Consider the following 57,671-nt stretch of genomic DNA (forward strand, 5'->3'; position numbering starts at 1 on the left):
CTGACTGCAAGGTTGGTGATCGCCAGATCTTTACTTTCTTTAACACCATTTTGATTGCCATCAACAAACACCGTGCCCTCTACACGGGCTTCACCAGCATTTGGTAGTTCAGTAAAGATCACCTTGCTTGGTTTACCTACCGTGGCTACCTTCACCGCGTTTTTACCCGCATGGGTATTCTTGATGCCATCAAGGTAGTCTTGGCCATCTTCGTAGCTGGGTGTGTCTGCGCGCGTCACCACATACCCGTCTACATCCGGTTGGCGAAGAGCAGTAAAACTAAATGCACCATTACTGTCAGTGTTAGTAGTCAATGACACTGTGTTGCCGAACTTATCTTTACCGGTAAGCGTGACAGCAAGGTTGGTGATCGCCAGATCTTTACTTTCCTTCACGCCATTTTGATTGCCATCAACAAACACAGCGCCTTCAACACGGGCTTCGCCAGCATTAGGCAGCTCGGTAAAGATCACCTTGCTTGGTTTACCTACCGTGGCTACCTTGACTACGTTTTTACCCGCATAGGTATTCTTGATGCCATCAAGGTAATCTTGGCCGTCTTCATAGCTGGGTGTATCTGCGCGCGTCACCACATACCCATCTGCATCCGGTTGGCGCAGTGCGTCAAATTTGAACGCACCATTACTGTCGGTGTTGGTGGTCAATGACACTGCGTTGCCAAATTCATCTTTACCCGTCAGTGTTACTGCAAGGCTTGGGATCGCAAGATCTTTAGGCTCTTTAACACCATTTTGATTGCCATCAACAAACACAGCGCCTTCAACACGGGCTTCACCCACATCTGCTAATTCAGTAAAGATCACCTTGCTTGGTTTACCTACCGTAGTGATCTTCACCACATTTTTACCCGCATGGGTATTCTTGATGCCATCAAGATAATCTTGCCCGTCTTCGTAGCTGGGTGTGTCTGAGCGCGTCACCACATACCCATCTGCATCCGGTTGGCGCAGTGCGTCAAATTTGAATACACCATTACTGTCGGTGTTGGTGCTCAATGACACAGCGTTGCCGAACTTATCTTTACCGGTAAGCGTGACAGCAAGGTTGGTGATCGCCAGATCTTTACTTTCCTGCACGCCATTTTGATTGCCATCGACAAACACTACGCCTTCAACACTTGCGTCACCTGCAAGTGACGTTTCAGCAAATAAATTTCCAGACGATGATTGATTTGCAGTAAGCGTAATATTATTGATCACATCACTGTTGTTGCTTCCAGATATAATGCTGTTATTGCGACTATCAAACCCATCTTGATAACCCGATAATTGATTTTGCTTAGACTGTTTTAATTGATAAGTGCCTGCTGATAAATCTTCAAAAACAAATTCGCCGCTAGTGCCGGTATTTTTTAACAGCGGGCCAATGTTTTTACCTGAGCTCTCGGTACCACTTAATTCAATAGTGATGCCTGAAATCCCCGAGTCTGTTGCCGCTTGTAATACGCCATCATTATTTGCGTCGAAGAATACCTGCCCAGAAATATTTCCTTTACTCAATGGAAGTGTTAGGTCATCTCGATTATTGCTAGAGTTAACATCAAACCCTTTGGTTTCAATCCATGCATCGTTGTATAGAGTGTTACCGGCAGGCAATGATATTAGTTTAACGGGGATGGTCGCTGTTAAAGATTGCCCTTTTGCGATTGTATCGACAGTACACCTCACCCGGGTTTTCGCGCTCGATTCGCCTGATTTAATCGCTTGGTCGGTCACACAACGTCCACCAGCAATTGAAGGAATGCCAGCCAATTCAAGGTCATGGCTTAAATAATCATAAATGATATTATCTGCGGCATCACCAGGACCCGCATTTCCTACATCGAGAAAGTAATTAAAAACGCTGCCCACAGCGACTTTGCTCAGTGAGGCCCGTTTTATTAAAGATAAATCAACTGCAACTCGAATAGAAGTTTGCTCAGCCTCACTATTATTTGCAGTGATTGGGTCATTTTCATTAGAGAAAATACGCGCTGTGGTCGCACTCACTTCACCGGTTGTTTTTGGCCTCGATAACACTTTAAAATACAGATATCGCGTATAAATATTATCCTCAGAGCCATATCTATTTTCGCGTAATTCAAACTCAGCCAAATCATTCCCTGAGTTTTCAGGTCCTTTACAGGTAATGGTGTGTGCAGAGGAAATCACTGTATTGATACTATTACATCGCGCTTGTGCCGCAGTACACCCCGTTTTTGCGCTCCCATCACATAAAAACTGAAGCTGTTTATCCGCACCTGATGGTGTCATGGTAAAATCGTAACCTACACCACTGGCAACCGATAAATCGCCGGTATTATCAAACAAATATTCAAGATCAACTTTGTACACGAGTACATTATCTAATGAACTCGGAAACGCACGAGGAACCGGATACCATGCCACAGGATCCGTAACATCATTATTTTCAATTTTTAAGTTTGCGTTTCGCACATTAACTTGTAATGAACTTAACTGGGTGTTGTTATCCTTATTTATATCATTACCAATATTGGCAGCCGTAATGTTAGCAGTGCTGGCTAATATCCAACTTTTTCTGTCATGGTAACTTTTTGGTCGCAGCTTAATCGTGATTGTTTGAACTTCATTCCCACTCAAAGTGCCTATCGGACAACTCAGTACATTACTGGCATTAAAGCTACATATATTCGCTTGTCCTGCCCGCGAGAATACACTACTTATAAATTGAAACGTTCTCCCTGATGGCGGCGTAAAGGTATGCTTTAGCACCACGTCAGTTGCTGTCGAGGCACTCATATTCGACACTTCGAGGGTTAACAAAGCCTCATCGCCACTTAAAATAGGAGCTGTAGCATACGAGGCGAGTGTAATACCTACATCAAACTTCGGCACAACCGACACAGATGCATTGCTTTTATTATTACTGGTATCTGTATCGACATGGGTTGAAGAACTGACCTCAACAAGGTTGTTTAAATTGCCATTGACGGTAACGACGGGTCGACTCACATGCATGGTTAAAATTAACTTGTCGCCGACTTTAAATTGTTGGCTATTACCTAGCCGACAAGTTATGGTGCTTACGGTATCTTGGTACTGACCAGCATCACTTCTTGCACAGCTAAATGTTGCGCCAAGCTGGCTACTTGCGCTCGTTGCAAAGCGAATACCTGTTTCAACATTGCCTTTTTTTGCTTTAAATGTACCCGCAAAAGTATCTTTAATTAATAACGCACTGAGCCCATCACCTGTGATGGTGTCACCACTGACATTCTCAACCACAACTTGATAACTTAGCTCATTTTGCACCGCTGATAATTGACTCAGATTGGCAGTTTTAGTGACTTTTAAATCTGCAGACACCGCAGAGCGAATTCTTGCTGACTGCTGAGCACTACCCGGTAACCCATTGTGATCCGTCACGGTTGCGGTATTCTTTAAATCCCCTAACTGTTTCGCATTAGTGGTAATGGTTAGCACGGATGGTGGACTTACCCTATTGACTGGGATCCCCTGCCAACTGCCGGAAACAAATTTTTGATATAGGCAAGTTACTGGTGTTTTGGCCGTTTTATTTGGAAGGCTACAATGCCAATTTGCTCCATAATCCCCAGTTTCAACGAAGTGTTCACCACTATCTAGCTCATCCACAACTTTTAAAGTTCCTTGCGTTGGATGATCTGTCATATTGAAGATTTTGATTTCACTACTAATATTCTCACCTCGACTAACCAAAGCGGTGCTTTTTGTCGTTGATGCAAATTTATGCTTAGTGACAGAGAGCTGCATAGGGTTAACAGATCCATAGCCCCAACCTTCGTAAGTAGCGGTTAAATCCGTTGCCAATGAGCCATGCTTTACCACTGCAACATTTCGAGGTCGTTTATTCTCATAAGGGCTACGAGCAGTGATCACCACTTCAGCATTTGCACTACCACTGATATCACCCGTACATTTCACCTCATCAGGGCCTTGCTTTGGACACGTCCAACTATCGCTATTATTACTTTTTATAACGGTAACTGATTCTGCTTTATAACCATTAAGTAATGTATCAGAAACTTCAACACCAACCGCCTTCGCACCGCCTGAATTCGTTACTTTGATCTTAAATTCAAAGCGTTTCCCCATGTAATTTTTATTGTTCCATTGCAAATTACTCGACTTGGTGACGCTCAGTGCCGGTTGTGCAGCAACCGTTTTAAACACAGCAGAGGCTGCCACCGACTCATTACTACTGTCGTTTGAATCAAAGACAATATTAGCGCGATTAGTAACATTGGCATTAGAGACCGAGGCCTTTACCTTGGCCACAATTGTGGCGCTTATACTATTATTAGCCGCTAACTGCGCTGTGTTTGGCGTACACACAACCTGACTGCCTGCAACTTGATAATTACACTTAAAAGCTGTTGAAGAGTAACTGACAAAATCGACACTATCAGGCAAGGCGTCAGTCAATGTTTTTACCGTCAAAGTTTGTGCTGAAGCATTGCGTGCAGTTAATAAAAAAGTGAGGGTGTCATGAGCATAATATGCTGATTTTGCTGCGCTAATAGACTTAGTCAAGGTCATCTTCGCGGCAGTGCTTTTGACAATTTTGATTTGTGCACTGGCGGTATTATTCGCTTGATTGCGATCTGTGAGATTCGCCGATACCAACACATTGTTTGTGTATGTTGCCTCGGTATTTGGTGCTTTGGCGGTAACTTTAAGCGTATCGCTCACCCCTGAGGCAACCGCCGTTTTATCACATGTGATTTTAGGTTGCGCTCCAGCCATATTAACCGAGCAACTCCAACCACTGGCTTGTGCCACTGCCACATCACTGATTCCTGCGGCGAGTGTTAAAATAAATCGCGCAGAAGAAACCGTGTTTGGTCCATTATTCTTCGCCACAATTTGATATTGGTGCGCTTCATTTGGCGTTAACGAAAGAGGCCCCCAGTAAGAAGGTGTGCCATTGCTTTTTAACGCTTTAAGCTCTACTGCCACATCTGCATGTTCTTTAACTTGATTGCTTACACTGGCTTGATTATCCGCGCTATTAATTTCTGCTGTTGCACTGCTTACACTGGATGTCGCTGTTACCGTACCGCTGCCCAACTGAGATAACTTTGCTTTGATCACCAACGATTTTGATGCACCCACTGCAAGCTTATTTAAGCTACAGGTTAAAGTTTGTGAGCCGCTACATGACCAACCATTACTATTGCTCACAGACGCTTCAACCCAAGTTGCATAACTGGGAAGCACATGCTTTACGGCAACATTCGTTGCCTCATCTGGGCCATTGTTAGTAATGTTTAGAGTATAGGTATAGGTTTCATTAATATAGACTTGTTGAGGCTCTGAGCGTAACGATACAATCTGTAGGTCGGTACCCGCCACAATAGAGGTATTCTGAGTTTCTGCGTTATTTTGTAGTTTACTAGCATCCTCGTTCGATGCCGAAACTGACACCTCGGACGCAATGGTTTGTGCGGTATCTTTACTGGTTTTTATCGTAAATTGAACGCGTTTTCGCTTATCAAGCACATCAGTGCCGTCAATACTGACCCAATTACACTCAAGACGACTTTGAGCTGCATTAAACTTACAGACAGCGTTGTCACTCGAAACAAAAGAAGTGGTGACTGGAATAGGAAAAATCAGTTGGACATTGTTAGCGACATCTTGCTCGACATTTTCAAAGTCAACTTGATAACGTATTTGTGCGCCGCGTGGTACCTTAGTATCTAGGTCAATAAAAGTAGATATTTGCAAATCCACAGCAAACACCTGAACACTGACAAGTATCAACCACACTGCACAAAACAATCTCTTCAAGTTAACTACCCCTAGATACTACATATTTTGAACACATTTGTGTGTTTCAATTTAAAGTACGAAAAACGGCGTAGATTTTATTGATTATAGGTACTGTAATCCAGTGTAATTTTGCGTTTTTATGGATATTAGTAAGAAAAGAATAAGGCTTTAGAATAAAAGCCCTACTTAAGACGTGTTTGTATTTTTTAGGCTACAACTTTAGCGTGTACTGCCTGAAGCGCAACAATGCTTTCTTTAGCGAAACTATGCAACGCTTGCCAGTCAATTTTTTCTCCTCGTTGCAGTAACTCACTGGCCAACTTTAACTCTTGACTAAGTGCTATCATGCCAAGCTCTTTGCTCTCTTGCCCTACGTGTATTAATTTATCATTCAATATATCGTTCGCTTTGATATCCGCCAAGCCTTGTAATTGAGCAAACTCATAATCAAAGGTGTCTGGTAAGTACTGTAATTTGGTACTTAAAAACTTGACCTCCAACGATGTGCTTAATTGACGTAATACATCTTCATCAACTAGTGCACTATCCAGCACTTCAGTACTTTGAGCTGCACAAACTTGTTCTAACACAGCAGATAAAGTACTTTGCGATACGGGCTTACTAATACAATACGTAATGCCATGTTCAAGATAAGCTTGCTGAGCCTGTTCATCAGCATCTCCAGTGAGTGCAATCACAGTGGGCGACACTGATAAATTCATCAAGCTAAACTCATCAACAAACCAGGATAAACCATGACCATCTGGTAAGTGCATATCTAGAAGAATAATATCGAACGGCTGCTGAACAACTTTTTTACTTGCCTGTGCTAAATTATGAGCAAATACAAAGTGTGCGCCTAATTCCGTTAAATAATGTTTAAGCACTTCTCTATTTAATAAATTGTCTTCAACAACCAAGATATTACAAGCCAGCAGACCATTTTGATGGTTAGTATAACGCTCTGTTACGCCAATATTAATGGTGGGGTCAATTCGCTCCAGTAACAATTCAAAAAAGAACTCGGTACCACACCCTACTTGACTACGAACCCGCAGCTCTCCATTCATATTTTCAACTAATTGCTTACATAGGGACAAACCTAGCCCAGCCCCTTGTGCAACCGTTTGCTCTGTCGACACCGTCACAAAAGGCTCAAAAATATTAACTAAATCATCATCGTTTAAACCAACCCCCGTATCTGACACAAAGAATTGCACACTGTGATGGTTACTTCCTACTTGTTCAGACTTAACGGTGACAGTAACGCCCCCCTCAACCGTATACTTAATTGCATTTGAGAGTAAATTTTTCAAAATAAGCGTTAATGATTCCTTATCTGCTAAATAACTCTTTATAGACAATGCGCTTGTATCTAACGCGACGGATAAGTGCTTTTCTTTCGCTAAAGGTGATAATAAATCAATAATTTCTTGTGATACTTGTTGAATATCAACAATCGCGAGCTCATGAGGTTTGGTCTCACCTTTTGCTTGTAACAGCACTTGATTAGCCAAATCTGATAATGACATTGCAGCTCCAGTGATAATATCGCATAACTGGGCGTGCTTAAGGGGTTCTCTAGGTACGCTTTTAAGCATTTCAGCATGACCCACAATGGCATTGAGTGGTGTTCTTAATTCATGGCTAAGTAAGGTCAAATAGCGACCTTTTAGCATAGATGCTTTTTCAGCCGCTTGTTTTGTCTGTTCTACCTGCTCGGCACGTCGACTACTACATAATAAACTCAGAGAAAAGCAGAGTAATAAAGGGATTGCAATCACTGTTATGGTAAAGAGCTGATTACCAAAATTATTGGTCTGTAAGCTATCTGATGGCTGATATCCATCCAGCATCAATAAACGTAACGTAAAAATAACTAGCATGCCGATACATGCTAGTAAAAATGTCCACCGTGCAATAGTTGCTTCCGTGAGCTCGCTGACTTTACTTTGAAAAAGAGCATGAATACATAGCCCGAGCGACAATGCCCAAACCAAATAATTTAAACATACTCTCACTATGAAGTTTGGATCAATAAAAGTGAACCAGGTATATCCAGCGAGGTGAATTAACGACAATAATACCCACGGCCAATATTTTGACTTTATTTGAAAAAACCGTTCAGTTCCAAGAGTCAAAAAAACCAACCCTAGCAATATCAGGTGATTAGCAACAAAAACACGCCAAAAGTCTGATAATTGTGGTTGAGAAATCAATATGCAAGCTATCGCAACGCTGGTTACAAATAGCATCCACTGTTTGGTGCCTGCAATCGTGCGATGAATTAACCAATTCAATAACATAAACACCCCACAAACCGAAGTTGTGAGTGCTAATACTGGTAAAAGTAATTTTGGTTCTAACATCTAGCACTTAATAGTTAAGAATTAAGGATGAGTATACTATCAAAAAACATACCAATAAAAAGGTATTTTAATAAAAAAGTCCCTTTTAAATTAACATTACCAAAACCAAACCGTACAAATTAGCAACAACTCTCCCTATAACCAACCTTTTTGCTGCGCTATTCGAGCAGCATCAATGCGATTCGTTGCATTGAGCTTAGCGATCGCGTCTGATAAATAGTTTCTGACTGTGCCTTCACTCAAAAACAACGTATTGGCTATTTCTGCTGTTTTATACCCTTCGCTTGCCAAACGTAATGCTTTTCTTTCTTTACTTGATAACGGATCTTTTTCATCCAAAGCGGTGAGTGCCAATTCAGGATCTATGACCCTCTGGCCGCATATGACTTTTTTTAGAGTGCTAATTAAATACTCACTTGGCGCTTCTTTTAACACAAATCCTCTTGCACCACTGTCCATAGACCTTCGAATATAGCCAGAACGAGAAAAGGTCGTCATAATGACCGTATGACACTGCCCTTCCTTTTTTTGAATATACTCTAGTAATTCTAACCCTGTCATATTTGGCATTTCAATATCGGTTAATACAATATCAGGGGTCACAACGGATAAATGCTTGATAGCTTCGAGCCCATCAGCCGCTTCTGCAACTACTTCAATATCACGATCTAAGCTCAGCAATGCACTGATCGCTCCGCGTACAAGGGCTTGATCTTCAACTACCATCACTCTAATCATGCCGCAGCTCCTGAAAACTCTACCTTCACAGTGAACCCTTGTTCAATATTAATGTCCACAATAGCACCAGCTTGTTGTGCTCGTTCAATTAACCCAGAAAGCCCATTCCCGTGGGTGAAAGATTCAACTTTGCCATCATCACTTATGCATAGTTGCACTGTGTTTTGCTGAGTTAATTTTAAATTTACTTCTCTTGCATTACTATGGCGTAGTATGTTTGTCACCAATTCTTTGGCGATAAAGCATAAAGCACTCTCCTGCTCTGCCCCCATAGTTACCGACTCCACTTGCTGAACCACGTTAAATTGTGCCTCTTTTAAGCGCTGCTCTAGCAAGTTCAACTGCGCGTATAAACCAACTTGCTTTAATCCAGATACCGCTTCTCGTACATCACTGAGTAGCGCACGCGCCAAAGTCGCTACTTGTTGAGATTCATCGCTGGCTTTTTCTTGCAACCCCGCATGGCACAACTTACTTGCTAATTCAGCTTTAAGTGCAATGCTAGATAAAGAATGGCCTAACGTGTCATGTAAATCGCGCGCGATCCTTTCCCGTTCTGCAATCGCTGCCAATTGCTCTAACTTTTGCTGATTTTTTTGGTGTAATAATCGATGGACGCGCTCCCGATGCTCCATTAATCCAAAACTAAATAAACCAACAGCAATGAGAGCCGAAGGTGCCCAAAAATAAAATGGCTCAGTGGTTATTAAAAACTCACTACTGAAAAAAATAAAGAGAAATAACACCCCCAACATCAAGAAATTATACGGACGCCGGTAATTAAAACCACACAAAGGCGCTATATAACCAAACAAAGTGCTCGTTCCTGATGTAACAAGCGTGCCACAACTCGTCAGTAGCAACATCAGTATAATAATGGGCGTAACCTTAGTTCCTGGTGTATGTAGACCTGCACAATATAGAGCAACAAAACCTATATATATAAGCAATTGTGCAAGTAAATTTTGCCAACCTATCTCACTCCACTGACCTATTATTGGTAAAAAGTAAAACAATGAAAATATCAACGGGCCAAGATTACGAAAAAACTTACTCGGATCTGCAAGTGTCATTTTATCTACAGGGAGGACAGGTTCCATAACCCAACTTTTTATTAAGATTCAAAGAGTCAGTAACATATCAAAAATAACATAAAACGTTTAGTGACAATGGTCACCTAGTTCGTAATAATCTAAACAAAAATAGACAGACTGGTTATGCGCCCAGAACAAACATCCCTACTTTATTTGCACACAGCAGTACTTTTATTTGGTGGTACGGCATTATTTTCAAAATTAATTAACCTATCCGCACTCGATATCACTGTATACCGAACCGCTGTTGCTTTTATAGCCCTCACAGCCTTATTAATCGTACAACGTAAACATATTAAGCTTAAAAACAACCAGGATTATCTCGTCGCCATCTTGTTGGGTGTAGTTGTTGGCCTGCATTGGCTCACCTATTTTGCAGGTATGCAAATGGCGGGGATAACCATTGGCATTATTGCCTTTTTTACCTACCCTGTAATCACCGTCTTTTTAGAACCCCTGTTTACCAAGAAACGAATTCTGAAAAAAGATATTGTGTGTGCCATTGTCGTATTAAGTGGTATTTACCTGCTAGTACCAGAAGCCAGTTTAGGGAACCAGATTACATTAGGTATCGTAACAGGCGTCAGTTCAGGCGCACTATTTTCACTGCGGAACTTACTACAAAAACGCTATTTTTCTCATTATGGTGGCCCACAAACTATGCTATATCAAACGCTGGTCGCCAGCGTCATGTTATGCGCTTTTGTGAGTGTGCCCCCAGTCAAGCTCGAACAGATCGACTTATATTTAATTTTATTAGCGGGCGTAGTCTTTACGGCACTACCGCACGCTCTTTTTTCTAGTAGTTTACGCCATTTATCTGCAACAACCGCTGGGCTGATTTCTTGTTTACAGCCCTTGTATGCAACGCTTTTGGCCTTTATTCTATTACTAGAAACCCCCAGTGTTGCAACTTTAATTGGTGGCTTACTTGTTGTTAGCACTGCTTTTTTTGAAACTTGGTCTGTTACAAGGAAAAAAGTATAATGCATATTTTTGCTCATCGCGGTGCCAGTGGTAATTACCCAGAAAATACTCTATGTGCAATTGAGGCTGCTTTACAAGCCAATGTTGATGGTATCGAATTAGATGTACAAAGTTGCCAAGATAATTACGCCATTATTCATGACACTTGGTTAGATAGAACCACTTCAGGTCAGGGGAAGGTTAATACAACTTCGCTCGAAACAATTCAATCATATGACGCAGGTATGGGTGAAGCAGTCCCAAGTTTACAGCAAGTACTCAGCACCATAAGCACCAGAACACTTATCAATTTAGAACTCAAACATACCTTTGAGCTAAACAAATTTGTATCATGCATTGAGCGTAACATTAGCGATGGCACATTAACACGTTCCCAACTTCTCATATCCTCCTTTGACCATCATCAATTATTATGGTTAAAGCGGCAGCTGCCTTGGGTTAAAATTGGAGCACTGACAGCTTCAATCCCATTACAGTATGCACAATTTGCTCAACAGTTAAATGCCTATAGTATTCATATTGATAAAAACTTTATTAATCATGAGTTTGTTCACGATGCAAAACAAAGAGGTCTAAAAGTCTATGTGTATACTGTCGATAAGCAACAAGATATCGAAGATATGCTCCATCTCGGTGTCGACGGTATTTTCAGTAATTATCCTTGTTATGCGAAAATGATTTTAGCGCGTTCAATGAATAAATAATCCACACTGTTCTATAATAAAAGAAAATGGCACAGTGAAGAGCCTAAAATGAGTCTATATATGAGTATATATAATCAAATCGAACAATCTTTTTTCTTTACTTTATCTCGCAAGATATTTGGCAACCTCAGTTTCGTCTTTTCTTTTCAGATCCTCACTTTGTTTTGGTTGTACCATGAAATCAATGATAATGACCAAGCATTAAACTGGTTTTGGATAATGGCATTTGGTGCTGTTGCGGGCTTTATTTTCACCTTATTCTATATGCGGTTTTTAATCGTTCGTCCTGTACGAGCCATGCGAGACACACTTCAACAAATAAACCGTCAAGAAGGTAACCTCAATGCAAAATTACCGCACTTTACCTATGATGAATTTAGAGAGCTGAGCGAGCAATACAATACCTTCACCCATAACTTGAGCCAATTACTTGCCACTACATACGAAAGTGCTCAAACCGCAGCGAGCAGTAATCAAGATGTCACACATTCAATGGAACACACTGCCAAATTTGGTGCCCAACAAATACAGAACAGTGACTCCATTATTGCTGCCAGCGATCAGGTGACCCATAGCCTACAAAGTATTGTTGGAAATACAGATCAGGTTTATCAGGCGAATACTGAAAGTTTAAAATTCGTAAAAACATCGTCAAATTCACTGGCCGCACTGGTCGGTGAAGTAAAGCAAATTACCACGTTACTCGGTAAATTTTCTACAACGGTCTCAGGGTTAAAAGAAAATAGTGAGAACATTCGTAGCATTTTAAAAATGGTTGAAGAGTTTTCAGATCAGACTAATTTATTAGCCCTAAATGCTGCTATTGAAGCAGCGCGTGCCGGCGAAGCTGGACGAGGGTTTGCCGTGGTTGCCGACGAAGTGAGAACATTATCAGTTAAAGTAAATGAAGCGACTCGGCAAATTAGTGACTTCATCAATCAAATGAATACTCTTGTAGGGGAAACAAACCAAGAGTCGGAGCAACTGATCAACCACTCTCAGGGAGCTGAGCAAGCGATCAGTAAAACGTCTCAAGGCTTTACTGATATGAGCCGTGAATTTGAACGGAATCAGGCACAATTAGAAGATATTGTTAGTGCGGTACACCAACTGGAAGCAACACAAAATCGCACTCATCAAACCGTGCAGAAAATTGTTGAGCTAGGCCAACAATCAAAGGCACAAATAGATGATGCAGTCACGCAGTGCCAACAAGCACAATTACGTACTGAAGCAACGCAAAATGAATTAGAACGCTTTGTATAGCATTTGATATCGCGCTAAGCACGCGCTATATCAAATGCGATGACTTCTTTAATTGATGCTTTCTTCGTTGCCAGCATGACTAACCTATCAATACCCAATGCCACCCCAGAACATCGCGGTAGTCCATGTGTTAATGCTGCCAAAAAGCGTTTATCAATATCAACAGGTGTTAACCCCATTTCATTTCTTAATTTATTGTCTTGTTCAAAACGGGCCGTTTGCTCTGTTGCATCCGTAAGTTCATTAAAACCATTAGCCAGTTCCATTCCCTGATAGTAAAGTTCAAAACGCCCGGCGACCCTAGGGTCCTTAGTACATAACTGCGCCAACGCAGCTTGCGATGCTGGAAAGTGATATACAAAGCAAGGAGCTATTTGACCTATATTGGGCTCTATCTCCATGCAAAACAGTAGCTGTAATAGAGTATCTAAATTCGTTTCGCTATCAGCTATATCAGCATAACCATACTTTACTGCTATCGATTTCAACTCATCTAAGTTCACCGATAATGGGTCTATACCTATAATATCCAAAAACACTTGTTGGTAAGAAATCGACGTACATGGCTGACAATTAAGAATGTGTATCATCAGATCATTGATCTCTGCCATCAAAGCAAACTCGTCGAAGTCTGGGCGATACCACTCCAACATCGTAAACTCAGGATTATGGTGTTTACCCGACTCCTCATTGCGAAATGCTTTGCCTATTTGATAAATAGCTCCACTGCCTGCGGCAAGCAACCGTTTCATAGCAAACTCAGGAGATGTTTGTAAATACAGAGGCAATCCGGTGCTATTTCCCGGCCCAACAAACTCCGTGGTAAAAGTCGCCAAATGAACATCGGTTACGCTGGCAGCACACAAGCTTGGCGTTTCAACCTCCATCACGGATCGTACGTTAAAAAACGCACGAATTTTTCCGAGTATTTTGGCTCGTTCCTGTAGTGTTTGAATTTCACAACTCGGGGCCCACATATTATCAGACATGGTGTTTCCTTTATTTACGTGCATAAAAAATCCCAGCCAAAGCTAGGATTTTTATCATTAATATCGTGTATTACTTAACACGACCTTGATATTCATTAGTACGCGTATCAACTTTAATGACTTCACCAATTTGCACAAACAAAGGCACTCGTACTACGGCACCTGTAGAAAGTGTCGCTGGCTTGCCACCCGTTCCGGCAGTGTCACCTTTTAGACCTGGGTCTGTTTCTGTAATTTCTAGTTCAACAAAATTGGGGGGAGTGACTGCAATTGGGCTGCCATTCCACAATGTAATGGTACATACATCATTTTCTACGAGCCACTTTACATTCTCACCAACGGCTTTTTCATCCGCAGCAATTTGCTCAAATGTGTCGTTGTTCATGAAGTGCCAAAACTCACCATCTGTATATAGATAAGCTAATTCTGTATCCATCACATCAGCACCTTCCACTGAATCACCAGATTTAAAGGTTTTTTCTAATACCTTACCAGAGATCAATTTACGGATCTTAACACGGTTAAACGCCTGACCTTTGCCTGGTTTAACCATTTCATTTTCTAAGATGGCACATGGTTCACCATCTAACATAATTTTTAAGCCGCCCTTGAACTCGTTGGTGCTATAATTCGCCATCGTATCCTCTAACTGTCTTTTTCGAGTAAGTAAACTTGCTAATGATACAAACAAATGAAGTAAATTTGCAGAGCAACTGGCAAAAAGAATTGGCAAATGTGGTCACAAACCCTAAATCACTAGTAAAAATGCTGGGTTTAGAGGCGCATTTTAATGCAAATGACTTGGAAGCTAGGTCCTTATTTCCAGTTCGAGTGCCTTTACCCTTTATCAAAAAGATGCGCTATGGTGATCCTAATGATCCCCTATTGCTGCAAGTGATGCCTCTACATAAAGAGTTTTTAACCAAAGCTGGTTTTAATAAAGATCCTTTAGAGGAGCAACAAAGTGCCCAACCAGGATTGTTGCACAAGTATCGCTCTCGTCTTTTACTGATGTTAAAAACGGGTTGCGCTGTAAATTGTCGCTATTGTTTCAGACGGCATTTCCCTTACCAAGAGAATCAACTCAATAAGCGAACCCTGCTCGACTGCATTGATTACCTTAAAGTACACCCTGAAATAAATGAAGTGATTCTCAGTGGTGGTGATCCGCTTATGGCGAAAGATGACACAATTGATTGGCTATTAAATGAGCTGGAACAACTTCCCCAATTAAAACGCATCCGAATTCACAGTCGGTTACCCGTGGTAATACCGAGTCGAATAACATCTCAGCTTTGTACACGCCTCGCTGCTAGCCCCTTAAAAGTGATCTTCGTTAACCATATTAATCACCCGAATGAAATTGACGATGACTTTATCGACGCGATGACAATGCTCAAAGCCGCAAACGTCACTTTATTAAACCAAGCTGTATTACTAAAAGGTATAAATGACTCAAGTGACATACAAGTCACATTAAGTGAACGATTATTTGAAGCGCATATTTTACCGTACTATCTACATGTATTAGATAAAGTTGAAGGTGCCAGCCATTTTGATATTGAACAAGCCCATGCGCGAGAGATAATGGCGAGTATGCTTGAAGAATTACCCGGATTTCTAATGCCTAAGCTTGTGAGAGAAATCGGTGGCAAAACAAGTAAGACACCGATTGATTTACAGCTACAGTAACTTCATCGTTTACACATATGTATTAATGTTATTACCCAACGTTGCTGTGGTTGATTTTGCGGGGCTTTGTGCGCTAGCACTTGACCCTGCGGCTTCAATCAAAGCAAGGGCAGCTTTACCATCTGCTTGCTGTTGCTTTTTGGCCATAGAAGCGCTGTAAACTTCGCCACTAGGGCCTGCTCCAGACATCGCAGGAAGGTTATTTCCAGAAATATTCATTAGCATATACCTGACTTTTTAAGTGAATCCACGTAGACTATCGGCCGTTTAAGCAACAACTTTAGGAAAAATATGCACGCTGTTATTGAAAAACTCAATGAAAATTTAAAAGTGGTTTATCGTCAAGCACTTGATGCAGACAAAAAATTAGATGAGTTGCAGCAGCAAGGTCACGGTAAATTTAAAGCTTTATTCACTGAAGAAGCCGGCTTTACTTTTGAAGCGAAGCGATTTAAGCCTTATGTGTTAGATGTTGCCGCCGATGTTGAAGCATTAAGTCATCACGAAGAACTTGATCAACACAAGCTCACCCTTGCGGTCACTAAATTACAAAACTTATTAAAGCTGCTTGCTACGTTTAAATAGTCATTGTTAGTCGCTTAATACCGTAAAAAGGCCGCTAGGCCTTTTTCATCTTCCTTCCCAGTTACGCAAAACCCCTGCTAAAAAGATTCCGTTAACAACTTCAAGTGTTTATTGGTAATCATTAAATATCCATCTACGCTATGTGAGGTATATCAATTTATATTTTCACGGAAGGACTATGCAACGTCGTAAGCATTGGCGCTTCTCTGTACGGATCACGGTCGTCACATTATTTGCCATGGTCTGTAGCATTGTTGCCGCCCTCACAGTTACACTTCAGTACTACAACAGTATTGCCCAGTTAGAGCAGCAAACCGTTCAGCAGTTTGATCTATTTGCCACGAGCGCAAAGCAAACAATTCATCAAAATGATTTAGCGGCAAGTAGAATGGTTGATATGTTGGCACTCACACCCAATATAGAACGGCTAAATGACTCACAAAAATTACGCCTTCTCGCAGAACTCATCGCTACTAACCCTGCAGTGGAGGGTATCTACTTTGCAAACGACAGTGGGAGCTTTTTCGAGGTCATTAATCTCAAAAATAAAACCCTAAAACAAAGTTATCGAGCCTTAGAAAACGATGCCTGGGTGATCATGCACATTGATGGGCTACGTAGTCCAAATCAGCGTAAACTGTCATTTTTTAATACCGAATTCGAATTGAGCTCAACACGTATTGAGCCAACAAATTATAACCCCACTAAACGCCCTTGGTATATTAATGCTAAAAATGTAAGTCAGCGAAGCACGCCTTATTTATTTCAATATACCCAAATACCAGGTGTTACTTACTTTAGAAAGTTGCTCAACCAAAACGGTGTTATTGGCCTTGATATTCCTCTTCATGCTTTAGCTGGTAGCTTAGAGCGCCAAGTCAAAGGGTTTGCTGGTGAAGCCTATTTGATAAAACCACAAGGGGACATCATCGCCACCAATCGATTAAATAATAAAGCGCAAATGACGCCCATGCCCCCGATGCAACTCACTCACCAGCAAAAAGAGATTATCGCACGCCATTCGCCATTAACCCTCTCTAATGAAACGGATTGGTTCCCAGTTGATTATGCCGTTACGGGCGAACCAAACGGCTATGCGGTAGAAGTTATGAGACAAGTTGCTGCATTACTGCAGCTAGATGTTAAATTTATCAACGGTTATAGCTGGCCTGAATTCATTCATCGCTTTAAACAAGGCAATATCCACGCTTTAAACGCCACTTTTGATAATCCAGAAAATCAGCAACTCGGTATAGTGAGTAACCCTTATGGTAATCTAAAATTTGCTTTAATTTGGCCCAACAACGCTATGGATATTACTTCTATTGCACAGCTAGGCGGTAAAACATTGGCTGTTGCTGAAGGTTGGTCCGTTATTCAACCGATTAAAGATGCCTACCCTACCATAGAGATACTTGAGGTTAACACGACCATCGATGTAGTTAACGCAGTGCTAAATGGCCAAGCGGATGTCGGCATTGAAAGTGATATAATCGTACGTAACTTACTCAATGAATATGCGCTTAGCGGCCTCAAAGTCAGTAATACATTTTCATTTGCTCAGGCAAATGTGAAATCTTCCATTCACTTACTACTTTCACACAACAAAGCAGAATTGATGCCGCTCATTAATTTAGCGATTGCTCATCTCAGTCCTGACTATTTAACTCGACTCGATGAAAAGTGGCTGAATGAAGAAGCGAATAGTCATGAAATTGGTCGAATTGTACCTTACTTATCTTATATCAATACGATGCAAAGCACGCAATTTGGCGCATTGCACCACTTTATCCATCAAGGTAAGAAGAAATTAATCTATGTTGATATGCTTAAAAGTGCGATGTCATCAGAGCAATTGATTGTTTTTGTTATCGATCAACAAACTTTATTTGCACCGGTCTATCATAGTGTCACCACCAGCAGCCTCATTACTCTGCTCGTTGTTACTATGTTATTACCACTGACTTGGTTGTGTGCATCGCCCATTGTTAAACCCATTACTGAGTTACTTGAAATGACTCACTTTATTCGAGCTCATGACTATTCTCAGGTTAAAGTGATCCCCAGTAAAGTCATCGAAGTAACGAGACTCTCATTGGCAATGAAGCGTATGGCTGATGAACTCAAACGTCATGAATACGCGCAGCGTAGTTTAATTGATTCTATCATTAAGTTGATAGCGCAAGCTATTGACGAAAAATCACGATATACCGCTGGACATTGTAAACGAGTGCCTGAATTAGGTGAAATGTTAGCCCAAGCTGCGTGTGATAGCCATGCTAAACCCTTTAAGCACTTCTCTTTTAATAATGCGCAACAATGGAGAGAATTTAAAACAGCAGCTTGGCTACATGACTGTGGAAAAATAACCACGCCTGAGCATATCGTAGATAAAGGATCAAAACTTGAATGTATTTATAATCGTATTCATGAAATTAGAATGCGCTTTGAGGTGCTATATCGCGATGCAGAAATAAAATACCTTACCTTATCAGCAAAAGACCCTGAACATTCCATTAACTATGCACACCAAAAAGCACAAACACAACAACAGCTATTTGACGACTTCGCTTTTATCGCGAACGCCAATATTGGCAGTGAGTTTATGTGTGACGCTGACAAGGCAAAAATACACACATTGGCCGCACAAACTTGGGTGCGTCATTTTGATGATAGTCTGGGTCTAGCACCATTAGAAGCACTTCGCTATCAACGGTCCTCCCCCTCAGAACTCCCTGCGGTAGAGTCATTATTAGCAAATAAGAACATACATATCGTCGAACGACTTGAACCTTATCAGTGTGCTGAACATTTTAATATTAAAATGTCGGTTCCTGATAATCTGGCCAATAGAGGGGAAATATATAATCTGTGTATATCTCGGGGTACACTTACTGCTGAAGATAGGTTTAAAATCAATGAACATATTATAAGCACCATAAAAATACTCGATAGCGTACCATTTCCTCCTGAATTGGCCAATGTGCCACGTATCGCTTCAACGCATCATGAAACAATGCGAGGCGATGGTTACCCTCGGCAACTGTCCGCAGAGGATCTCTCTATACCCGAGCGAATCTTAGCCTTAGCTGACATCTTTGAAGCACTAACAGCGGCAGATAGACCATACAAAAAAGCCAAGCCTCTAAGCGTGGCACTGAAAATACTGCATACCATGGCTATCCAGCGACATATTGATATTGATGTATTTGAGTTGTTTATTACCAGTGGCGTGTATCTAGATTACGCACGTCAATTCTTACCGCCAGAACAAATTGACGATGTCGACATTAATGCACTACTGACGATTAACGAGCACGACCAAAAAAGCGCTCGCTTCAATTAGCCCCACAAAATGCAAAAGTGATAGAGACTCAGCTCTATCACTTTCAAAAAACACGTGTACATATCAGGATTGTTGGATATATGATTCAATATCCTCTTTAAACCATTCTGTTATTAATCGTTTATCAAAGTACAATACTTCGTCTCGACCAATACGAACTCTGTCCATAAAACCCATATCTTTAATCACTTTGGATTCAGCTTGAGTAAGCACCTCACCCGCTTTATTGGTTAACTTGTAAGTTAACTTCATACGAGGAAAATGAATCGACTTTATAACCCGAATATCATGCATGTTAAAACGTACATCGCCTGCAAGGTCGATATCTTCAAATGTCATATTTAATTTATACCCATGCGGTAAGCGCGTGACAAGCTTATTTACATGCTTATCTAGTTGCCTTTGCACACGTTTATGGAATGCACCTTTTGTTTCATTTGCCGGTCTGACATCTCTATAGTCATTGAAATCTAACCACTTTATTGACACTTCACCCGCACTTACAAAAAGTGGAAAACAAGTCATTAATATCACTAAACATAGTTTGTTCATCTCTTTCTCCTATTAAGCTAACACAGTCAGTTTGCCCAAATTTTACTGAACGAAAACTTAACTTTTTGTGCTTTTACTTAGCTTTACTTGCGTTTACATTTTCATCGTATGTGTAAACGCAAATATTACCCTACCATAAAATAGACAGCGTAAAGTTTGAAAAGTATTCACACGTCACACATTTAAATATTCCAATAAATTGCCGCCTGTATTAGGGGCTGTAGATCTTTGCTGTTCTATTTTTATTCTCTTTGAGCATGCTTTTATCGCGGCGCTTAATATGTGGCCTAGTAATCTAAGCGAATATTAAGCAACAAAGAGAAAGGGGTGCTCAAAAGAACCGGTAGGCAGCGCTTGATTGGCTTTTCTACTGTGTTATCGGCTGACTCACATGGAATAACCATGCTACGCAGCCTCTGCCTTGTATAAAATCCAATCAAACTGCTGCAAAAATGAACCTGAAAGATCAACAGCCCCTAGTGAATGACAGAGCGTCACCGTCACACCATCAACTAAATCTAGCGCACAACAACATGCAACTAAATGACGAAACCACACTAAATAGCTAATACCTTTTTTTAATAAGAGTAATTACAATAAGTTAAATATGAAGTATGAGCACTGATACATAAAAAATGAGCGCTTTGCGCTCATTCTTTTATTAAAATTACATCAAGAATGCAATCAGTACCCCGGCTTATGAGGTAGCCTGAAAAACAGTGCGTACAATACGGGGATAACACCAAGCGTCAATAGTGTTGAAAACAATAGCCCCCCCATAATACTCAATGCCATCGGCTCCCACATTTCCCCTCCACCTAAATAAAGAGGAACCAGACCTAATACCGTTGTGGCAGTCGTCAATAAAATAGGCCTCATACGCGCCTGTGCTGCATTAACGATGGCCTCTATGGGTGAATCTGGTAACTCATCCAATTCAATCTTAATCCGCTCTAACAACACAATCGCGTTATTAATAACGATACCAGCGAGAGAAATAACCCCTAACAATGTCATAAAGCCAAAGAAAGATTGGCCAATCAACAACCCTGCAACAACACCTATGAACCCAAGTGGTATGGTGGCTAACACCATTGCCGATTTGCGAAGTGAATTAAATTGACCGATTAGCAATATAACAATAATTAGAACTGCAATTGGTAGCTTATCTGCGATGGATTGATTTGCTTTCCCCGATGACTCAGCTTCACCACCTAGCGCATAATCATAGCCAAACGGCCACTGTTGCTTTTGCTCATCTAGCCAAGGAGTAATTGCAGCAAACCCTTCGCTTGCCGTGATCCCTTCAACTTGTGCACCTACGACCACTGACTTTAATCTATCACGACGGAATATCTGCGCGTTTTCCCATACCACATGAATATCGGCAACTTGCTTAAGCGGAACCGAGTTTCCAGATGACTGTGAATAAACAACCATCGCCTCAAGTTTGCTAATATCTTGTCTATCTGCTGCAATTGAGCGCAAAGTAACGGGAATGATATCATCCCCTTCTCGATACTGCGTTAGCTCTAAACCACTTAAGCCGGTTTGCAGTGATGTCGCAATATCTTTACTTGATACACCCGCTCTGCGTGCTCTTGTTTGATTAATATCAATCTGTAGTTTTTTTATCGGCATCCCCCAGTCATCGCTAATTGACTTCAAACCAGGTGTTTGTCGCATTTTATCTTTTAACTGGGCAACAATTTGCATTACTTCCACGGTATCACTACCAGACACTCTAAATTCAACAGGATTTGCGATAGGCGCGCCATTTTCAATTTTCCGCTGCTTCAGTAATAAATCAGGGTGACGTGCTAGCGCATAGCCTTCAATGTTCGCCATCATTTCATCGATGATTTTATAAGAAGTCACTGACACTATCATCAGAGCGTAATTTGAACTTGTTGACTCTGGTGTGTGTGTTAACAAAAAGCGAGGACCACCATTACCGATATAACTTACCCATTTAGTGACACCTACTGGTTGCTTTTCATTCACTTGCAGTTGCGATTGTAAATAACCTTCCATATCAGAAACCAATGCTTCAGTCGTCTGCAATCGTGTACCTACAGGCAACTCCAGCTCAACTTTGAAGTAAGCGCGATCTGAGGGAGGGAAAAAAACATTTGGAATTAATTTCAAACCTTGAATGGCCAACAATAGCATGCCAATGCAAACGGCAACTGTTAGCCACCTAAACTTCAGTAGCGTATATAAAATACGCCTGTAACTGCTATAAATCCCCCCCGCATATGGGTTAACATCTTGTTTAATATTCACTTTGGTAAAATAGACACACAGCATCGGGATCATCGTCATCGCCAATAACCAAGAGCACAGTAAAGTGATCGTCACAACTTTAAAGAGTGAGGCTGTATATTCACCCGTTGATGATTCAGCAAGAAAGATTGGCAAGAATGCCGCACCGGTAGTCAGTGAAGAGACCAACAAAGGGACTTTTAATTCGTTGGCAGAATCCACAGCAGCATCTATAGCTCGCTTGCCTTTTTCCATTTGAACCATGATATTTTCTGACATAACAATGCCATTATCTACCAACATTCCCAGCGCGATGATCAATGCAGCCAACGATATTTGATCAATCGAGATATCAAAGAACGACATCACTAATATGCCAAATACCATACTCATGGGGATCAAGCTAGCAACAATCAAACCAGTACGAAAACCTAAACTAAACAACATAACTAAGGTCACAACTAAAATAGCTTGAAATAGATTAGAGACAAAATCATTGACTTTTTGTTCCACCTCTTGTGGCAGGAAAGACAACAGCTTAAACTCAACACCTATTGGGTAAACCCCCTCTAAATAGCGTATACTTTCAAGAACTTGTTCACCTAACGCTAGATTATTTCCACCTGCCCGCATTGAGATAGCCAATGTGAGTCCAGAGTCTGTTCCTACGCGTACTTTGCTTTTCGCCGGATCAACGTAATCTCGGTACACCTTAGCGATATCAGCCAAAGAAATAACTTGATCACTGCCTGGAATATTTATAATCGTTTGTGCGATATCTTCTATGGACTCAAAATTACCACTTGGCTCAAGGGCTAATGTTTCATCATCAATATACAGTGACCCACCTGGGTTAACGATATTTCTCGCCGACAATTGGTCTTTTAACTGATTTGCCGATAACCCAAGGGCCGCCAACCTAGTATTTTCAAACTCTATAAATACACGCTGCTCTTGCGTACCGTAAATATCAACCTTTGCCGCCTCTGGTAGGCGTAAAAAAGCATCTCTGACTTGCTCAGCCACTTCCTCCATTTCTCGATAACTGTATCCTTCGGCCGTTAAACCTATCACGATGCCAAAGACGTCCCCAAACTCATCATTTACGATAGGTGTTTGCGCTCCATTGGGTAAATCTCCTTCAATACTTTGAATTTTTCGTCGTAGGTTATCCCAAATAGGCCGCATATCCTTGTAGCTTTCTTTGATATTCACACTAACAATTGACACACCCGTTTTTGAAGTACTGGTAATAAAGTCTAACTCGGGGATTTGTTGCGCCACCTTTTCAATTTGATCAGTGACCAGCTCTTCAACACGCTGTGGACTCGCACCTGGAAATTGCGTAACCACTTGTGCAGTACGAATGATGAAACCTGGGTCATAATCTTTTGGCATGTTATTAAAAGCCGATAAGCCAAATAGTAACAATGCGGCAAAAATAACCCACGCAGTTCGGTTATTCTCTAATGCTAAACGCGTTATATTCACTATACACCCTCACTGAATTTTACAATTTGCCCTTGCGTTACTTTACTCATACCTGCAGTAACTACATGCACACCTTCCGTCAAACCGGAAATTACCGTAAATCCAAATGGTGTAATATCACCAACATTTATAGGCGTTTTAACTACTTTTCCTTTACCTTGCTCAACACTTGTTACTGTCCAAACAAAGTTACCGCTGCTATCTTTTAATACCGTTTTAATTGGCACATAAATTTTGTTTTTCTGACCTTTTCGTACACTGGCCATGACTCGAGCTGTCATGCCTGGGAGCACGTTATAGCCCGCAGGAGGAAGCATACTCAATGTCACCTCATAGGTTTTTGTCACATCATCGGCTTGTGTACTTACTTCAACAAAACTCAACGGAAACTGTTTCCCAGGTATCGCAGCAAACTCAGCAAATATTTGTGCTGGCGTTTCTTTTGATACTCTCACCATCATACTTTCTGGCACATTAATTTTTAGGTTAATACGCTCAATATCCTGTAACGTTGCGATTGTTTGCTTCGCCTGGACCTCTTCAAATTTTTCTATATGTGTTCGTGCCACCACCCCACTAAACGAGGCATGCAACATCGTATAGTCCAAATTATTATTCGCTGTTGCCAGCTTACTTTTTGCACTGGCAAACTGTGCTTTTAGCTGATCATAATCCGCTTGAGAAATAGTACCCGAAGTTATGAGTTGCTTTGCCCGCCCAAAATCAGCTTCAGCTTTATCAAATGCTGCTTGAGCTTCATCTAAGGCTAATTTATAGTTGGTATCGTCCAGCTGAGCAATCACGTCGCCTTTTTGAACCTCCTCACCTTGTTTGAACAATAAAGAGATAACTTCTCCCGCGACTTTAAAAGATAAGTCAGCCGTATTTGCCGCATCCACCACTGCTGGAAACTCTTGCAGAGGACCATCATGATGAACAGCCACAGTCATCACTCGCACAGGTCTAAGTACCGGTTCGTCACTCTGTTGAGTCACTTGCTCACTGCATGCGCTAACCATCGCTAATAAAATGCCGGAAAACAACACGTGTTTAGTTCGTTTATAATTCATATTGGGCTCCTAGTTTTGCGCCATTTTATTTTTTGTCATACTGCTAACAAAGTTGTTAACCCAAATATCCAATACAGCTTTCACCGCTTGGACATTTTCTTCGCCATTCGCTTTAATGACCGCTTCAAGTTGCTTGCTGGCCGTCATCATAAATACAGGTTCAATTTGCTCAGCAATATAGAAAGCTGACTCTAAAGATACTGAAGTAACCACTTCGGTTTGCTCTGTCGCAGCTAAGTACGCGCTTTTACCAGCGTTGTAAACAAGCTTAACGGGAACAAAATCTCGCACATCTAACGATGTTTCTTGAAAATCAATATTCGTAAAGGCACCTTTTACAACCAATGTATTCTCGCTGAGTACCGATGGTTTAATGGTAACGACTTGGTAATATGGTGACAGCTTCTTTTGCAACTGAGATTGCATATAATGACTTAACTTAATTATATGAGATTGATTAATCGATAAAAATTCTGCGTTATCATTCGCGTTTAGCCACACTTCAAACTTCGGCAAGTAGATGGTGTTGATTTTCTGCATTCGCGCTTTATTCAGTTGAGGCGAACGGTACATTAACACATCAGGGTATTCTTCATTTGGTTTAAGTAATTGATAATCTTCTAAGAACCCAGTTTGTGTGTGTTGCACCGAACTACATGCACTAACAAACAAGCCAAAAAGAATGATACATATCATACGAATGAGAGGCATATAAAAGCTCCATTTAGAACACTTAATAACAATTGCACTATAAAAACATCAATTAGCTTATCCATACATGACGTAAATGTACGTATTTGCAAATAAATGTAACCTAGTCGATTAAATTGTAAGTATAGAGATAAGGTAGAAAAAAAGAGACGAGAAGTCTATGAGTATATTTAGTATGGGTTGAGTATGTGCTGCAAATTGATCCCCAGTGTGATCGTGTGTTTACCTTCGAGTATTACCACTTTTATTACCAAAAAGCAGCTCTATTGAGCTGCCCAAACCTTAGTAAATGAATTAACAGATACCTGTAATATTACACACTTGATCAGGCCCTGGTGCCGAAAAGCAATCAGCTGAACAAGCTTGTGATTCAACTGGACAGCGATAAGATTGGTAACTGCTACCACCGGCTATATTCGGTGTCATATGATCTGCAATTGCAGTGCTATCTTTGGTCAAGGTTTTTAATTGCGTTTTTTTTAGTTTGATATTCATTTGTTATTCCTTTTATTTTTCCTTGGATATAAATATTTTCATATCCCCCAATTCAAAATTACAGATAAAAGGAACAAAAAACAACAAAAAATATACAACTAGTACAAATAAACACCTAGCCGTCACATCCTCTATCAGCTAGCCACTTATCATACCCCTCTTTTTTATTATCAATACCCTAACATCGCAACCAAACTGATCATATCAATATGAATTGTATTACCCCTTTTCTTTCCAGTTTGCTTTAACCTGCAATGATAATTTATTAATGGTAACCTTTTGAATATAGAGTGTGGGACTACACCCCCTTAATATTCAGAATGTTAGATTACTTTTAAATGATACGTAATGGTGTCGTACCAACAAACTTAATCGGTATTGCGTCAAACGCTTAGTGTTAGCATGACACCATACCACCAAATAAAATTGCATTAATATCAAACCGTTGCAATATTTAACTTGGTAGTAATTGCAAGTATGCTAAAGTGCTTTTTCGTTAAATGTACATTTTAATTATTCATTTTCTTTCTTAATAGAGGCTATATGGCAGAGCAATATTGGATTGGTGACTTCTTTATTGACGTTTCTAGAAATCAAATTACCAAAAGTATGCAACCTCAAGTCATTGCACCCAAAGCATTAGCTGTTTTGACCTACTTAGCTGAGAATCAAGGCCAAGTTGTCAGCCATGACGCACTATTAAGCGCTGTTTGGCAAGATACCATTGTATCCACTAACACACTCCAAAGAAGTATCGCACAATTGAGAAAAGCATTAGGGGATGATGGTAAAGGTCAGGCTTATATTAAAACCCATGCCAAACAAGGATACAGTTTAGAATGTGAAGTAAAGTGGCATAAAGATGCTCAACCCACAACATGGCTGGTAAGTAACCCAAGTCCCATACAAGACAATCACACTGATACCGCATTAGTGAATAAATCGCCCATTACTGATGTCGAGTGCATGCACACAGTACATGACGAACCAAGTGAACATAGTCATGATCCACACCCTTTATCACGCTTGAAGCGCATTTCTCTACCACTTATGCTTTGCATCATCATGCTCATGACTATCGGATACTTCTCGTATACTGCTCAGCAACGCCCAACACTCTCTTTTTCTGAGCTGCGCGCATTAACCGCCACCGACAATAAAGAAAGCGCAGGTATTTATTCACCGGATGGCCAATACATTGTTTTTCATCGTTATTCACAAGCCTACTGCGTTAACAATATTTGGGCTAAAAATATCGAAACACAACAAGAGTTTCGGTTAACCAAAAACTTAGATACATTTGGTAGCCATAGTTTTTCCCATGATGGTAAAACATTGGCTTTTATTCAAAAAATTGACTGCAGCAAACCTATCACTCAAAAAAAATGCTATAAGCTTATGAGTTTGGATTTTCACGAAGCCATTAAGTCTGCTCAATCGCCCCGTCAAATGATGGAATGCAATAACTCAGAAATAAGAACGCCAAGATGGCTAAATAATAATGCCATCGCCTTATTACAAAAAACGTCAGATCGTTGGAAGTTAATTAACTATTCCGTCAGTGACAATACCACTGAAGTTATCTATGAACTCACAAGTGGAAACATAATCTATTATGATTACTCTGTAGCTGACGACCTCTTTGCAGTCACCACGGTGCATGAGGATGGTCATTACTATATAAAAATCTTAGCCACTGATGGACACCTTATTTCCAGTCATCGCATTAAAAAGCCACCTGGAATAAAAAGCTTTAGATTTATTACCCCGAACTTCTCCCCGCTTAAAGAACAACTCGTTTTTAGTACGGGTAAGCAATTGTTTACCTTGAGCTATGATGGTGAAGTACGTCAAGTAAGCTTACCTTTGGATGAACCGATGGGCACGCCCATATTCCATCCGAATGGGGAGCGTATGTTAGTCATTAAAGGATACTACGACAGTGATATCGCCACAAAATCACTGTCTCCAATAGCACAAGAAAACGACCCGTCCATTATTGAACGCTCCAACGTCGGAGAAGCAAATGCTGTGCAACAGCCTTATGGTGAATTGATAGCCTACCGTTCTGAACGCTCTGGTGAAGATCAAATTTGGTTAACTGATGGCAACCACTCAAGACAACTCAGTCGGTTCCCTATGGACACCTATATTTATGGTATTGATTGGTCAGCCGATGGCCAGAGCCTGTTGGTTAATGCCAATAATGCCTTAGTAAAAATCGAGCTTAATTCAGAACATCACCCTTATGTCTTCCCTTTTCAAGTACGACAGCTTTTTCAGTGGGACAGCGATGCGCATAAGGCTTTAGCGCTCGTAAGAGTAAAAGGTATCATAGAGTTTGCAGAGCTTAATTTAACCGACTCGACAATGCGGATCCTCACCGATAAACCTGTTTATTGGGCTGTAAAGAGTGACAATGGTACGCTTGTCTATCTAGACCATATGGAGCGATTTTGGCGCTCTGGACCTATTGAAGATACAACCATTGACGCCCTGAATAATCAAGGTAGCGATACTTATCGCTTTGTAATACAAAACAATACGCTTTATGGCGTTAACGATGACCTACAATTGTGGTCGTACTCACTTGAAGAAAACCAGTTTAAACACATTGGAGAATTACCTAAAACCTTAGATTATTTAACCGATATCAATCAAACCCAGCTTTTTATGACTTTGAGAATTTCAGCAAAAAAAGAAGTGGCTGAACTTCTTTTAAAATAATGGAGCCGTCGTATAAGGCGATACGCTTGAATGTAAAAAAGCCCAAGCAAAAGCTTAGGCTCTTTTACATGTAGTAATACGTAAAATAACTGACTAAAAGACAACTGTCTCTGAGCCTATTCACGATAAACTTACCAGTTTATCTCTACATAATATGATTCATTTGATAACCAGATGCTTACCCGCTCTACATTGGCCGCAAATAAAGTCAGGGCTTGTTTCAATTTTTTTTCTTCAACCTCATGACTATTAAATACCACACTCACACTTGAAAGTTCTTGCTCACTACTCACTTTCATCGCGTTTGAGATACGGTTAGTAATTTCATCAATCTGCATATCACATTCTCATCAGTAAACTGTACTTTATAATTGCTGCCCTCAAGAACCCATTATAGGCACAATTCAAGTCCAGCGACACTAAGTTACTAAGTTACTAAGTTCATTACTACCGATTTTTTCATTTTTAGCAATAAAGTTAATATTTTACCTTTTTGGGATAGCGCTTCCAAAGCCATCATTCTTATTTGCTGAATGTATTTTCTCGCCTGCATCATGGTGCTTTTTTAATCGATGTGCACTTAAAAATACACATAAGGCCCATGTCCTTCATTTTCTGCTTTTCTTTTTTTACCCTATTCACCAGGCCTTTCATTTTGTTTGATCATTATTTAATGGCCTTTTCTAAGCTGTAAATCAAGGTGCCAGAAAATACTAAAACTGGCCATAAGTAGGTGACGCTTTAGCTAATTAAGATACAGCCAAACATATCGCGAAATGACTGTTGCCTATTAGTTGGCGGTTTATTATTTTACTAAACTGCTCGCATATTTCATCATCTAAGTCGTTCAATAAACAGCGTCCTCCCTATTAACTCCAAAGTTCAAGCTCTCTCTATTTGCTAGCTTTTAATGATGAACAATGCTGTTTTCGAAACTCCCTCGGGCTCAACCCCACCTCTTGTTTAAATGCTTTATAAAAGGAAGACCTAGCATTAAATCCAACTTCAAGTGCCACTTCCAAGATGGTACTTTTATTTTCTAAAATTTTAGGCTTAGCTGCTTCAATACGCCATTGATTAATAAAATCAAAAAAGTTTGTTGATAACGTTTCATTGAGTGTTTGAGAAATGTAATTTGGTGAAATGGTAAGATGCCGTGATAGTTTCTGTAACGATAATGTCGAATCTAAATATAGCGCTTCGGTTTTCATTACATCATTCATTTTGATAGCAATTCGATTAGCCTGCTCAACACTCAGCGCTGAACGTTGATACTTTTTATTTTCTCTCTCTGCTAACGCTATCTTATTAACCTTTATTGCCTCAACGCGTTCGTTACACTCTAGCCTATCTTCACCTTGACACAATTCGCGATCACTCTCTTCCTCATATTCCAGTAAGCCAGATTTTTGCTGCAAACCATAATGAGCCGCGCTCCAAATTAATAGCAATGACAACACAGCCTCAGCTCTAACATTAAATAGCAAGCTATTCATTACATTAGAATAAAAGGCAGTCGACAGGATCAAAAGCCAAATACTCCCCGCTATGAAAAGCAGCCAATTTAACTCTTTTCCCTCATGATTTGAAAAAGTATCTTTTAATCTCTTTTTATAAAGAATTAAACGGCGCACAATAAGGTAAGTGGTATAAATACATTGCCCGAGCCAAAGCACCATAATGACTAATAAGCTAATACTAACAACAATCCCGATAGGGGTTGTCGCATCCAGATCATCAATAAATAGTGCCGTATGTTCCTCCTTTGATAGCAAAAACATCATCGCGCTCACTAACAACCCAGGTAAAAGCAATGCAAAGTGGCGGCTATGAGCACGATTTATTTTCCACCGCTGGTGCGAAGTTATTCCTTCAACATAAAGCCATAAACACGGACATAACAACAACAAAGTAGGAAACGCCAATGCACTAAAAACCTGATACTCTTCCAAAAATTGAATACGTACAATCGGCACCATGGCTAAAACACCACATGCTAATAGAAACAATGCGAGTGGTAAATTTACAGGTAAATGCTTCACCTTCCCAAGTAATACTGGAACGCTTAACAACACCTGCCCAACCATTACTAAAGTCAATACCAGTATTACTGGATCAATCAAACCTTACGCCCTACTAAAATAGCAATAAAAACAAAGTACTGATTATATTTATTTTAATTAAAATAAACATAAAAATGTCCACGCTTGCAGTCAAAGATGACAATAAAAGTTAAAAGCTATACCAAGGTAACCTTCAGCGAACATGACAATCTTAAACATTATATGTGAGCAGCCTTAATGATGCTCAATCAATGCACACCACTTTTCCAGTTTATTTAGTCGCTTACTTAGATTAGTGATTAGCGCTTAATAACAATTAAAAGAGGGAGTTGTAAGTGTAGACTGGGCAATAAAAAACCCGAATATTGCTATTCGGGCTTTTTATTACATGATTTTAACTACAGATATTTGGGTTAAAACCCGCTTACATCATGCCGCCCATATAGAGCTTAAGCTGTTATTTTTATAAAATTATTAACATGGGAGAAAGTGGCGATAGCCCACTTTATACCCCTAGGGTGAAATAAAGAATAAATTTATTTATTTTTCATCCGCGTCTCTATGTCAACTGAGCGGCAAATGGTGCTACCAAAAAAGACAATTAACACTTTTGTCGTTGCATAATAATTCACAACCAAACATAAATTGAAATAAACTAAAAATCAACTTTGTACTTTTCGATTTTATAGTTGAATATACTCAAGAAAATATTTAACGTGTCGATAACAAGTTAAGATTGCAAAGTACAAGGAAAAAAGTATGGAAATTGGTACACAGGGTGGTAATTTGGTACAATCAGCCGCCCCTCCCGTTAGCAAGGGGCAAGCGTCACCACAAAGCAGTAAAGCTGAACTGTCAAATCAACAAGGGATGCTTGCAGACGTCTATCATAAAAACTCCGTCAAAGATCCTACACCAACTTATGATCGACCCGTCTCCATATCATCTAGCGATGAAGTTGTAAAAAAAACGGTAGATGAAGCGCTTGATGATATCGCGCTTGCAACCGTTCACCTGTACACACCAGGCGGAGATCTTTCTCAATCAGTTGAGCGAATGACTAAGCAATACGAAAATATTATTTCTGAGCTGAATGAACAGCAACCACAGCTAACAAATAAAGATTGGGGCATTTCGATAACGGAATCTGGCGAATTACAAGTTACAGGCTCTTTAACGGAAGATGAGCGAACATTGGTAGAGCAAACTTTAAATGGAAACGATGAGTTTGTTGCCGCTGCGAATGAGTTTAAGTCTAGCTATTTGAAGTATATTGATATGGAAGTACGTGGCTGGGCAAAATATGACGTTAACAAAGAAAACTTTTCGCAAGTTTTTGATCTTAAAGATATGTTAGGGAGTTCAAAGGCCGATGATGAGTTTAAAAGCGCATGGGGTTACGAAAGTAATTGGATGCAGTTGCACGATAATATTTCTGCGCAACTGAATAGTAAAGCAAGTAAATACTGATAGACAAAGGGCTTCTAAACAACATAGAAGCCCTCATATTGTTATGATGGGTTACTAGAAATCAGATCTTGATCACAAATGTGGCCAAAGTAAACATAAGGTACATTGTCACCGCCAATACCGATGGTATCTAATCTATCTTTCTCATCTAGACCTCTGTTTGTTGGAATGTCTATGCGCCATAGGCCCACTTCAACATCAGAGCGCCATTCATTTTTATACCCAAAGCTATATTCGGTATGTTCAATGCCTGTCGCATTTGAGTGACAAGCGCCTAGGCTGATTTGCTCTGAGATAGCACCGTTGCTATCGGAGTTTACTTTGTAAGTTGTCAAAGTGTTCTGAGGATCATTGACATTTTTAATAAAGGTGAATTGTGCGACAGCTCCTTCAATTGGTGCGCCCGTTGTATCTTTGAGTATCAATGACCAGTTTAACTGTCTATATGCTTGCGTTGTAAGATATGGACCTGAGTACTTTCTTACCGAATAAGGAATGCGATTAACGTTACTCTCACCCGTAATAACATGGTTGCTAAAAGATGCGACTATAGATGCGATGTTAAGCGTATAGTTATTTTCTGGGTTAGCTGGTAACGCTTTATTCGCGCTGACTCTTAAATTAATTGACTGGTTTTCTTGTAAATCAGAAATGATTCGATAGGTATTAGGTGTTACAGGCACCCATCCATTATTATAAATTTCAATAACATATTCATCACTTAAACCATCAAAAAAGCTCAGTGATAAATCTTGACCTCTTACCGCAGTAAATTGATAATAATCAACATCGTTAATACTGTCCATATTACCAGTAATCGAATTTTGCCTGTCTGGCAGTACCGTTGATAGAGCCAAAGTATCGTTAAACTCGTAAGGGTCTAGGTCGTTAGCTACTGCCGCTCCAAAGTTATATGCTGCCCCATCGGACTCAACAACTTCCATAAACCAGTAATAGTGTCCTGGTTCCGTGAGTGCTACAACTACTTCATCTTGGTTATCAGGATTTGCTGAGCTACCGATTGCTGTAAACGTATTATCTAGATTATGTTTGATAATACTTAAATTCACATTAGTTCCTTGAGACTGACCTACTAACAAGGCTGTAGTCTTGCTTCTTTCAGTAATTTCAAAGTGATAACATACATTATCTCCGGCAGTAGAGTTGCTAAGTGTATATAAGTTCCCAGTAAGGAGCGTTGGACAGGCTGGTGTAATTGTATTAGTCGTTTCTGATTGAACTGACCCCCTAGAAAAACGTTTAGTTTGCATAGCCACAGCAGGGGTGTTTAAATCGTTATTAATAAATTTATTAACCTGCCCTGCATTTTCCAAATCGTGGTCAATGGCAAGAGTATGCGTTGAAGCTAGAATTGAGAAAAGAGAAAGCGAAAGTGCATGTTTTTTCATATTAAATATCCTTTTTAAATTTATATTGCGCAAACAAAATAAACATAAATTTAAAAGTTTGCAATTGTTAATTTTCAACAAATAACCTTCGTTTAATATAGTTCTCCGAATTCAGATAGAGCTGGGCCCCATTGGTTGGTAGTTTTTAGAATTCTTTGTTATTTCATTAGAATACAACTAAGGGGAATGACACGTGAGCAAAGAATTAGATTGAGACAAAGCAGTTGAAGCCCTGCGTTCAGGCCAAGACCTAACCGGTAAAGATGGCTTTTTAACGCCCCTTATCAAGCAAATAACAAATTATTTATCTAAGTACGTGTGCTAAATTTTTGGGAGCTTTTCTGATAATAAACACACCACTCATGGTTCAAAGGTGAGAAGAGATCAACTAGTTAAACTAAAGCCACTAGCTAGAGAAAAGTAGTATTTTAGGGAGCAACGCCAATTCATGCTGTCCCTATGTTATTTGATCTGTCACTTAATTCCTATTAAACAGACAAGTGGGCGTTAAATCGATACCCCACTTTATACCCCTAAAATGATCACGCTTGAGCAAATTACATACACAAAAAAACCCTAACATCAAACTGTTAGGGTTTTTCTAAAAAGCGAACTGGGCCGATTTTTACTACATCATACCGCCCATTCCACCCATGCCGCCCATGCCGCCCATATCTGGTGCTGCTGGTGCTGCTTCTTGTGGAATTTCTGCAACCATTGCTTCAGTGGTGATCATAAGACCTGCAATCGATGCTGCAAATTGTAGTGCAGAGCGAGTTACTTTAGTTGGGTCAAGAATACCCATTGCAATCATATCGCTGTATTCGCCATTTGCCGCGTTGTAACCGTAGTTACCTTCACCACCTTTCACGTTGTTAACAACAACAGACGCTTCATCACCCGCATTTGATACGATTTGACGAAGTGGTGCTTCCATCGCACGAAGTGCTACTTTAATACCGTGGTTTTGGTCTTCGTTGTCACCTAGTAGTTCTGTAAGCTTGTTCGCTACACGTACTAGCGCAACACCACCACCAGGTACCACACCTTCTTCAACCGCTGCACGTGTTGCATGTAATGCATCTTCTACGCGGTCTTTTTTCTCTTTCATTTCAACTTCAGTCGCTGCACCAACTTTAATCACTGCAACACCGCCAGCAAGTTTCGCCATACGCTCTTGCAGCTTTTCTTTGTCGTAGTCTGACGTTGCTTCTTCAATTTGTGCTTTAATTTGTGAAACACGACCGTCGATACCGTCTTGCTCACCTGCACCATCAATGATGGTTGTGTCATCTTTAGTGATAACAACGCGCTTAGCAGTACCTAAGTCTTCAATCGTTGATTTCTCAAGCTCTAGACCAATCTCTTCAGAGATAACAGTACCACCAGTTAGAGTTGCGATGTCTTGTAGCATTGCTTTACGACGATCACCAAAGCCTGGCGCTTTAACCGCAGCAACTTTAACGATACCACGCATGTTATTGACTACCAGAGTTGCCAGTGCTTCACCTTCAAGGTCTTCAGCAATAATAAGTAATGGCTTACTTGTTTTAGCAACCGCTTCTAAAGTAGGAAGTAATTCACGAATGTTCGAAACTTTCTTATCTACTAAAAGAATCAGTGGGCTATCTAGCTCAACAGCGCCTTTTTCTGCGTTATTAATGAAGTAAGGAGAAAGATAACCACGGTCGAACTGCATACCTTCAACAACATCCAGTTCATTTTCTAGAGATTGACCTTCTTCTACTGTGATAACGCCAGACTCACGGCCTACACGCTCCATTGCATTGGCAATGATTTCACCAATTTCTTTATCTGAGTTTGCAGAGATAGTACCTACCTGAGCAATGGCTTTAGTATCTGCACATGGCACTGATAATGTTTTAAGCTCAGCAACCGCAGCAATAACTGCTTTATCGATACCACGCTTAAGGTCCATTGGGTTCATACCCGCAGCAACGGCTTTTAAGCCTTCGTTTACGATAGACTGAGCCAATACTGTTGCTGTCGTTGTACCGTCACCTGCTGCATCATTTGCTTTAGATGCAACTTCTTTTACCATTTGTGCACCCATGTTCTCAAACTTGTCTTCAAGTTCAATCTCTTTTGCAACAGATACACCATCTTTAGTGATAACTGGTGCGCCAAATGACTTGTCTAAAATAACGTTGCGGCCTTTAGGACCTAAAGTAACTCGTACTGCGTTCGCTAGTGTGTTTACACCCGCAAGCATCTTTGTGCGTGCGTCGTTTGCAAAGAATACTTCTTTTGCTGCCATGATTAAATTCCTCTAAATTTGAATGCTTTGAAAGTTGAAAAGTAGGGTTAGCCTACAATGCCTAAGATGTTGTCTTCACGCATGATCAGGTACTCTTGACCTTCGATCTTTTCAGTTTTTTCAACGTAAGAACCAAACAGTACTGTGTCGCCTGCTTTTACTTCTAGAGCTCTTACTTCGCCATTGTCTAAAACACGGCCGTTACCCACAGCAACCACTTCACCGCGTGTTGATTTTTCTGCAGCAGAGCCAGTTAATACAATACCACCAGCAGATTTTGTTTCTTCTTCAAGACGCTTGATGATTACACGGTCATGTAAAGGACGAATATTCATAAAATTTGTTCTCCTAACAGTTTCTGCACATAACAGAAAAAAAGTTCATTTTCAGTTGCCATCATTAATGGGGATGGCATTTTTAAAATCCAAGTAAAAATTGTAATTTTTTTAATCTTTTCGCTGATACTCGCCTTCAATTGTGCTTGATTGCTCTTGCACACCTTCCGGTTTATCAAACGATGATTGTGGTTGCTCAAATGGATTTTGTTGCGCATGATGCGAAAAGCCATCTTGCTGAGCAGACATTTTTGCATGCATTTGCGCACCAATTTGTTTCACCAGTGCATTCGCTAAGTGCACTCGAATAGCGGGCGTTAATAACATAAAACCGATTACATCAGTCATAATTCCCGGCGTCATCAACAAGACGCCAGCAATGATCACACATAAGCCACTGAATAACTCACTTGCAGGCATTTGCCCTTGCGCCATTTGCCCTTGCACATTTGAGAATGCACTGAGACCTTGTTTTTTTACCAACTTGGCACCCAATACCGCAGTCAATACCACCAATGCAATGGTTGCGACGCCACCAATAACATCGCTAACTTGAATCAACAACGCAATCTCTATAATGGGAACAACAATAAACAGCACAAATAAAATTCGAAACATACTTTCTCCTAATTCCTATGAAAGATAAATATGGGTGACAAGGTCTCATTTCAAGCCAGCGCAATCTGCTTGGGAATTTTGAGTCTATCCGCTACTATGAGGCTGATTCAAACGACCCAAATATAATGTCTCTATGATGCCATATTTATGAGTATGATTTAACTCACTGTGTCTATCATATCCACATTCATATGCAGGCTTAATAAATAATTGATTTCATTCAATGTAAAAGGGAACATTTCTTTCACATTGAGGTCTGCCATAGATATGGCAAAAGTTAAGTAACACGCAATATAACATCTGTGTTGTTACTCACACACAATCAGATAACATCACACCTTAATGCCAAGCATTCGCAATGTGCATAAGTCGTTACTGATATAGATGAGGTACTCAATAAATGAGATTGTTGGTTTTTCTTTTTTCTTTACTGTGGTTACTGCCAGTACATGCATCAAATACTGTCTTGGATAGCTTACTTGCACCTAAGCAAGATACGTTTTTACCCGTTGATGAAGCGTTCAAGTTTGACTTTGATCAACAAGGCAACATCCTATTTATTGGCTGGGAAATTGAACCTGGTTACTACATTTATCAAAAAAAGATTGAAATTATTGCCAAAGAGGCGTCTATTTCAGTGCCTGAGCTCGCACCAGGTCAAGAGATTGAAGATGAATTTTTTGGCAGAACGCAAGTGTATTTTGATTCATTCTCAGTGGTATCTAAACTTAGTGCCATACAAGACAATGCTGTTGTTAAAATTCGCTATCAAGGCTGCGCCGAGGCTGGCTTATGCTACCCACCAGAAGTCATCACAGTGCCACTTACACCGCTATTGACTGAATCTGATGCAAACACCACGAACACAACCCAGGAAGCGCCACTCAAGGATGCTAACACTCTCAACAGTAGCGATGATTTATCATTTACGGAGCAACTCGCCCAACAAAGCTTTTTAACTAATTTGGCGATCTTTTTTGTGGTTGGTGTTGGCTTGGCATTTACACCCTGCGTTTTTCCTATGTTTCCCATTTTGTCGAGCTTAATTGCAGGACAACAAGGGCTATCAACTAAAAAGGCATTTCGATTATCATTTGTTTATATCCAAGGTATGGCTGTCACCTATGCCGCTTTGGGTTTAGTGGTTGCCGCACTAGGTGGTCAAGTGCAGGGTTATATACAGCATCCCGCCGTGTTAATTAGTTTCAGCTTATTGTTCGTATTATTAGCCATGTCGATGTTTGGTTGGTACGAAATTAAACTACCCAGCGGTATGATGAATAGACTGACCTCTGTCAGTAACAAACAACAAGGCGGGAGCTATTTAGGTGTATTTTCTATGGGTGTATTATCTGGTTTAATCGCCTCACCTTGCACAACGGCGCCTTTGTCCGCAGCATTACTCTATGTTGCACAAAGTGGTGACTATGTTGTTGGCGGTGTAACCTTATATGTTCTCAGCCTAGGTATGGGGCTGCCCTTACTATTACTCGGTACATCAGGCGGTAAACTATTACCAAAAGCTGGCGGCTGGATGGAGCAAGTCAAAACCCTATTCGGATTTATCATGTTAGTGGTGCCATTGATCTTGCTTGAGCGTATTTTAGCGTTTGACACTATTTTACTCATGGCCGCGGGCTTAATGGCCGCAACAGCGCTGTATTTACATTATTGGCAAAGCACGCAAACCGCGGGCAAGCTCAAAACTCTACTTTGGGCACTCGCAAGTGGTTTACTATTAACAAGTGTATTAACAGCCAAGCACGTTATGCTTCCGAGTCAAAATGCGTCAGTACAATCCACTGAAGTAGCCGACAAAAAAGGATTTACCCTACTCGCTGATTTGGCAGCGCTTAAAGTTGCCACCAAAGAAGCAAACGATAACGGCCAAATTGCGATGGTCGACTTGTATGCTGACTGGTGCGTAGCCTGTAAAGAATTTGAAAAATACAGCTTCCCTGCAGATAACGTCCAAGCTGAGTTTAAACACTTCTCGCTATTGAAACTTGATCTCACCGACACAAATGATACCAGCATTGAGATCATGGAAGAGTATACGGTATTCGGATTACCCAGCATTTTATTTTTCGACAAAGAGGGTAATGAAATGCCCGAACTACGAGTAACAGGCTTTTTAGGTGCCGATGAATTTTCTGCTCACTTAAAAAAAGTACGTAACGCGCTACAATAAACTCTCTAAAGGTTAAGCAAACGCTTAACCTTTTTCCCTTCAAGCCTCTCTCATTAGACCAGTATTTTGCTGCTATTTACCCCGAACTCTCTATAATAGTCTGCGAACGTGAGAAAAAGTTGCTATTTCTCGTTGAACAGCTTAAGTTAACTAACATCATAAGCTAAATTATTCGTTAGTTTTAAATTTAAGGGAATTTCACGCATTATGTCTACACAGTTAAAGATTTTAGTCTTAAATGGCCCAAACTTGAACATGTTAGGTCGCCGCGAGCCTCATAAATATGGTACGCAGACTTTAGACGATATTATGCAGCCCCTAACGAATTATGCACAGCAACAACATGTGACACTGACGCACCTGCAAAGCAATAGCGAAGCAGAGCTCATTAATGCAATACATGACGCTTGGCAAAACATTGATGCCATTATCATTAACCCAGCCGCTTTTACACATACCAGTATAGCGCTGCGCGATGCATTACTCAGTGTCTCGATACCTTTTTACGAAGTGCATATTACGAATGTATATGCACGCGAATCCTTCCGTCATAAATCGTACTTTTCCGATGTGGCGCAGGGAGTAATATGTGGATTAGGCGCAATGGGCTATCACGCAGCGTTAACAGCAGCGATTAGCCAATTGCACAGCGAAAATAACTCAAATTAACTAACAGGCGGGTCATTGTATGGATATTCGCAAGATCAAAAAACTTATCGAATTAGTAGAAGAATCAGGGATTGCTGAACTGGAAATCACTGAAGGTGAAGAATCAGTACGCATTAATCGCTTTAGCAGCGCACCTGTTGTTGCTGCACCGCAACAATTTGCTGCACCAGCTCCAGCTGCACCAGCTGCACCAGCCGCACCAGCAGTAGATGCACCAGCTCCAGCTGCGCCTGCAGGTCATCAAGTTCTTTCGCCGATGGTTGGTACTTTCTATTCAGCCGCTTCCCCTGAAGCACCTTCATACGTTGAGGTAGGCACTAAAGTAAACGTTGGTGATACACTTTGTATCGTAGAAGCCATGAAAATGATGAACCAAATCGAAGCTGACAAAGCGGGGGTAGTTAAAGCGATCCTTGTAGCAAATGGCGACCCTATTGAATTCGACCAACCGCTATTCATCATCGAATAATCACGCACTCAGAAGGCAAACGCTATGTTAGATAAAGTAGTCATTGCAAACCGAGGTGAAATTGCACTTCGTGTATTGCGTGCCTGCAAGGAACTTGGGATTAAAACTGTCGCTGTGCATTCTACAGCTGACCGTGATCTTAAGCATGTCTTGCTTGCAGATGAAACCATTTGTATTGGTAAACCAGCAGCGACCGAAAGCTATTTAGACATTCCGCGTATTATTGCAGCCGCAGAAGTAACTGATGCCGTCGCAATTCACCCAGGGTACGGATTCTTATCTGAAAATGCTGATTTTGCAGACCAAGTTGAGCAAAGTGGTTTCATTTTCATCGGCCCTACAGGCGATACTATTCGCATCATGGGTGATAAAGTTGCCGCGATTGAAGCGATGCGTAAAGCCGGAGTACCTTGTGTACCAGGCTCAGATGGTCCTTTAACGGAAGATCAAGAACGTAACGTTCAGATAGCAAAACGCATCGGTTACCCTGTTATCATCAAAGCCGCAGGCGGCGGTGGTGGTCGAGGTATGCGTGTGGTACGCAGCGAAGCTGAATTAATTGATTCAATTGCTCTAACGCAACAAGAAGCCAAGCAGTTCTTTGGTAATGGCATGGTTTACATGGAGAAATTCCTAGAGAACCCTCGTCACATCGAAGTACAAGTGCTGGCTGATGGCCAAGGTAATGCCGTTCATTTAGGTGAGCGTGATTGCTCAATGCAACGCCGCCATCAAAAGGTCGTTGAAGAAGCACCTGCACCAGGTATTACCGAAGAAATGCGCAAATTCATTGGTGAACGTTGTACGCGTGCATGTATTGAAATTGGCTATCGTGGTGCGGGAACTTTTGAGTTCTTGTATGAAAATGGCGAGTTCTATTTCATTGAAATGAATACGCGAATTCAAGTTGAGCACCCTGTTACTGAAATGGTGACTGGTGTCGACTTGATCAAAGAGCAGCTAAAAATTGCAGCGGGGCAACCTCTTTCATTTACTCAAGATGATGTGGTGATCCGTGGGCATGCTGTTGAATGTCGTATCAACGCAGAAGACCCTGATTCTTTTATTCCATCTCCAGGTAAAATCACACGATTCCATCCTGCTGGTGGGTTAGGGATCCGCTGGGATAGTCATATATACGCAGATTACACTGTACCACCGCATTATGACTCTATGATTGGTAAGCTTATCACTTATGGCGAAAACCGCGATGTGGCTATTGCACGTGCACGCAATGCGTTAAATGAGCTTGTGATTGACGGTATCAAAACCAATACGCCATTGCATAAGAAAATATTGGCTGATGAAAACTTCCATAATGGTGGCACTAACATCCATTATTTAGAGAAGAAACTCGGTATTGCCTAATTTCACCACCCTAAAAAGCCAGCCCCGATGCTGGCTTTTTTGTTTTTAAAACCGGTATTACGCTGAAATTGAAGAAAAATTAACCGTTTGATTTACAGATAGTTAAATTTATTACATTTACTAGTGACAAGGCTTTTAAAAGTTTTTATACTGCACCCCGCTTGATAACACTTTCAAGCGAAATAAAATATGATTATTCTCAATCATATTGTCTATGGCCCCTTAGCTCAGTTGGTTAGAGCACACGACTCATAATCGTTAGGTCCCCAGTTCGAGTCTGGGAGGGGCCACCATTTTACTTACTCTTCCACGTTATTAACTACTAACCTATATTGGTCGGTGCTACCTCTGTGCTACTTTGTAGTATAGTTATTTTTTAGGCTTCGTTTCAATATTCAAGTTTTAGCTTTACTTGCTCTACGCTCCCTTTCTAATACAGCCAACCTTTCTACTTCAGTAGTTTGATACCTGAGAATTTGCTCTAAATCATGTGAGGGTACCTGGTACTTTCTTCTCAATTCAGATTTAGCTGGCTCCATTTGACTTTTTGTAGCTAGCGACATATAGCGGTCTAAATTTTGGAGAAATTCATACTCATCAACTGTTGCACTATGCATTCTCTTTAATCTGTCGTCGACTACTAATAGTTGTACTTGGTTTTCTTTCAATATTTCTGAAAACTTTTCGTCAAATGAAACGAAGAAGGGTAGATAAAATGAACCTAACTCACTCTTAGTAGCTAGCATCTCCAAAATCCGGAGGTGACACATATCCCAAGCCATCCCCTTAAGTGCCTTCACCAGCTTTTTAGCCACCCCATTTAGAGGGCCGAAAAACCGAGTTTTTGTCGGATGACTGAAAAATCGCCAAGCAAATTTAAGTTCATACTTAGGTAGCTTACCCAGCTGCAATACACAGAAATCAATAAGCTCTGAAAACTGTTCTTCAGGGGAAGATTCTTTCTTGAGCCATATAATTGCAAGTTCAAACAATATAACCTGTGTGAACAAAGCCTTGTATTCCCATCTTTTTAATTCAGCATCATTTACCAAGCTATCGTAGGTATCACGTGCATCATTTAATAGGCATGACTCATCGATACACTTAAACTTTGGTTTCGTTGGATCCTTTTCAAAGGCGTCCCAATCCATAAAGTCTAATTTCTTAAACGCTATAATTGTATCCAATGGCCTATCGTTGCTTTTATCATTTCTGGATAATCTCAAGTTTTCAAACAAGAAAGGTAACAGATCTGTTTGCAACGAAAATTTGTTTTTAAGTTTGAGTAATGTAATGACGCGCTCAAGGTCCGTGGGATTAATATCTTCCTCGTTCATGTAAGCACGAACTTTTTCAGCCACATTCGAATCAAATGAAAAAGACCAATCTATTAAAAAATTAGCCTTCCCACCAGTAAGGACCCCTTGTACAGCTGTAGAAAGAGAACTGACTAATATCCTCGGTCCCTTAAAGAAAGGTGTAATCCAAGGTGCCACAGAAGTGATCTCTTCTAAATTAAAACCTAAATTAGCCCCACCATCGTTATCAGTCGAAACGATAGTTCGAATATACACTGCATCCTCAGGCCTTGAAATGCTATCTAACTCATCTAATCGCCGCTGAATGATAAGCTCAAAAATTTCGTCTACAACAGGCTTACTCATATAACCCTCTTTTCATTAACCTTATGACAAAACTTTATCTATGAGTAGCACTTTATCCAAACTATTACTAGAGTCGTACCTACTCGAAGAGGTAGGGACGACTCGCAGAGTCGCCTCATTCAAGGCTGCTGCTCATGATGCCTTGAGACCTATTACCCTACCGCAAAATCGAAAGGCCAGAAGAGGGAAAGACAACCACCAGATGCATTAGCCACTTGCAATCAGTGATCGATGTGTTAACTTAAATACGAATCTGCTCTCAATGAGCAAACAAGAAAATGGGCGTCACTCAACTGCCCTCGACACGTCAAGAGGAGCTACAACCGTAGCTGTCAGGTTCAACAGAGCCAGATTAATAATTACCAAAACCACTATAGTCTGCGCCTTGAATCAACAGACTCAGCGCTGCTTTGCTTGTTTGCTTTAGATCAGCCAGCCCATGTGTCTTATGACAACTTTTTTAGTTACTCACTAATTAAGTGGCTTTAAAACTTACCTTTATTGGCTTACGCCCCCTGATCTTCGGTTTTGGTTTCCTATCTTCCACTTAAATTTTGAGGAGTTGATATGAGCCAGTTGGGATATTCACTAAATCAGTTAAACATTAATAATAAAGAGCGGAGTCATGCTACACGCCAAAATAGAAAGAGCATTTTTAATCTTGTTGCTAAACAGCTTCATGGCTTTGGCTTTAAGCTAAAAGATGCAAAAGGGTTAAAACCTAAACATGTAAATGCTTTAGTAAAGCATTGGCAAGATCAAAAGCTTGCAAATAAGACTATCAAAAATCGAATGTCGGCCATTAGATGGTGGGCAGACAAAGTCGGTAAACGTAATGTAGTCGGTCGTACTAATGATGAATACGGTATTGATAAGGTACGCAATAGTCCTCTGGGTAAATCCAAGGAGCTAGATATGCAGAAGCATGCCCAGATTAATTGCCCTTATGTAAGGTTTTCACTGCGCTTACAACAAGAGTTCGGGCTACGCCGAGAAGAGGCAATAAAGTTCAATGTCAGCTATGCAGATCAAGGTAATTATATTCGCTTAAAAGGCTCATGGACTAAAGGTGGTAAACCCCGCTCCTTGCCTATCCTGAAAGAGTCACAGCGCTCCCTGCTTGATGAAGTTCGCTCTTTTACACGCTCATCATTAATTCGCGCGACAGACCGCTACGTGGATCAAATGCGCCGCTATGAGCGCGAAACTAATAAGGTAGGACTTAGTAAAAATCATGGCTTACGCCATCACTATGCCCGTCAACGTTATCTAGAACTAACTGGTTGGCAATGCCCCGCTAATGGTGGACCGCGACGTATGCATTTAATAGGCAAAGAGCGGGAGCTAGATTACAAGGCACGAATGATAATTAGCCGTGAGCTTGGACATGAGCGCTTTAGTATTACGTATACATATCTGGGTAGTTAGTATGTTTGTATTCAATTAGAAATAAAAAGTTTTAGAGTTAATTATAATTCCGTCCCTAATTAAGAGTCTTACTTTTTACATATAACTCCAAGCTAATATATTAATTGTCTAGAGTGATATTGTTTGAAGCACCTCTCTATCTGCAACTCGATCTATGGGCTCTTCAGAATGAAGAGAAGAAACTCGCCAAACAGGAATTTCTAAATCCATTTCCATACTTATAATTAAAGATATGGCTGCAAGGATTTTTGGTCCAAGAGGTACTATAACTACTCTAGAGCCCTCTTTGAGTGAAAGTATTAATGACTTTAAGTCAATATACAGATCTAGAGGGTTATAGACATTATATGTATGTATATTTTTATTAATTATATTTTCAATTAATGATTTATTATTTTCTCTTACATCAATTTCAAACTGGGTATTGTCACTTGTTGGGATAAATGTATAAGCTAAATCTGGGTCAAGGTAATTATATACGCCTAAAGCTTTTAAATGTTCATAACCAAGACCAAAAATTACGGCAGTTGAGCTAGACAAATCGCCTAAGTTACCGCTTAATTGATGAATGAGAGCACCTACCTTTCTTACTGGTTGGAGTTCACTTGGGGGAGATACATATTTTGAAGCATTGTAACACATTGTTAATGTAGACTTTTTTTTCAGTCCATTTAAAAGGCAAAATAATACAGTGGCTAACCTGTGTCTTGTCATTACGGTGATATCCACAAGTACCTTTGGCTCTTCCACTTCTTCATTTAATTTATTAATTATAGGATTTAGGTAATTAGGTATACCGCTACATTCGGTCTCAATAATTTCAGCCTGTGAAAAAAAACGCTTATTAGATTGATAATTCAATACATCCTTGTTCGAATTGTAACCAAGTACAATATTCTTTTTAGATAAAATTTTGTATTTTTCATATGCTGTAACAGATCTAGTTTCATAGCCTAAGCAATAAACAGACAGATCAAAATCACAAATATAGGGCTGATTAATTAGCTTCATAATTAAAACTTCCTTGTCCAGCAAATAAGTCAAAAACTCTGATCTCTCTTTTGTGTAAAATTTCATCTAGATCAATAGGAGGTTGAACATTTGTCAATAATTTAAACTTCGGGGAAAAAATATAAGATAACCGACATCTAGAACTAGTTAGTGCGTTAGTATCATGAAAAGAGTCGGTATCATTTTTTTCTATCACTAAGGCTCCTGCATTTAATGCTAAGCCTATAGCTTCCATGTAGTTAGCATTAAATTCGTGATCAAAGGTTATAGTTCCCCTAGGGTCCGGAGAAAAAACTTGTCCATGTATTTGTTGTTCAAAAAAACTAGCGATTTTAGTGATCACATCATAAAGAGATTTAAAGTTTTTTTCATTGGAGTCTACCGCGATAGTATTTAGTAATGCCTTAAAAGATTGGTAATAATCGTCAATGCATTTGAGTTGTCGATGAACCTTAATTATGCCTTCGACCTTTGCTATAGAAGAGAAAATACTCATCACGCCAACAAGCATCCTAGGGTTATAATCTAGTAGCTTGCAGATATTTTCGAAGCCAGTGTAGTAATGTGAAGCTCTTTTTCTTGGCCGCTTGTAATAGTTCCTTAAATGAACATTAAACTGAATTCTTCTAAAAGCAGCTTGTTGGTTTTGTGTTAGGTCTGCATAGCTTTTTCCAAGAATTCCTTGCTTTTGGCAATAATTGTAAAAGCTTTGATCTCTTTCACACAGCTCTGAAAACTCTTTATCTCTATCGATATCAATGGTTTCAAAGTAACTGTTAATTGGGTTTGTAAGATTTTGTTTTTTAAAGATATTATTTGTTAATGTCTTAGCGAATTCCAACCCATCTTCTCTAACTCCACTTAAGTTAATAAACGATAAATCTTGTTTGTGCATACTACTGTATGAATTATGCGTTATAGATACATCTTTGTGGTATGGCGATAGTGCCAATTTCAAAATGAGGTTTTGAGGTCCTCCACGCATATTGTCAATAAGTGGCTGAACAAAGCTGTCTGGTGCAAGCTCTAATTCATCGAATAAAAAGGCCCACTTCCCATCAGAGTCAGCAAAGTAGATGTTTACAATTTGGATACTTGCATCTAGTAAAGATATTATATTTGAATCAGCAAATTTAGGTACTTTGTTTGACTGTTTTGTTCCGTCAGAGGAAGATAAAAATGAAGATATTTCATGCTTTTTCAGTGCAAGAGCGATAGCTAAGCCTCTTAATGATGGTATTTTAGTCTCTACACACCATAAACAGCTTAACTGTTCCACCATTTCAACTTCATCATGCTTTGACAAATTTATATGTCTGAAATAGCTTTTTTTATCTTTTATCATTAATGTCCTATAAATTAGGGTGTTAGAGAAACACTCTAAAATATGGTAAGTGAAAGAAGATAATAGTAACTTCTTAAGTAGTGCATCTTCTTTAAATTTTTCTCTAAACAGATCGTATTGCGCTTTCCAAAACCTATCTGTAGGGATAAAGACACCTGTAAAGTCTATTCTAGATCTATATTTATCTGACTTTGTTCCGCTCCAAATATCAAGGGCTTCTAACTCACACATTCTAAGTAATGTTGTTTTTCCACTCCCTCTTGGACCTATCATTATTGTATGATTAGGAGAAGTTAACCTGTCAAAGTGGCCATTTGGGATAAAGCTTTCGGTTAAATTTTGCTTAGAAGTAGATTTAGCATTAAAGGATTTATTAAAGTTTTGGATTTGTTCAATCATTTTTTTAACGCCACTTGGATCAATTTGTGTTCTGAAATGTCATATTCAAGATTTGCTTTGGTGAGTTTCTTTAAGAGTTCCTTGAATTCTGTCGGGGTATAATGAGTTAGCATTTCATAAATTGGTTGCAAGCTATTCTCATCTAAATATGGTTCAATTTCTAATAGCTCTTTAATTTTAAATATTATATTTTTAGGAGATATATCTGTACCAAAACCACCTTTATGTGGAAGGTTTTCACTGGAAGAGGGGTGCCAGTTATTATCGACATCCCAAGAGTGCGCTTCGAATGTACCAATTAGACGTTCATTTTCTGAAGTTGCTTCGAGATCAATGTCTAGAATATAAAACTGATTGGCAGTTCTGGTCTCTATCTCAGGGTAAAGTTTCGCACTGAAACTGCCCGCGGAGAAAATTAATGGAGCTGTAAAACCTCCGGACTGAGCTCTAAATATGCTAGCAAAATGTTTGTGTCCATGAATTACTAACCAAGGTTCTGAGCTTTCTCTTTCTATTTCGTTTAAAAGTGCTTGACCTCCATCCATTACTTCATAATCAGATTCAAAATCAACATCCTCACGCTTAACCGGATGATGGTGGCAAAGTAAAAGGTTGAAAGGTTTTTCTTTAAAATCATCGCTTTTTATGAAATTAGATAGTTGTTTTATTGTCTCTGGAGCAACGCGGCCATGCTTATATTCTGTTGAAAAACCATGGTATGCACTTGAATTAAGTAATACACAATTAAAACTTTTTGCTTCTATATGGCTCCAATTCCAGCCCCAAAAATGGGTATTGGTTTCGAAGTCGTTTGAGGGGAAACTTGGTTCGCAGAACTTAACTGAATGTAATGGCGAAAAGTTTGTTCCTGGACGGGATTGAAGGTCATGATTACCTGGAACGCACAGGATTTCCTTAATATTTAACTCATTGCTTACTTGGTTCAAAAACCTCCAACCATTCTCGAAAGAGTCCCCGCAGCCTTGATTTGATATATCTCCAGGACACACTAAAAAGTCAATATTGAGATTTAATGATTTACAGTAATGAATAAACCGTCGGCCGAACTCGCTTTCTTTATCTTTGAAGGATAGTCTGGAATTTTTCTGATCGCTTGATTCAAATGTAGCATGTAAATCTGAAAGTATTAGCATTCGCACTGTACTGACTATTCCTTTAGTTTTCTGATTATTTTAAAGCGCTCTTTATAGTACGTTTAGCCTTAAGAAGTGTAAACTGTTAAATTATTCTTGAAAAACTTACTCTATCTTTAAATTCTTATTATTTTATGAGCCAAATTAAAATCTGCACTGCTAACTTATCTTCAATGCAATACAAGTAGGCAGTTGGCACCTCTAAAATATCAGCAAGTGCTTTCACTGTTTTGAAGTCTGGGGCATGTACGCCTTTTTCGTATTGGTTCATTCTTGCCGATGCAGTAAATTCATCCATTCCAGCTAAAATCCCCAACTGTTTTTGCGATAGCCCTTTGGCTTTTCTTGCCTCTTTTAAGCGTTTTGGAAATGGTGATTCGTCATTAGTTTTCATTATTCATTGTTCTTAGCTTGAAAACTAAGAGTTTCTTAGCTTTAATTGAATCTAGATACTAAGGAATCCTTAGTTTTTGCTTTCATGGGTAATTTGAATTTGGAGGAATGAATATGCTTGAAACATTTGTGTGTTTGTTAGTCGGGAGTATCTACTTGTTGGTAAGTATATTTACAAGTGATGAGCAGTCGTCGAAAGAAAACGAGCAACTAGATCAATTGAATGATGGTATGGGCAATATTATCGCTGATGGTGAATTTATGTCGTGTGAAGAAGCTGAAGATGCACAATCACGTGGTGAACTTTACGACACCTATTACTAATCACATAAAGAATAGGACAGTTATCAAAATTAGGCATGCCTAATTTTAAGGAGCAATGTAATGCTACTTTTAGAGCTATACAAAAATGTTGAACTAAGGCCATTTATACCTGTAGTAGCTGAGTTTCAAAGCCGCTTAGCTGGTATCGAAGCTGAATGTGAACCATTAGGGCTATCATTTGAGAAAGAAGTGCAGACAGAGCAGGAAATATTTTTTGCTTTGATTTCTCAAAAAGCGCTGGCTTTCGATGTAACAAATGAAATAGGTGAGGTTTGGGATATTAGGTTAGAGCCTTTCAGTCATTTCAAATCTCGAAGCAAAAAAATCACCTTCCCGTTCATGGGTAGTAATGAGCAGAAACAACAAAATATTAGTGAGTGGATTATTGCTTTGTGTAATTGGGAAGGATCTTTTCTATACTCAAGTGCAAAGCATTAGCAGAGATTGCTGTTATGACATTATACGAATGGTTTCAAATGTGGATTTTAATGGTGTTAGCGATTCGCGCTACTCGACGCTACGACAAGCTGAAAAATGATCTTTTCACAGCAATTAAAGAAGGCAGGATTTAAACATGGCTCCTGTACTCGCTGGTTGCGCTCTGATTCTAAGTCTTGTGATCTTCTTCGCTACTTTTTTTATCTTAAATGTAAGTGATATTACGTAGACCTCTCCAAAAGCCTACTTAAAAAGATTATCAAGAAAATTTTTTTGTAGGTATTTTCACTAGCCGATCCCCACTTTAAAAAAATAATATAGATAAAAATCATAAAGTTATTCTTTTTTCGTTTGCTAAATCTTTTCACTTTGTCCCTAAAACATCAAAAACCCCCTGAAAGTTCCCCTAGCTTTTCAAGGACAACTATCTGATCACTTAATTACCATTATCGCTCAACTAATTAATAATGTGTTGAGCTAATAATTGAGCTCAACGCTTACGCTTTGAGGTCAATATAATGGAAAAGGTATTTTATCGTTCAGAAGAAGTAGCCGACTTACTTTTTATCAGCAAACAAGCTCTTTTTAATCAAATCTCTAAGAACAAACAAGGCTGTGGTAATTACCCATTACCACCACATATTAAAATTGGCGCTCGATTACTCTTTCCTGTTGAAGACTTTCACAACTGGTTAGCTTCTCAACCAAGAAACAAGTAACGCTAGCTATGGCGCATTTCGAATGCAAAATGACTCATGTCAATTTGAAATCAGATATGTTTTCAATGGTGTGGCCTGTGTTTGCATTAGACGGCAAATCTAAAGGTGTTTTGGATTTTTCATATAAAGGTGTATCGATAAAAATTGTTCCAAGCGTCTTGGGTCGAGCAACCATCAAAGATAAAGAAATACTTATTTATTGCTTAAGCCATATCATGGCTGCAAAAAATGCTAAATTAGAGCTTAGTAACACGGTTCGCTTCAACACCTATGATCTCCTAAAGGCTACAGGGAGAGGAACATCAGGAAAAGAGTATAAACTTGTTGAAAAGGCTTTATATCGACTCGCAGGAACTTTAATCACTACTGATTATAAGTTTAATGGCCGAAGATTTTTGGAAAGTATGGGCCTCATCGAAGGCTTTAAGTTAATCGAAGGTAGTGGTTTAAGACGCTGGCAAGTAACATTGCCCGATTGGCTCATTGAGACGGTTGATGACAATGATGTCTTAACATTACATGATGATTACTTTCAATTATCCAAACCATTTGATCGCAGACTTTATGAAGTCTGCCGAAAGCGCTGTGGTAGACCTTCTAAGCAAGTTATCAAGTTAGATAATTTACGAGAAAGAATTGGTATTAGATCGTCATTGTCAGATTTAAAAAAGCGGCTTAGAAAAATAGAAAAAATACTCGATTACCTATTGAAGGTTGAAGGCGACAGCTTATTTATTTTTCGTGATACTGAAAGTGGAAGGATGGAACTCGCAAAACTTAACTCCGAACTTTTTATGAAAAGGATAAACACAGGTTAATGTCGTACTTTTGATCTTGAATAGTATCGTACTTTTGATGAAAGCTGTCGTACCTTTAACTTTTTTGATTCGTACTTTTGATTTTTTATATCTCTTGCAGCCCCTGTACTAGCTGTATATTCAATGTTCTAAACAGGGAAAAGCACTAAACGTATTTATAAATATAGAAATAAACACATTTACATTATGTTTGTTCCAATTTAATTTCAACTTTTTGAAATGATGGAGTTATTTATATTATGTCCGAAGATGAAACGTTTATTAGACAGGAAGTAGAACTATTGATCGACGAGGGATTAGCTAAAGTATCTTTTTTACACCCACTTGCAGATATTTCAATTTGGCATCTGTTCACTGTGGTTGAAGATAGAATACGTCTCTTATTCAATGGGTATATAAAAAAAGATGAAATGGACTTTTATTCAATTATTGACGGATCTAAATATGAGCTACGTCATGCTATAGCTCAAGTTTTAAAAAGCTCATCAAATACAAGCATAACCCTTCCAGATAAAACAAATCCTTCGCTATATGAGCGTGCTGCAGAATTACTTCAAGAGGCTGGGAAATATGAGAATTTGAGTCGAATTGTCGCATCAACATACAGCTCTGATTGTTACTTTAAGAAGGTGGCATCTGGTTATAAATTAGAGGGACAAAGTAGGGGTGAGTTTAGATATAGTGTACTCGAAGTTTTAGGACACGGTTCTAATATGGATCCTGATGTGACGGGAGTATTATATGAATGGTTGCAAAATGGAGCCTACAATGTTGAAGGGCAGCATATTTTAGAAAGCTTAACCAATTCAGGGCGAATTAAAAAGTCGAAGGTTATATATGACTATAAGCCTTCAATTGCGTGCGGGATAGCGACTCAATTACCACAAAGGGAAATGATTATCCCTGAAGGTTTCGAATTTGACTGGGGTGGAGCATTTGAGACACATGTAATGATTAACTCTTTAATGGTTAGGTGTTTATATCATGTGTTATCAGTAGAGTTGGTAGCAGGAAAAAAAATTCGTGGGGGAGGGGAATCAAGCTTAGTTCTTATACTTACTAAAGAGCAACTCATTGCTGACATCCAAGTTCTAGCTGACTTTGAGTACGAAACTATTTGCAAGTTTGTTGAAATTCTTACATTTGGCAATAAAGCTATTACACCTGACATAGCCTTGCAACCGCTTTATTTTTCCAAGTCAAGGCTGTTTATGATTCCTTGTTATCATATTTTAAACAGTAATATCCAAAGGAATTTATTATCTCTTTTGGCTAAAATAGATAATAAACAGTTTGATAAGCAAAGCGATATATTTGAAAAGAGTATGGTTTCACAACTGGAAGTATCCCTTCAGAATTGGAAGCACTACTCTTTAAATAGGGAGTATAAGGTAAATGGAGTTAAAGAAGAAATTGATGGGTTAATTATTGATAAAAATAGTAAAACTGTATTATTGATGGAGCTGAGATGGATACTACAACCTGGTGATGTAAGAGAAGTTTATAATAAAATAAAAGCAACATCCTCAAAAGTAAATCAGCTCGCTCGTAAAATTGCGTTTGTAGAAAAAAACTTATCTGAAATTATTCTGCGTACAACTGGTTGCTTAAACGACTTTTTAATTACAGATAATTGGCAAGTGAAAGGGGTTGTAGTGATTCAAGGTTTTGGAGGTACCGTATCAAAGCATGAAACTATCCCTATCGTAACACTTGATATTTTTATAAAAGCAGTAATAAATTCTAATTCTTTAAGGGAGTTACACAGTTGGCTCAATGGATTAAGTTGGTTGCCCAGAGAGGACCATGATTTTAAATTAGACGAAATAGAAGAAAGTAACGGCCTAGTTAATATATATAGAACTGCGGTAAGCCTTTTAGTTAACAAACAGCAATATTCAAATTATTTGGACGATAATATTAAATTTAATCTAAAAGGTGATTTAGAATAGCTTAATAAAAATAGCCTTTTTCAAAGTCAGAGCCTGTAAAAATGGGACCGAGCCTGTAATTTAAATTGTGTATCTGCTTATAATTAAGCCAGTAATGGCTGAGGATAAGCAATATGGATAAGAAAGCTTTAGAAGCCTTCGCTCGCGAAGCTGCGAAGTCGATTAAGACTCCTTCTGATCTTGATGACTTCAGGAAAATGTTAACCAAGGTGACGGTTGAGACAGCCTTAAATGCTGAACTTAATGAGCACCTTGGTTACGAAAAAAACTCACCAACTAACGATAGTAACAGTCGAAATGGGTACTCATCTAAACGCCTAATTACAGACGATGGTGAGATCCAATTAGACGTCCCTCGTGACCGTGACGCGTCTTTTGAACCCAAGCTCGTTCGTAAGCATCAAACCCGATTTCAATCGATGGACGACAAGATCTTAAGCCTATATGCCAAAGGAATGACCACCCGTGAAATCGTCGCAACATTTAAAGAAATGTACGATGCGGATATCTCCGCCAGTCTAATATCTAAAGTCACAGATGCTGTTTTAGAACAAGTGGTTGAGTGGCAATCTCGCCCGCTTGATGCGGTCTATCCCATCGTGTATCTCGATTGCATCGTCGTGAAAGTACGCCAGAATAAGCAGGTTATCAACAAAGCCATTTATCTCGCACTTGGCGTAAACATGGAAGGTCAGAAAGAACTTCTTGGGATGTGGATGTCCGAAACCGAAGGAGCGAAGTTCTGGCTTAGCGTACTCACCGAACTTCAAAATCGAGGCGTGAATGATATCCTCATCGCGTGTGTAGATGGTCTCAAAGGCTTTCCTGATGCCATCAATGCTGTTTATCCAAAAACTCAAATTCAGCTCTGTATCGTACACATGGTGCGAAACTTAATGAAATACGTCCCATGGAAAGACTACAAGGCCATTACCGCTGACTTAAAAGAAATCTATCAAGCAACAACGGAAGATGAAGCCCTGTTAGCGTTAGAGCACTTTGGTGATAAATGGGATGGAAAGTACCCTCAAATTAGTCGCTCCTGGACGGCTCATTGGAATAATCTCAATACTCTATTTAGTTATCCTCAAGATATTCGTAAAGCTATCTACACGACAAATGCTATTGAATCTCTGAACAGTGTGATCAGAAAAGCGACTAAGAAACGTAAACTGTTTCCAACAGATGAATCGGCTAGAAAGGTGGTGTACTTAGCGATAATGGATGCTTCCAAGAGGTGGACAATGCCTATTCATCACTGGAAGCAAGCTCTAAACCGTTTTATGATTATGTTTGAAGACCGACTAACTGAATACTTGTAACCAAAAGCAGTTACACAGAATTATTTACAGGGTCATGGGACCTGACTTATATTATTTGCTCTACTAACTAAGTAAAGTACTCATAAGCTCAACTTTTTGTTCCTTAGTTAAGCTTGATAACAAACTTTTCATTTCACTCATTTTATCGTCAGATTTTTGCTCGATCAAACCTGCATGTTTGGCTATTGTTTCTGTTACTTTTTCTGCGGGCTCTTTAAGCTCCTCAGCGGTTAAAATTAAATAGCCAGCAGTTACATCACTTTTATCTGTAATATGGTTTAGAAGGCGTTTCAGGAGGTATCCTGATACTCCGCTACTCTCAGCCATTGATGTAAATGTGCGGCGCAAATCATGCGAAGTAATTTTTACTCCTGCAATTTGGCATACATGTTTTAACGTTTTTTTAGGATCAGTGAGGTAGCCCTTTTTACTATCTGTCCCAAACACATAGTCAGATACTTTGTATTCTTTTCGTCGATTAAATACCTCAGCTAATCGATCTGTAATAGGAAACTCGACGTCCAAGCCATTTTTTGTATCTTCTAAAATGAATATCCTATCTTCAAGGTGTACTTGTGACCAAGGAAGTTGCAGTAACTCTGATCTTCTTAGGCCTGAAAAGGTTAAAAACTCCAGATAATCACAAAAACCGACACGACTATTTTGACGATATTTAGCAGCTTCATTTCTTACTTCATATAATGCATCTACAAAAGGTTTTAGCTGTGAACGGCGCAGCCGTCTTGTTTTACGCTTTACATTATTCCAGCTTCGTTTTTCAGAAAGTGCATCTACAGGGTTTTCTGGAAATAGTGAACGACCTTCTGAAGACTTGTATTCGGCTTTAGCAAAGTTAAATAAAGCACGCAGTAGGCGCATGGTATAATTTGCCTGAGCAGGGCTTCTAGAGGTTATTTCTCGTTGGCGTTTTAAAATCATTGTTTGATTAATATCGGCTAGGCGCTTGTTATGCCAGTCTGGTAAATAGCAGTTTATTTTTTGTTGATAACCTCTTTCAGTTATAGGCTTAAGATCTCTAGATTCGATGTATGAATCAAAAGCTTCTTTCAAGGTAATAGAAGCTGCTCTAAATTGGCGCTTAAGGTCGTTTGGGTTTATACCTTCAGCAATATCTGCCATTACCTTTCTAGCCATTCGCCTTGCATCATCAAGTGCAATTGATGGAAAGTAACCAAGGGTGACATTAATAGGGGTGTCTCTTCCTGGAATCTTTTTATAAACTCTAAATGACTTCTTACCTGCTACGCTCACATCTAAAATGAGTCCTGACAATAGATTGTCATAATAGCGAGTGCGTTTACCGTTTGATTCTATCTTTTCAAGCGACAATTCTGTGAAGCGAAATTTTGTGTCTAACATATGGTGCTACCTCTGTGCTACTTTGAACGTAAAATTTAACGTTCTGAAATACATAATGATTTATGCATCAGAGGTAGGGTTTATTCAATAACCCTATGATATAGCTATGAAAATTAGTAAATAGTTATATCAAAAAGTAACTCGTAGTAAGTCCTTGTTTTGCAACTCATAATCGTTAGGTCCCCAGTTCGAGTCTGGGAGGGGCCACCATTTCAAAACATTTACCTCCCTCTAGTAACACATACTGATTAATTCAAACCAGTTATCTTTGTATTTAACTATTGATTGGTGAACATGCTATCTAGCATGTCAAAAAATACAGTTTCACACACTTTCCAAATACCGTTAACCTATACCAACACGAGTGATTTACCCTTCTTATACGCTGGTGGATTAACTCTCGATATCGTTATTTTAAAGCGCCACGTCAAAACAAATGATCCCTTGCTATAGGATGCTTCTACATAACCTCGATGTGCCCATGAACATACTTTCCATCACCTCCTGCTTTACAACATAGCACTAGAGTCCCTTGCTCAACATGACATAGAGCATAATTCATGACATTCTAAACTCAGTATTTCACTAAAACTATCGAAGGCAAGTACCATGAACATACTATCAAAAGAAACACTGAGTAAAGTAATGGGTGGATCAAATAACCCACACTCCGCACCAACACTACCTGCTAAAGGGGGTTCATCTGCTCCTCCATGGGGCCGATACTAAGCAGCATGGTTAATACCAAAAACTGGCAATCACTTAGGGCTTCTTAAAAACCATTACGATAAAAGAAGTCTTTATACAAAATGACAAAAATCAGCTGAGCTACCAGCCTTACTGAGCTGAATGAGTACACAATAAAAGTACGAGGTAGATATATGCCGCCCCTATTTTAAATCATCACAAAATCACCGATTACCAATAACTCAGAGCTAAATTTAGCAGACTTTGTTTATAACAATATACTGCGGATGATTTTTGAAATCACATCTAAGCCCGTTAAACGCTTTTCGGCTTCGATGCTGTCTATGCCTTGAATGGCTTCATAATCGTCTAGAAAAAAAGCACTATCGTAATACTTTGTCTGGGGATCTTTTACGTACACTAAAACATAACAGTACATTGAAAGGTGATCTAACGAGCGAAAGAAATCGATATCAGCCGCTGTTATTACGGGCTTCACTTTGCCTTTTATCTTATCAATAAAGACATGTTTAACATAAATTGACTGTTTATCTCGTGTATACTTTACAACATCTTCAACGCCATAATGGTGGACACGATATGCTTTCACATCATCAAGGCACAGCAGTTTCTGGGAGCATGTATTTTGAAAATCAATAGCTTCCATCTCTTTGTCAATTTTTTCATAGCGACCATAATTCGGCCTTGCGGCTAAGCGCTGAAACCAACATTTCAATTTAGCTTGCGTATCAGTAAACACACCCACTCCCCATTCGTCTCTTTTTAAAGATCCGTCAACATGCTCAATATCAATCGAACTACGATAATAAAGTAAACCTCGTTACCATAATGTTAAATTATACATATTTAAATATTAATATGTTCATATGT

The 57,671-nt window shown here is 39.6% G+C and carries 45 protein-coding genes and 1 tRNA gene; 20 read left to right on the plus strand and 26 right to left on the minus strand.

The window, feature by feature from the left end; all coding sequences use genetic code 11:
* The 4 genes from J8L98_RS13010 to J8L98_RS13025 all read right to left on the minus strand — a co-directional run.
* Window positions 1–5,813, minus strand: a 5,813-nt coding sequence (locus J8L98_RS13010; protein WP_210996772.1) for an SdrD B-like domain-containing protein, incomplete at its 3' end; no start/stop codon positions are given.
* A 188-nt stretch (window positions 5,814–6,001) separates the two neighbouring features.
* Window positions 6,002–8,164: an ATP-binding protein gene (locus tag J8L98_RS13015; RefSeq protein ID WP_210996773.1), complete on the minus strand. Its 2,163-nt coding sequence runs from the start codon at window positions 8,162–8,164 to the stop codon at window positions 6,002–6,004.
* A gap of 135 nt (window positions 8,165–8,299) precedes the next feature.
* Complete coding sequence (locus J8L98_RS13020; protein WP_210996774.1) at window positions 8,300–8,902, minus strand: response regulator transcription factor; 603 nt, start codon at window positions 8,900–8,902, stop codon at window positions 8,300–8,302.
* Window positions 8,899–10,002, minus strand: a complete 1,104-nt coding sequence (locus J8L98_RS13025) for a sensor histidine kinase (protein ID WP_210996775.1) — start codon at window positions 10,000–10,002, stop codon at window positions 8,899–8,901. The genes J8L98_RS13020 and J8L98_RS13025 overlap by 4 nt, the downstream gene beginning before the upstream one ends.
* A 117-nt stretch (window positions 10,003–10,119) precedes the next feature.
* On the opposite strand from J8L98_RS13025, the gene J8L98_RS13030 reads away from it, so the two are divergent.
* Genes J8L98_RS13030 through J8L98_RS13040 form a run of 3 tightly spaced genes read left to right on the plus strand, consistent with a single transcriptional unit; the run spans window position 10,120 to window position 12,953 of the window.
* A complete protein-coding gene (locus J8L98_RS13030) occupies window positions 10,120–10,983 on the plus strand; it encodes a DMT family transporter (protein WP_210996776.1) in 864 nt (287 codons plus the stop codon).
* Entirely contained in the window at window positions 10,983–11,687 is a 705-nt protein-coding gene (locus tag J8L98_RS13035; protein WP_210996777.1) for a glycerophosphodiester phosphodiesterase family protein, read from the plus strand. Before J8L98_RS13030 ends, J8L98_RS13035 begins: the two co-directional genes overlap by 1 nt.
* Window positions 11,688–11,747: 60 nt before the next feature.
* Window positions 11,748–12,953 (plus strand): methyl-accepting chemotaxis protein, encoded by a 1,206-nt coding sequence (locus tag J8L98_RS13040; RefSeq protein ID WP_247671135.1) that lies wholly within the window; start codon window positions 11,748–11,750, stop codon window positions 12,951–12,953.
* A gap of 14 nt (window positions 12,954–12,967) precedes the next feature.
* Here the strand turns inward: J8L98_RS13040 and epmA are convergent, their stop codons facing one another.
* Complete coding sequence (gene epmA / locus J8L98_RS13045) at window positions 12,968–13,942, minus strand: elongation factor P--(R)-beta-lysine ligase (RefSeq protein WP_210996779.1); 975 nt, start codon at window positions 13,940–13,942, stop codon at window positions 12,968–12,970.
* A 70-nt stretch (window positions 13,943–14,012) separates the two neighbouring features.
* On the minus strand, window positions 14,013–14,579 hold the full coding sequence (efp, locus tag J8L98_RS13050) for an elongation factor P (protein ID WP_192505934.1): 567 nt from the start codon (window positions 14,577–14,579) through the stop codon (window positions 14,013–14,015).
* A 41-nt stretch (window positions 14,580–14,620) separates the two neighbouring features.
* Here efp and epmB point away from each other — a divergent pair, with 41 nt between their 5' ends.
* Window positions 14,621–15,634 carry an EF-P beta-lysylation protein EpmB gene (epmB, locus tag J8L98_RS13055; RefSeq protein WP_210996780.1) on the plus strand — a complete coding sequence of 338 codons (1,014 nt, stop codon included), beginning with the start codon at window positions 14,621–14,623 and terminating at the stop codon, window positions 15,632–15,634.
* A 9-nt stretch (window positions 15,635–15,643) separates the two neighbouring features.
* On the opposite strand, the gene J8L98_RS13060 is transcribed toward epmB, so the two are convergent.
* Window positions 15,644–15,853, minus strand: a complete 210-nt coding sequence (locus J8L98_RS13060; protein WP_210996781.1) for a hypothetical protein — start codon at window positions 15,851–15,853, stop codon at window positions 15,644–15,646.
* A 72-nt stretch (window positions 15,854–15,925) separates the two neighbouring features.
* Between J8L98_RS13060 and J8L98_RS13065 the strand changes: the two genes are divergently transcribed.
* The gene (locus tag J8L98_RS13065; RefSeq protein ID WP_192505937.1) at window positions 15,926–16,219 is read left to right on the plus strand and encodes a prephenate dehydrogenase; all 294 of its coding nucleotides are present in this window, start codon (window positions 15,926–15,928) and stop codon (window positions 16,217–16,219) included.
* 178 nt (window positions 16,220–16,397) lie between these two features.
* The gene (locus J8L98_RS13070; protein ID WP_210996782.1) at window positions 16,398–19,565 is read left to right on the plus strand and encodes an HD domain-containing phosphohydrolase; all 3,168 of its coding nucleotides are present in this window, start codon (window positions 16,398–16,400) and stop codon (window positions 19,563–19,565) included.
* A gap of 63 nt (window positions 19,566–19,628) precedes the next feature.
* Here J8L98_RS13070 and J8L98_RS13075 read toward each other — a convergent pair whose 3' ends face one another.
* The 6 genes from J8L98_RS13075 to J8L98_RS13100 all read right to left on the minus strand — a co-directional run bounded on the left by J8L98_RS13075 (window position 19,629) and on the right by J8L98_RS13100 (window position 26,149).
* A complete protein-coding gene (locus tag J8L98_RS13075) occupies window positions 19,629–20,117 on the minus strand; it encodes a DUF3016 domain-containing protein (RefSeq protein ID WP_210996783.1) in 489 nt (162 codons plus the stop codon).
* 405 nt (window positions 20,118–20,522) lie between these two features.
* The gene (locus tag J8L98_RS13080; protein ID WP_210996784.1) at window positions 20,523–20,675 is read right to left on the minus strand and encodes a hypothetical protein; all 153 of its coding nucleotides are present in this window, start codon (window positions 20,673–20,675) and stop codon (window positions 20,523–20,525) included.
* Between the two features lie 126 nt (window positions 20,676–20,801).
* On the minus strand, window positions 20,802–23,873 hold the full coding sequence (locus J8L98_RS13085) for an efflux RND transporter permease subunit (RefSeq protein WP_210996785.1): 3,072 nt from the start codon (window positions 23,871–23,873) through the stop codon (window positions 20,802–20,804).
* Window positions 23,873–24,943: an efflux RND transporter periplasmic adaptor subunit gene (locus J8L98_RS13090; protein WP_192505941.1), complete on the minus strand. Its 1,071-nt coding sequence runs from the start codon at window positions 24,941–24,943 to the stop codon at window positions 23,873–23,875. Before J8L98_RS13090 ends, J8L98_RS13085 begins: the two co-directional genes overlap by 1 nt.
* A 9-nt stretch (window positions 24,944–24,952) precedes the next feature.
* The gene (locus J8L98_RS13095) at window positions 24,953–25,654 is read right to left on the minus strand and encodes a DUF3313 family protein (protein WP_210996786.1); all 702 of its coding nucleotides are present in this window, start codon (window positions 25,652–25,654) and stop codon (window positions 24,953–24,955) included.
* 294 nt (window positions 25,655–25,948) lie between these two features.
* Entirely contained in the window at window positions 25,949–26,149 is a 201-nt protein-coding gene (locus J8L98_RS13100; protein ID WP_192505943.1) for a hypothetical protein, read from the minus strand.
* Window positions 26,150–26,692: 543 nt separating this feature from the next.
* Here J8L98_RS13100 and J8L98_RS13105 point away from each other — a divergent pair.
* Entirely contained in the window at window positions 26,693–28,876 is a 2,184-nt protein-coding gene (locus tag J8L98_RS13105) for a winged helix-turn-helix domain-containing protein (protein ID WP_210996787.1), read from the plus strand.
* Between the two features lie 131 nt (window positions 28,877–29,007).
* On the opposite strand, the gene J8L98_RS13110 is transcribed toward J8L98_RS13105, so the two are convergent.
* The gene (locus tag J8L98_RS13110; protein ID WP_119859938.1) at window positions 29,008–29,214 is read right to left on the minus strand and encodes a hypothetical protein; all 207 of its coding nucleotides are present in this window, start codon (window positions 29,212–29,214) and stop codon (window positions 29,008–29,010) included.
* A gap of 555 nt (window positions 29,215–29,769) precedes the next feature.
* Window positions 29,770–30,999 (minus strand): AraC family transcriptional regulator, encoded by a 1,230-nt coding sequence (locus J8L98_RS13115; protein WP_210996788.1) that lies wholly within the window; start codon window positions 30,997–30,999, stop codon window positions 29,770–29,772.
* Window positions 31,000–31,698: 699 nt separating this feature from the next.
* On the opposite strand from J8L98_RS13115, the gene J8L98_RS13120 reads away from it, so the two are divergent.
* The gene (locus J8L98_RS13120; RefSeq protein WP_210996789.1) at window positions 31,699–32,409 is read left to right on the plus strand and encodes a hypothetical protein; all 711 of its coding nucleotides are present in this window, start codon (window positions 31,699–31,701) and stop codon (window positions 32,407–32,409) included.
* 41 nt (window positions 32,410–32,450) lie between these two features.
* On the opposite strand, the gene J8L98_RS13125 is transcribed toward J8L98_RS13120, so the two are convergent.
* The 4 genes from J8L98_RS13125 to J8L98_RS13140 form a co-directional block, all read right to left on the minus strand.
* Window positions 32,451–33,818 carry a hypothetical protein gene (locus J8L98_RS13125; protein ID WP_210996790.1) on the minus strand — a complete coding sequence of 456 codons (1,368 nt, stop codon included), beginning with the start codon at window positions 33,816–33,818 and terminating at the stop codon, window positions 32,451–32,453.
* Between the two features lie 628 nt (window positions 33,819–34,446).
* Complete coding sequence (gene groL, locus J8L98_RS13130; protein ID WP_210996791.1) at window positions 34,447–36,096, minus strand: chaperonin GroEL; 1,650 nt, start codon at window positions 36,094–36,096, stop codon at window positions 34,447–34,449.
* 47 nt (window positions 36,097–36,143) lie between these two features.
* Window positions 36,144–36,431: a co-chaperone GroES gene (locus J8L98_RS13135; RefSeq protein ID WP_210996792.1), complete on the minus strand. Its 288-nt coding sequence runs from the start codon at window positions 36,429–36,431 to the stop codon at window positions 36,144–36,146.
* 111 nt (window positions 36,432–36,542) lie between these two features.
* On the minus strand, window positions 36,543–37,049 hold the full coding sequence (locus tag J8L98_RS13140) for an FxsA family protein (protein WP_210996793.1): 507 nt from the start codon (window positions 37,047–37,049) through the stop codon (window positions 36,543–36,545).
* Window positions 37,050–37,449: 400 nt separating this feature from the next.
* Between J8L98_RS13140 and J8L98_RS13145 the strand changes: the two genes are divergently transcribed.
* The 5 genes from J8L98_RS13145 to J8L98_RS13165 all read left to right on the plus strand — a co-directional run bounded on the left by J8L98_RS13145 (window position 37,450) and on the right by J8L98_RS13165 (window position 42,039).
* A complete protein-coding gene (locus tag J8L98_RS13145; protein WP_210996794.1) occupies window positions 37,450–39,240 on the plus strand; it encodes a protein-disulfide reductase DsbD in 1,791 nt (596 codons plus the stop codon).
* Window positions 39,241–39,447: 207 nt separating this feature from the next.
* Window positions 39,448–39,909 (plus strand): type II 3-dehydroquinate dehydratase, encoded by a 462-nt coding sequence (aroQ, locus tag J8L98_RS13150; RefSeq protein ID WP_192505969.1) that lies wholly within the window; start codon window positions 39,448–39,450, stop codon window positions 39,907–39,909.
* A gap of 19 nt (window positions 39,910–39,928) precedes the next feature.
* A complete protein-coding gene (gene accB / locus J8L98_RS13155; RefSeq protein ID WP_210996795.1) occupies window positions 39,929–40,378 on the plus strand; it encodes an acetyl-CoA carboxylase biotin carboxyl carrier protein in 450 nt (149 codons plus the stop codon).
* Between the two features lie 24 nt (window positions 40,379–40,402).
* Window positions 40,403–41,746 (plus strand): acetyl-CoA carboxylase biotin carboxylase subunit, encoded by a 1,344-nt coding sequence (gene accC, locus J8L98_RS13160; RefSeq protein WP_192505971.1) that lies wholly within the window; start codon window positions 40,403–40,405, stop codon window positions 41,744–41,746.
* Window positions 41,747–41,962: 216 nt separating this feature from the next.
* A tRNA-Ile gene (locus J8L98_RS13165) sits at window positions 41,963–42,039 on the plus strand.
* Between the two features lie 102 nt (window positions 42,040–42,141).
* Here J8L98_RS13165 and J8L98_RS13170 read toward each other — a convergent pair.
* Window positions 42,142–43,410 carry a hypothetical protein gene (locus J8L98_RS13170; RefSeq protein WP_210996796.1) on the minus strand — a complete coding sequence of 423 codons (1,269 nt, stop codon included), beginning with the start codon at window positions 43,408–43,410 and terminating at the stop codon, window positions 42,142–42,144.
* Between the two features lie 567 nt (window positions 43,411–43,977).
* Between J8L98_RS13170 and J8L98_RS13175 the strand changes: the two genes are divergently transcribed.
* Entirely contained in the window at window positions 43,978–44,838 is an 861-nt protein-coding gene (locus J8L98_RS13175; protein ID WP_210996797.1) for a phage integrase N-terminal domain-containing protein, read from the plus strand.
* Between the two features lie 108 nt (window positions 44,839–44,946).
* Here J8L98_RS13175 and J8L98_RS13180 read toward each other — a convergent pair whose 3' ends face one another.
* The 4 genes from J8L98_RS13180 to J8L98_RS13195 all read right to left on the minus strand — a co-directional run bounded on the left by J8L98_RS13180 (window position 44,947) and on the right by J8L98_RS13195 (window position 49,141).
* A complete protein-coding gene (locus J8L98_RS13180) occupies window positions 44,947–45,849 on the minus strand; it encodes a hypothetical protein (protein ID WP_210996798.1) in 903 nt (300 codons plus the stop codon).
* On the minus strand, window positions 45,836–47,593 hold the full coding sequence (locus J8L98_RS13185; RefSeq protein ID WP_054561147.1) for a hypothetical protein: 1,758 nt from the start codon (window positions 47,591–47,593) through the stop codon (window positions 45,836–45,838). Before J8L98_RS13185 ends, J8L98_RS13180 begins: the two co-directional genes overlap by 14 nt.
* Window positions 47,590–48,747 (minus strand): metallophosphoesterase, encoded by a 1,158-nt coding sequence (locus J8L98_RS13190; RefSeq protein ID WP_054561146.1) that lies wholly within the window; start codon window positions 48,745–48,747, stop codon window positions 47,590–47,592. Before J8L98_RS13190 ends, J8L98_RS13185 begins: the two co-directional genes overlap by 4 nt.
* 127 nt (window positions 48,748–48,874) lie before the next feature.
* Window positions 48,875–49,141: a helix-turn-helix transcriptional regulator gene (locus J8L98_RS13195; RefSeq protein ID WP_054561145.1), complete on the minus strand. Its 267-nt coding sequence runs from the start codon at window positions 49,139–49,141 to the stop codon at window positions 48,875–48,877.
* Window positions 49,142–49,254: 113 nt separating this feature from the next.
* On the opposite strand from J8L98_RS13195, the gene J8L98_RS13200 reads away from it, so the two are divergent.
* The 6 genes from J8L98_RS13200 to J8L98_RS13225 all read left to right on the plus strand — a co-directional run bounded on the left by J8L98_RS13200 (window position 49,255) and on the right by J8L98_RS13225 (window position 54,713).
* Window positions 49,255–49,464, plus strand: coding sequence for a hypothetical protein (locus J8L98_RS13200; protein WP_210996800.1), 210 nt, complete (start codon window positions 49,255–49,257; stop codon window positions 49,462–49,464).
* Window positions 49,465–49,524: 60 nt separating this feature from the next.
* Window positions 49,525–49,902, plus strand: a complete 378-nt coding sequence (locus J8L98_RS13205) for a hypothetical protein (protein WP_210996801.1) — start codon at window positions 49,525–49,527, stop codon at window positions 49,900–49,902.
* A gap of 518 nt (window positions 49,903–50,420) precedes the next feature.
* Window positions 50,421–50,621, plus strand: coding sequence for a helix-turn-helix domain-containing protein (locus tag J8L98_RS13210; RefSeq protein ID WP_033032042.1), 201 nt, complete (start codon window positions 50,421–50,423; stop codon window positions 50,619–50,621).
* Window positions 50,622–50,677: 56 nt separating this feature from the next.
* Window positions 50,678–51,439, plus strand: a complete 762-nt coding sequence (locus J8L98_RS13215; RefSeq protein WP_282098775.1) for a replication initiator protein A — start codon at window positions 50,678–50,680, stop codon at window positions 51,437–51,439.
* A gap of 239 nt (window positions 51,440–51,678) precedes the next feature.
* The gene (locus tag J8L98_RS13220; protein WP_210996803.1) at window positions 51,679–53,391 is read left to right on the plus strand and encodes a hypothetical protein; all 1,713 of its coding nucleotides are present in this window, start codon (window positions 51,679–51,681) and stop codon (window positions 53,389–53,391) included.
* A gap of 113 nt (window positions 53,392–53,504) precedes the next feature.
* Entirely contained in the window at window positions 53,505–54,713 is a 1,209-nt protein-coding gene (locus J8L98_RS13225) for an IS256 family transposase (RefSeq protein ID WP_210996804.1), read from the plus strand.
* A gap of 63 nt (window positions 54,714–54,776) precedes the next feature.
* Here J8L98_RS13225 and J8L98_RS13230 read toward each other — a convergent pair whose 3' ends face one another.
* Window positions 54,777–56,093 (minus strand): tyrosine-type recombinase/integrase, encoded by a 1,317-nt coding sequence (locus J8L98_RS13230; protein WP_210996805.1) that lies wholly within the window; start codon window positions 56,091–56,093, stop codon window positions 54,777–54,779.
* A gap of 955 nt (window positions 56,094–57,048) precedes the next feature.
* The gene (locus J8L98_RS13235; RefSeq protein WP_210996806.1) at window positions 57,049–57,540 is read right to left on the minus strand and encodes a hypothetical protein; all 492 of its coding nucleotides are present in this window, start codon (window positions 57,538–57,540) and stop codon (window positions 57,049–57,051) included.
* Window positions 57,541–57,671 lie beyond the last annotated feature (131 nt).

This window comes from Pseudoalteromonas sp. MMG013 (assembly GCF_018100885.1).
In the GTDB taxonomy this organism is placed as follows: Bacteria; Pseudomonadota; Gammaproteobacteria; order Enterobacterales; family Alteromonadaceae; genus Pseudoalteromonas; species Pseudoalteromonas aurantia.

What these genes read in the sequence shown, in the direction of transcription:
- J8L98_RS13015 (WP_210996773.1), bottom strand. Translation starts at nt 8,164, where the DNA reads ATGTTAGAACCAAAATTACTTTTACCAGTATTAGCACTCACAACTTCG.
- J8L98_RS13020 (WP_210996774.1), bottom strand. Translation starts at nt 8,902, where the DNA reads ATGATTAGAGTGATGGTAGTTGAAGATCAAGCCCTTGTACGCGGAGCG.
- J8L98_RS13025 (WP_210996775.1), bottom strand. Translation starts at nt 10,002, where the DNA reads ATGGAACCTGTCCTCCCTGTAGATAAAATGACACTTGCAGATCCGAGT.
- J8L98_RS13030 (WP_210996776.1), top strand. Translation starts at nt 10,120, where the DNA reads ATGCGCCCAGAACAAACATCCCTACTTTATTTGCACACAGCAGTACTT.
- J8L98_RS13035 (WP_210996777.1), top strand. Translation starts at nt 10,983, where the DNA reads ATGCATATTTTTGCTCATCGCGGTGCCAGTGGTAATTACCCAGAAAAT.
- J8L98_RS13040 (WP_247671135.1), top strand. Translation starts at nt 11,748, where the DNA reads ATGAGTATATATAATCAAATCGAACAATCTTTTTTCTTTACTTTATCT.
- epmA (WP_210996779.1), bottom strand. Translation starts at nt 13,942, where the DNA reads ATGTCTGATAATATGTGGGCCCCGAGTTGTGAAATTCAAACACTACAG.
- efp (WP_192505934.1), bottom strand. Translation starts at nt 14,579, where the DNA reads ATGGCGAATTATAGCACCAACGAGTTCAAGGGCGGCTTAAAAATTATG.
- epmB (WP_210996780.1), top strand. Translation starts at nt 14,621, where the DNA reads ATGATACAAACAAATGAAGTAAATTTGCAGAGCAACTGGCAAAAAGAA.
- J8L98_RS13060 (WP_210996781.1), bottom strand. Translation starts at nt 15,853, where the DNA reads ATGAATATTTCTGGAAATAACCTTCCTGCGATGTCTGGAGCAGGCCCT.
- J8L98_RS13065 (WP_192505937.1), top strand. Translation starts at nt 15,926, where the DNA reads ATGCACGCTGTTATTGAAAAACTCAATGAAAATTTAAAAGTGGTTTAT.
- J8L98_RS13070 (WP_210996782.1), top strand. Translation starts at nt 16,398, where the DNA reads ATGCAACGTCGTAAGCATTGGCGCTTCTCTGTACGGATCACGGTCGTC.
- J8L98_RS13075 (WP_210996783.1), bottom strand. Translation starts at nt 20,117, where the DNA reads ATGAACAAACTATGTTTAGTGATATTAATGACTTGTTTTCCACTTTTT.
- J8L98_RS13090 (WP_192505941.1), bottom strand. Translation starts at nt 24,943, where the DNA reads ATGAATTATAAACGAACTAAACACGTGTTGTTTTCCGGCATTTTATTA.
- J8L98_RS13095 (WP_210996786.1), bottom strand. Translation starts at nt 25,654, where the DNA reads ATGCCTCTCATTCGTATGATATGTATCATTCTTTTTGGCTTGTTTGTT.
- J8L98_RS13100 (WP_192505943.1), bottom strand. Translation starts at nt 26,149, where the DNA reads ATGAATATCAAACTAAAAAAAACGCAATTAAAAACCTTGACCAAAGAT.
- J8L98_RS13105 (WP_210996787.1), top strand. Translation starts at nt 26,693, where the DNA reads ATGGCAGAGCAATATTGGATTGGTGACTTCTTTATTGACGTTTCTAGA.
- J8L98_RS13110 (WP_119859938.1), bottom strand. Translation starts at nt 29,214, where the DNA reads ATGCAGATTGATGAAATTACTAACCGTATCTCAAACGCGATGAAAGTG.
- J8L98_RS13120 (WP_210996789.1), top strand. Translation starts at nt 31,699, where the DNA reads ATGGAAATTGGTACACAGGGTGGTAATTTGGTACAATCAGCCGCCCCT.
- J8L98_RS13125 (WP_210996790.1), bottom strand. Translation starts at nt 33,818, where the DNA reads ATGAAAAAACATGCACTTTCGCTTTCTCTTTTCTCAATTCTAGCTTCA.
- groL (WP_210996791.1), bottom strand. Translation starts at nt 36,096, where the DNA reads ATGGCAGCAAAAGAAGTATTCTTTGCAAACGACGCACGCACAAAGATG.
- J8L98_RS13135 (WP_210996792.1), bottom strand. Translation starts at nt 36,431, where the DNA reads ATGAATATTCGTCCTTTACATGACCGTGTAATCATCAAGCGTCTTGAA.
- J8L98_RS13140 (WP_210996793.1), bottom strand. Translation starts at nt 37,049, where the DNA reads ATGTTTCGAATTTTATTTGTGCTGTTTATTGTTGTTCCCATTATAGAG.
- J8L98_RS13145 (WP_210996794.1), top strand. Translation starts at nt 37,450, where the DNA reads ATGAGATTGTTGGTTTTTCTTTTTTCTTTACTGTGGTTACTGCCAGTA.
- aroQ (WP_192505969.1), top strand. Translation starts at nt 39,448, where the DNA reads ATGTCTACACAGTTAAAGATTTTAGTCTTAAATGGCCCAAACTTGAAC.
- accB (WP_210996795.1), top strand. Translation starts at nt 39,929, where the DNA reads ATGGATATTCGCAAGATCAAAAAACTTATCGAATTAGTAGAAGAATCA.
- accC (WP_192505971.1), top strand. Translation starts at nt 40,403, where the DNA reads ATGTTAGATAAAGTAGTCATTGCAAACCGAGGTGAAATTGCACTTCGT.
- J8L98_RS13170 (WP_210996796.1), bottom strand. Translation starts at nt 43,410, where the DNA reads ATGAGTAAGCCTGTTGTAGACGAAATTTTTGAGCTTATCATTCAGCGG.
- J8L98_RS13175 (WP_210996797.1), top strand. Translation starts at nt 43,978, where the DNA reads ATGAGCCAGTTGGGATATTCACTAAATCAGTTAAACATTAATAATAAA.
- J8L98_RS13180 (WP_210996798.1), bottom strand. Translation starts at nt 45,849, where the DNA reads ATGAAGCTAATTAATCAGCCCTATATTTGTGATTTTGATCTGTCTGTT.
- J8L98_RS13185 (WP_054561147.1), bottom strand. Translation starts at nt 47,593, where the DNA reads ATGATTGAACAAATCCAAAACTTTAATAAATCCTTTAATGCTAAATCT.
- J8L98_RS13190 (WP_054561146.1), bottom strand. Translation starts at nt 48,747, where the DNA reads ATGCTAATACTTTCAGATTTACATGCTACATTTGAATCAAGCGATCAG.
- J8L98_RS13195 (WP_054561145.1), bottom strand. Translation starts at nt 49,141, where the DNA reads ATGAAAACTAATGACGAATCACCATTTCCAAAACGCTTAAAAGAGGCA.
- J8L98_RS13200 (WP_210996800.1), top strand. Translation starts at nt 49,255, where the DNA reads ATGCTTGAAACATTTGTGTGTTTGTTAGTCGGGAGTATCTACTTGTTG.
- J8L98_RS13205 (WP_210996801.1), top strand. Translation starts at nt 49,525, where the DNA reads ATGCTACTTTTAGAGCTATACAAAAATGTTGAACTAAGGCCATTTATA.
- J8L98_RS13210 (WP_033032042.1), top strand. Translation starts at nt 50,421, where the DNA reads ATGGAAAAGGTATTTTATCGTTCAGAAGAAGTAGCCGACTTACTTTTT.
- J8L98_RS13215 (WP_282098775.1), top strand. Translation starts at nt 50,678, where the DNA reads ATGTTTTCAATGGTGTGGCCTGTGTTTGCATTAGACGGCAAATCTAAA.
- J8L98_RS13220 (WP_210996803.1), top strand. Translation starts at nt 51,679, where the DNA reads ATGTCCGAAGATGAAACGTTTATTAGACAGGAAGTAGAACTATTGATC.
- J8L98_RS13225 (WP_210996804.1), top strand. Translation starts at nt 53,505, where the DNA reads ATGGATAAGAAAGCTTTAGAAGCCTTCGCTCGCGAAGCTGCGAAGTCG.
- J8L98_RS13230 (WP_210996805.1), bottom strand. Translation starts at nt 56,093, where the DNA reads ATGTTAGACACAAAATTTCGCTTCACAGAATTGTCGCTTGAAAAGATA.